General features: G+C 69.7%; 54 protein-coding genes and 2 pseudogenes (1 of these 56 running past the window's edge). 33 read left to right on the top strand and 23 right to left on the bottom strand.

Annotated features, from left to right (window positions below):
• Window positions 1-536 carry the 3' portion of an MBL fold metallo-hydrolase gene (locus G369_RS0127895; RefSeq protein ID WP_019657360.1) on the top strand. The gene continues 358 nt to the left of window position 1, outside the view, so only the last 536 of its 894 coding nucleotides appear in the window; its start codon lies off the left edge, out of view; its stop codon occupies window positions 534-536.
• Between the two features lie 22 nt (window positions 537-558).
• On the opposite strand, the gene acs is transcribed toward G369_RS0127895, so the two are convergent.
• Entirely contained in the window at window positions 559-2,535 is a 1,977-nt protein-coding gene (gene acs, locus G369_RS0127890; RefSeq protein ID WP_019657359.1) for an acetate--CoA ligase, read from the bottom strand.
• A gap of 122 nt (window positions 2,536-2,657) precedes the next feature.
• On the opposite strand from acs, the gene G369_RS0127885 reads away from it, so the two are divergent.
• Complete coding sequence (locus G369_RS0127885) at window positions 2,658-2,975, top strand: DUF485 domain-containing protein (protein WP_019657358.1); 318 nt, start codon at window positions 2,658-2,660, stop codon at window positions 2,973-2,975.
• Complete coding sequence (locus G369_RS0127880) at window positions 2,972-4,708, top strand: cation acetate symporter (protein WP_019657357.1); 1,737 nt, start codon at window positions 2,972-2,974, stop codon at window positions 4,706-4,708. Before G369_RS0127885 ends, G369_RS0127880 begins: the two co-directional genes overlap by 4 nt.
• 75 nt (window positions 4,709-4,783) lie before the next feature.
• Here G369_RS0127880 and G369_RS0127875 read toward each other — a convergent pair whose 3' ends face one another.
• Both G369_RS0127875 and G369_RS0127870 read right to left on the bottom strand, forming a co-directional pair.
• Window positions 4,784-5,710 carry a histone deacetylase family protein gene (locus G369_RS0127875; RefSeq protein ID WP_019657356.1) on the bottom strand — a complete coding sequence of 309 codons (927 nt, stop codon included), beginning with the start codon at window positions 5,708-5,710 and terminating at the stop codon, window positions 4,784-4,786.
• An 84-nt stretch (window positions 5,711-5,794) separates the two neighbouring features.
• On the bottom strand, window positions 5,795-6,220 hold the full coding sequence (locus tag G369_RS0127870) for an Hsp20/alpha crystallin family protein (protein ID WP_019657355.1): 426 nt from the start codon (window positions 6,218-6,220) through the stop codon (window positions 5,795-5,797).
• A 140-nt stretch (window positions 6,221-6,360) separates the two neighbouring features.
• Here G369_RS0127870 and G369_RS37250 point away from each other — a divergent pair, with 140 nt between their 5' ends.
• Window positions 6,361-6,768 carry a c-type cytochrome gene (locus G369_RS37250; protein ID WP_020723314.1) on the top strand — a complete coding sequence of 136 codons (408 nt, stop codon included), beginning with the start codon at window positions 6,361-6,363 and terminating at the stop codon, window positions 6,766-6,768.
• Here the strand turns inward: G369_RS37250 and G369_RS0127860 are convergent.
• Entirely contained in the window at window positions 6,701-9,364 is a 2,664-nt protein-coding gene (locus G369_RS0127860) for a bifunctional acetate--CoA ligase family protein/GNAT family N-acetyltransferase (protein WP_019657353.1), read from the bottom strand. The genes G369_RS37250 and G369_RS0127860 overlap by 68 nt on opposite strands.
• 210 nt (window positions 9,365-9,574) lie before the next feature.
• Here G369_RS0127860 and G369_RS38320 point away from each other — a divergent pair, with 210 nt between their 5' ends.
• The 6 genes from G369_RS38320 to G369_RS0127835 all read left to right on the top strand — a co-directional run bounded on the left by G369_RS38320 (window position 9,575) and on the right by G369_RS0127835 (window position 13,983).
• Window positions 9,575-10,294 carry a phenylacetate--CoA ligase family protein gene (locus tag G369_RS38320; protein WP_099047496.1) on the top strand — a complete coding sequence of 240 codons (720 nt, stop codon included), beginning with the start codon at window positions 9,575-9,577 and terminating at the stop codon, window positions 10,292-10,294.
• Entirely contained in the window at window positions 10,249-10,929 is a 681-nt protein-coding gene (locus G369_RS38315) for a phenylacetate--CoA ligase family protein (RefSeq protein WP_099047495.1), read from the top strand. Before G369_RS38320 ends, G369_RS38315 begins: the two co-directional genes overlap by 46 nt.
• Window positions 10,930-10,991: 62 nt before the next feature.
• Window positions 10,992-12,176: a DesA family fatty acid desaturase gene (locus G369_RS0127850; protein ID WP_019657352.1), complete on the top strand. Its 1,185-nt coding sequence runs from the start codon at window positions 10,992-10,994 to the stop codon at window positions 12,174-12,176.
• 59 nt (window positions 12,177-12,235) lie between these two features.
• The gene (locus tag G369_RS0127845) at window positions 12,236-12,619 is read left to right on the top strand and encodes an RT0821/Lpp0805 family surface protein (RefSeq protein WP_020723313.1); all 384 of its coding nucleotides are present in this window, start codon (window positions 12,236-12,238) and stop codon (window positions 12,617-12,619) included.
• Between the two features lie 24 nt (window positions 12,620-12,643).
• Entirely contained in the window at window positions 12,644-13,618 is a 975-nt protein-coding gene (locus G369_RS0127840; RefSeq protein ID WP_019657350.1) for a hypothetical protein, read from the top strand.
• Complete coding sequence (locus G369_RS0127835; RefSeq protein ID WP_020723312.1) at window positions 13,615-13,983, top strand: protealysin inhibitor emfourin; 369 nt, start codon at window positions 13,615-13,617, stop codon at window positions 13,981-13,983. Before G369_RS0127840 ends, G369_RS0127835 begins: the two co-directional genes overlap by 4 nt.
• Before the next feature lie 30 nt (window positions 13,984-14,013).
• On the opposite strand, the gene G369_RS0127830 is transcribed toward G369_RS0127835, so the two are convergent.
• Together G369_RS0127830 and G369_RS36440 are read right to left on the bottom strand one after the other, a co-directional pair.
• Window positions 14,014-14,853: a universal stress protein gene (locus tag G369_RS0127830; protein WP_019657348.1), complete on the bottom strand. Its 840-nt coding sequence runs from the start codon at window positions 14,851-14,853 to the stop codon at window positions 14,014-14,016.
• 9 nt (window positions 14,854-14,862) lie between these two features.
• Entirely contained in the window at window positions 14,863-15,162 is a 300-nt protein-coding gene (locus tag G369_RS36440) for a hypothetical protein (protein WP_019657347.1), read from the bottom strand.
• 124 nt (window positions 15,163-15,286) lie between these two features.
• On the opposite strand from G369_RS36440, the gene G369_RS0127820 reads away from it, so the two are divergent.
• The gene (locus tag G369_RS0127820; protein WP_019657346.1) at window positions 15,287-17,131 is read left to right on the top strand and encodes an adenosylcobalamin-dependent ribonucleoside-diphosphate reductase; all 1,845 of its coding nucleotides are present in this window, start codon (window positions 15,287-15,289) and stop codon (window positions 17,129-17,131) included.
• A gap of 36 nt (window positions 17,132-17,167) precedes the next feature.
• Here G369_RS0127820 and G369_RS0127815 read toward each other — a convergent pair whose 3' ends face one another.
• Window positions 17,168-18,415, bottom strand: a complete 1,248-nt coding sequence (locus G369_RS0127815) for an MgtC/SapB family protein (protein ID WP_019657345.1) — start codon at window positions 18,413-18,415, stop codon at window positions 17,168-17,170.
• A gap of 103 nt (window positions 18,416-18,518) precedes the next feature.
• Between G369_RS0127815 and G369_RS0127810 the strand changes: the two genes are divergently transcribed.
• From G369_RS0127810 to G369_RS0127775, 8 genes are all read left to right on the top strand, one after another.
• Entirely contained in the window at window positions 18,519-19,556 is a 1,038-nt protein-coding gene (locus tag G369_RS0127810; RefSeq protein WP_019657344.1) for a zinc-dependent alcohol dehydrogenase family protein, read from the top strand.
• A 58-nt stretch (window positions 19,557-19,614) separates the two neighbouring features.
• On the top strand, window positions 19,615-19,995 hold the full coding sequence (locus G369_RS0127805) for a hypothetical protein (RefSeq protein WP_019657343.1): 381 nt from the start codon (window positions 19,615-19,617) through the stop codon (window positions 19,993-19,995).
• 14 nt (window positions 19,996-20,009) lie between these two features.
• Complete coding sequence (locus G369_RS37245; RefSeq protein WP_019657342.1) at window positions 20,010-20,690, top strand: PRC-barrel domain-containing protein; 681 nt, start codon at window positions 20,010-20,012, stop codon at window positions 20,688-20,690.
• Window positions 20,691-20,794: 104 nt separating this feature from the next.
• Window positions 20,795-21,025, top strand: a complete 231-nt coding sequence (locus tag G369_RS0127795; RefSeq protein WP_020723310.1) for a hypothetical protein — start codon at window positions 20,795-20,797, stop codon at window positions 21,023-21,025.
• A gap of 25 nt (window positions 21,026-21,050) precedes the next feature.
• The gene (locus tag G369_RS0127790) at window positions 21,051-22,223 is read left to right on the top strand and encodes an SAM-dependent methyltransferase (protein WP_026346695.1); all 1,173 of its coding nucleotides are present in this window, start codon (window positions 21,051-21,053) and stop codon (window positions 22,221-22,223) included.
• A 49-nt stretch (window positions 22,224-22,272) separates the two neighbouring features.
• Entirely contained in the window at window positions 22,273-23,634 is a 1,362-nt protein-coding gene (locus G369_RS0127785; protein WP_019657340.1) for an FAD-binding oxidoreductase, read from the top strand.
• Between the two features lie 148 nt (window positions 23,635-23,782).
• Window positions 23,783-24,622, top strand: a complete 840-nt coding sequence (locus tag G369_RS0127780; protein WP_019657339.1) for a universal stress protein — start codon at window positions 23,783-23,785, stop codon at window positions 24,620-24,622.
• An 80-nt stretch (window positions 24,623-24,702) separates the two neighbouring features.
• Complete coding sequence (locus G369_RS0127775; RefSeq protein WP_019657338.1) at window positions 24,703-26,286, top strand: bifunctional aminoglycoside phosphotransferase/ATP-binding protein; 1,584 nt, start codon at window positions 24,703-24,705, stop codon at window positions 26,284-26,286.
• A gap of 4 nt (window positions 26,287-26,290) precedes the next feature.
• On the opposite strand, the gene G369_RS0127770 is transcribed toward G369_RS0127775, so the two are convergent.
• Window positions 26,291-26,797 carry a universal stress protein gene (locus tag G369_RS0127770; RefSeq protein WP_019657337.1) on the bottom strand — a complete coding sequence of 169 codons (507 nt, stop codon included), beginning with the start codon at window positions 26,795-26,797 and terminating at the stop codon, window positions 26,291-26,293.
• Window positions 26,798-26,962: 165 nt separating this feature from the next.
• Here G369_RS0127770 and G369_RS0127765 point away from each other — a divergent pair, with 165 nt between their 5' ends.
• Window positions 26,963-27,547 (top strand): hemerythrin domain-containing protein, encoded by a 585-nt coding sequence (locus G369_RS0127765; RefSeq protein ID WP_019657336.1) that lies wholly within the window; start codon window positions 26,963-26,965, stop codon window positions 27,545-27,547.
• A 48-nt stretch (window positions 27,548-27,595) separates the two neighbouring features.
• On the opposite strand, the gene G369_RS0127760 is transcribed toward G369_RS0127765, so the two are convergent.
• A complete protein-coding gene (locus tag G369_RS0127760; RefSeq protein ID WP_020723309.1) occupies window positions 27,596-29,260 on the bottom strand; it encodes a PHA/PHB synthase family protein in 1,665 nt (554 codons plus the stop codon).
• Between the two features lie 166 nt (window positions 29,261-29,426).
• On the opposite strand from G369_RS0127760, the gene G369_RS0127755 reads away from it, so the two are divergent.
• Complete coding sequence (locus tag G369_RS0127755) at window positions 29,427-29,885, top strand: hypothetical protein (RefSeq protein WP_019657334.1); 459 nt, start codon at window positions 29,427-29,429, stop codon at window positions 29,883-29,885.
• 22 nt (window positions 29,886-29,907) lie between these two features.
• Here G369_RS0127755 and G369_RS0127750 read toward each other — a convergent pair whose 3' ends face one another.
• The 3 genes from G369_RS0127750 to G369_RS0127740 all read right to left on the bottom strand — a co-directional run bounded on the left by G369_RS0127750 (window position 29,908) and on the right by G369_RS0127740 (window position 32,379).
• Window positions 29,908-30,282 (bottom strand): TraR/DksA family transcriptional regulator, encoded by a 375-nt coding sequence (locus G369_RS0127750; protein ID WP_019657333.1) that lies wholly within the window; start codon window positions 30,280-30,282, stop codon window positions 29,908-29,910.
• Between the two features lie 69 nt (window positions 30,283-30,351).
• On the bottom strand, window positions 30,352-31,827 hold the full coding sequence (locus G369_RS0127745) for a trypsin-like peptidase domain-containing protein (RefSeq protein WP_019657332.1): 1,476 nt from the start codon (window positions 31,825-31,827) through the stop codon (window positions 30,352-30,354).
• A gap of 24 nt (window positions 31,828-31,851) precedes the next feature.
• Window positions 31,852-32,379, bottom strand: coding sequence for a flavodoxin family protein (locus G369_RS0127740; protein WP_026346694.1), 528 nt, complete (start codon window positions 32,377-32,379; stop codon window positions 31,852-31,854).
• A gap of 136 nt (window positions 32,380-32,515) precedes the next feature.
• Between G369_RS0127740 and G369_RS0127735 the strand changes: the two genes are divergently transcribed.
• The 5 genes from G369_RS0127735 to G369_RS0127715 are packed head-to-tail and all read left to right on the top strand — an operon-like array spanning window position 32,516 to window position 35,435.
• A complete protein-coding gene (locus G369_RS0127735; RefSeq protein ID WP_019657330.1) occupies window positions 32,516-32,938 on the top strand; it encodes a universal stress protein in 423 nt (140 codons plus the stop codon).
• Complete coding sequence (locus G369_RS0127730) at window positions 32,938-34,383, top strand: trypsin-like peptidase domain-containing protein (RefSeq protein WP_019657329.1); 1,446 nt, start codon at window positions 32,938-32,940, stop codon at window positions 34,381-34,383. The genes G369_RS0127735 and G369_RS0127730 overlap by 1 nt, the downstream gene beginning before the upstream one ends.
• Window positions 34,384-34,393: 10 nt before the next feature.
• Window positions 34,394-34,936 (top strand): NUDIX domain-containing protein, encoded by a 543-nt coding sequence (locus G369_RS36430; RefSeq protein WP_019657328.1) that lies wholly within the window; start codon window positions 34,394-34,396, stop codon window positions 34,934-34,936.
• A 38-nt stretch (window positions 34,937-34,974) separates the two neighbouring features.
• Window positions 34,975-35,133, top strand: coding sequence for a hypothetical protein (locus tag G369_RS38770; RefSeq protein ID WP_019657327.1), 159 nt, complete (start codon window positions 34,975-34,977; stop codon window positions 35,131-35,133).
• Window positions 35,130-35,435: a high-potential iron-sulfur protein gene (locus G369_RS0127715; RefSeq protein ID WP_019657326.1), complete on the top strand. Its 306-nt coding sequence runs from the start codon at window positions 35,130-35,132 to the stop codon at window positions 35,433-35,435. Before G369_RS38770 ends, G369_RS0127715 begins: the two co-directional genes overlap by 4 nt.
• Before the next feature lie 26 nt (window positions 35,436-35,461).
• On the opposite strand, the gene G369_RS0127710 is transcribed toward G369_RS0127715, so the two are convergent.
• The 4 genes from G369_RS0127710 to G369_RS0127695 are packed head-to-tail and all read right to left on the bottom strand — an operon-like array spanning window position 35,462 to window position 39,746.
• Window positions 35,462-37,057, bottom strand: coding sequence for a gamma-glutamyltransferase family protein (locus G369_RS0127710; RefSeq protein WP_026346693.1), 1,596 nt, complete (start codon window positions 37,055-37,057; stop codon window positions 35,462-35,464).
• A gap of 24 nt (window positions 37,058-37,081) precedes the next feature.
• A complete protein-coding gene (locus G369_RS0127705) occupies window positions 37,082-37,747 on the bottom strand; it encodes a TetR/AcrR family transcriptional regulator (protein WP_019657324.1) in 666 nt (221 codons plus the stop codon).
• On the bottom strand, window positions 37,744-38,949 hold the full coding sequence (locus G369_RS0127700) for an amidase (RefSeq protein ID WP_019657323.1): 1,206 nt from the start codon (window positions 38,947-38,949) through the stop codon (window positions 37,744-37,746). Before G369_RS0127700 ends, G369_RS0127705 begins: the two co-directional genes overlap by 4 nt.
• Window positions 38,949-39,746 (bottom strand): cysteine hydrolase family protein, encoded by a 798-nt coding sequence (locus G369_RS0127695; protein WP_019657322.1) that lies wholly within the window; start codon window positions 39,744-39,746, stop codon window positions 38,949-38,951. The genes G369_RS0127700 and G369_RS0127695 overlap by 1 nt, the downstream gene beginning before the upstream one ends.
• A gap of 177 nt (window positions 39,747-39,923) precedes the next feature.
• Here G369_RS0127695 and G369_RS0127690 point away from each other — a divergent pair, with 177 nt between their 5' ends.
• From G369_RS0127690 to G369_RS0127675, 4 genes are read left to right on the top strand one after another with little or no spacing between them, the layout of a single operon-like run.
• Complete coding sequence (locus G369_RS0127690; protein ID WP_019657321.1) at window positions 39,924-40,907, top strand: BMP family protein; 984 nt, start codon at window positions 39,924-39,926, stop codon at window positions 40,905-40,907.
• Complete coding sequence (locus G369_RS0127685; protein WP_019657320.1) at window positions 40,907-42,556, top strand: ABC transporter ATP-binding protein; 1,650 nt, start codon at window positions 40,907-40,909, stop codon at window positions 42,554-42,556. Before G369_RS0127690 ends, G369_RS0127685 begins: the two co-directional genes overlap by 1 nt.
• Entirely contained in the window at window positions 42,553-43,635 is a 1,083-nt protein-coding gene (locus tag G369_RS0127680) for an ABC transporter permease (RefSeq protein WP_020723307.1), read from the top strand. The genes G369_RS0127685 and G369_RS0127680 overlap by 4 nt, the downstream gene beginning before the upstream one ends.
• The gene (locus G369_RS0127675) at window positions 43,632-44,558 is read left to right on the top strand and encodes an ABC transporter permease (protein WP_019657318.1); all 927 of its coding nucleotides are present in this window, start codon (window positions 43,632-43,634) and stop codon (window positions 44,556-44,558) included. The genes G369_RS0127680 and G369_RS0127675 overlap by 4 nt, the downstream gene beginning before the upstream one ends.
• Before the next feature lie 45 nt (window positions 44,559-44,603).
• Here G369_RS0127675 and G369_RS0127670 read toward each other — a convergent pair whose 3' ends face one another.
• A complete protein-coding gene (locus G369_RS0127670) occupies window positions 44,604-44,975 on the bottom strand; it encodes a hypothetical protein (RefSeq protein ID WP_019657317.1) in 372 nt (123 codons plus the stop codon).
• Window positions 44,976-45,183: 208 nt separating this feature from the next.
• Here G369_RS0127670 and G369_RS0127665 point away from each other — a divergent pair, with 208 nt between their 5' ends.
• Both G369_RS0127665 and G369_RS0127660 read left to right on the top strand, forming a co-directional pair.
• The gene (locus G369_RS0127665) at window positions 45,184-46,695 is read left to right on the top strand and encodes an FAD-dependent monooxygenase (RefSeq protein WP_019657316.1); all 1,512 of its coding nucleotides are present in this window, start codon (window positions 45,184-45,186) and stop codon (window positions 46,693-46,695) included.
• A gap of 111 nt (window positions 46,696-46,806) precedes the next feature.
• Window positions 46,807-47,460 carry a dihydrofolate reductase family protein gene (locus tag G369_RS0127660; RefSeq protein ID WP_019657315.1) on the top strand — a complete coding sequence of 218 codons (654 nt, stop codon included), beginning with the start codon at window positions 46,807-46,809 and terminating at the stop codon, window positions 47,458-47,460.
• Between the two features lie 144 nt (window positions 47,461-47,604).
• Here the strand turns inward: G369_RS0127660 and G369_RS0127655 are convergent, their stop codons facing one another.
• The 5 genes from G369_RS0127655 to G369_RS0127635 all read right to left on the bottom strand — a co-directional run bounded on the left by G369_RS0127655 (window position 47,605) and on the right by G369_RS0127635 (window position 52,407).
• On the bottom strand, window positions 47,605-48,147 hold the full coding sequence (locus G369_RS0127655; protein WP_019657314.1) for a hypothetical protein: 543 nt from the start codon (window positions 48,145-48,147) through the stop codon (window positions 47,605-47,607).
• 39 nt (window positions 48,148-48,186) lie between these two features.
• Window positions 48,187-49,341, bottom strand: a complete 1,155-nt coding sequence (locus G369_RS0127650; RefSeq protein WP_026346690.1) for an SLC13 family permease — start codon at window positions 49,339-49,341, stop codon at window positions 48,187-48,189.
• Window positions 49,338-50,594, bottom strand: coding sequence for an MFS transporter (locus tag G369_RS36425; RefSeq protein WP_019657312.1), 1,257 nt, complete (start codon window positions 50,592-50,594; stop codon window positions 49,338-49,340). Before G369_RS36425 ends, G369_RS0127650 begins: the two co-directional genes overlap by 4 nt.
• Before the next feature lie 11 nt (window positions 50,595-50,605).
• On the bottom strand, window positions 50,606-51,400 hold the full coding sequence (locus G369_RS0127640) for a hypothetical protein (protein ID WP_019657311.1): 795 nt from the start codon (window positions 51,398-51,400) through the stop codon (window positions 50,606-50,608).
• Window positions 51,401-51,624: 224 nt separating this feature from the next.
• Window positions 51,625-52,407, bottom strand: coding sequence for an aminoglycoside nucleotidyltransferase ANT9 (locus tag G369_RS0127635; protein ID WP_026346689.1), 783 nt, complete (start codon window positions 52,405-52,407; stop codon window positions 51,625-51,627).
• A gap of 720 nt (window positions 52,408-53,127) precedes the next feature.
• Here G369_RS0127635 and G369_RS39845 point away from each other — a divergent pair.
• Window positions 53,128-53,464: pseudogene (locus tag G369_RS39845) on the top strand (Arm DNA-binding domain-containing protein).
• Here G369_RS39845 and G369_RS36420 read toward each other — a convergent pair.
• Window positions 53,427-54,573: pseudogene (locus tag G369_RS36420) on the bottom strand (IS3 family transposase). The pseudogenes G369_RS39845 and G369_RS36420 overlap by 38 nt on opposite strands.
• Window positions 54,574-54,635 lie beyond the last annotated feature (62 nt).

The raw sequence follows: 54,635 nt of genomic DNA, 5'->3' as shown, positions 1-54,635 counted from the left end.
GCCAGTTCGACCACCTCTTCAAGGACGGCGAGGTCTTCCGCATCGGCGAGGTCGAGGTCACCGCCTGGCTGGTGCCGGGCCACACGCCCGCGGACATGGCCTATCTGGTCGATGGCGCCGTGTTCGTCGGCGACACGCTCTTCATGCCCGACCTCGGCAGCGCACGCGCCGACTTCCCCGGCGGCGACGCCCGCCAGCTCTACGCGTCGATGCGCAGGCTGCTGGAGCTGCCGCCCGAGACGGTCATGTACGTCTGCCACGACTACCCGCCGGCATCGAGGCAACCCGGCTGGCAGACCACCGTGGCGCAGCAGCGCGCGCACAACATCCACGTGCGCGACGGCATCGGCGCCGACGAGTTCGTGGCGATGCGCACCGCGCGCGACGCGACGCTGGACGTGCCCACGCTGATCCTGCCTTCGATCCAGGTGAACGTGCGCGGCGGTCGCTTGCCGCCTGCCGACGACAACGGCGTTGCGTACCTGCGCATCCCGGTGAACGCGCTTCCCGTGCACCGGCACCCGGCGGGCGGATAGCGGTCCGCCGCTATCCGCCCGGTCAGTGCGTCTCGGTCAGCTGATCGAGAATCGCCGGGTTCTCCAGCGTCGACACGTCCTGTGCGATCGCCTCGCCCCTGGCGACCGAGCGCAGCAGGCGCCGCATGATCTTGCCGCTGCGCGTCTTGGGCAGGTTCTCGGCGAATCGGATCTCCCGGGGCTTGGCGATGGGGCCGATCTCCTTGCCGATCCACGCGCGCAGTTCTGCGGCCAGCCGGTCCGCCTCCTTGCCGGCGGGGCGCGGCTGCTTGAGCACCACGAACGCGCAGATCGCCTCGCCCGTGGTCTCGTCGGGCCGGCCGACCACCGCGGCATCGGCCACCAGCGCCGTACAGGCCACGAGCGCCGATTCGATCTCCATCGTGCCCATGCGATGGCCGCTGACGTTGAGCACGTCGTCGATGCGCCCACCGATGGTGAAATAGCGCGTGAGCCTGTCGCGCGCGGCGCCGTCGCCAGCCAGGTAGCAGCCGCGCAGCTCCGGCGGAAAGTAGCTCGACCGGTAGCGCGCGTCGTCGCCCCACACCGCGCGGATCATGCTCGGCCAGGGCTTCTTGATGACCAGCAGGCCGCTCTCGCCATCGGGCACATCGTTGCCGGTCTCGTCGACGATGGCGGCCTCGATGCCCGGGAAGGGCAGGGTGCACGAGCCCGGCACGAGATCGGTGGCGCCGGGCAACGGCGTGATCATGTGGCCGCCGGTCTCGGTCTGCCACCAGGTGTCGAGCACCGGGCAGCGCCCGCCGCCCACGTGCTGGCGGTACCACTCCCAGGCAGCCGGGTTGATCGGCTCGCCGACCGAGCCCAGCACGCGCAGGCTGCCGAGGTCATGACGATCGGGGTGCACGGCCGGGTCGCCCTCGGCCGCCTTGACGAGCGAGCGGATGGCGGTGGGGGCCGTGTAGAACACCGTGACGCGGTGCCGTTCGATCATCTGCCAGAAGCGCCCCGCGTCGGGATAGGTGGGCACGCCCTCGAACACCACCTGCGTCGCACCGACGGCCAGCGGGCCGTAGGCGATGTAGGTGTGGCCCGTGACCCAGCCGATGTCGGCCGTGCACCAGAACACGTCGTCGTCGTGCATGTCGAAGGTCCACGTCGTGGTGAGCGCCGCATGCAGCAGGTAGCCGCCGCTGCAGTGCTGCACGCCCTTGGGCTTGCCGGTCGAGCCCGAGGTGTAGAGCAGGAAAAGCGGGTGCTCGGCACCGACCCACGCGGGCTCGCAGATGTCGCTGCGGGTCTGGGTGAGTTCGTGCATCCAGACGTCGCGCGGCGTCCAGTCGATGGGTTCGCCGGTGCGCCGATGGACGATGACCGAGCGCACCGCCTCGCAGCCGCCGAGCGCGAGGGCCTCGTCGACCAGCGCCTTCAGCGGCAGCCGCTTGCCCCCGCGGACCTGCTGGTCGGCGGTGACGATCACCGTGGCGCCGGTGTCCGCGACCCGGTCGCGCAGCGCATGCGCGGAGAAGCCGCCGAACACCACCGAATGCACCGCGCCCAGCCGTGCGCAGGCCTGCATCGCCACGACGCCTTCGACCGACATCGGCATGTAGATGACGACTCGGTCGCCCTTGCCCACCCCGAGCGACTTCAGTGCGTTGGCCATGCGGCAGGTCTGCGCCAGCAGCTGAGCGTAGGTCGTGCGCGTGACCTGGCCGTCGTCCGACTCGAAGACGATCGCCACCTTGTCGCCCCGGCCACTGGTGACCTGGCGGTCCAGGCAGTTCCACGAGACGTTGAGCGTGCCGTCCTCGAACCACCGGTAGTGCGGTGCGTCGCTGCTGTCCAGCACCTTGGTGAAAGGCGTCTTCCACGCGACGAATTCGCGTGCCAGGCGGGCCCAGTAGCCCTCGTAATCGGCTTGCGCTTCGGCCACCAGTGCATCGTAGGCGGCGCGGCCCGCGACATGGGCATTGCGCGCAAGGGCCGGCGGCGGCGCATAGGTGGGCAGGCGGGGCTGGAGATCGGGAGCGTTCATGTCTCGTGTCCTTGGATGGGTGCGAGATCTTTGCCGGCACCCAGCGGGAAAAGCTTGCGCCAGCGCAAGCCTCGCGCCGATGCGGACGTTCCTAATGCGCCCATCGCCAACAAGGAGACGCCATGAAAGACGAACTGGCTGCGCGCATCGCGGCCGATCCCAAGTACCAGCAGCTCAAGCGCCGGCGCGACCGCTTCGGCTGGACCCTCGCGGCGCTGATGCTCGTCGCCTACTACGGCTTCGTGCTGCTGGTAGCCTTCGACAAGGACTTCCTGGCGCGGCGCATCGGCGACGGCGTCATGACCCTGGGCATGCCCATCGGGTTCGGCGTGATCGTCTTCACCGTGGCGATCACCGGCTACTACGTCCGCCGCGCCAACGCCGAGTTCGACGCGCTCTCCGATGCCGTCGTCGAGGCCGTGAAGGGGAACAAGCCATGAACGCACGTTCCGCAAGCATCCTGCGCGCGCGCTTTGCCGCGCTCCTGTGCGTGCTGTCGACGGTTGGCGCAGCAGCCCACGCGGCCGGCGCCGACCTCGGCCAGCTGCAGAAGCAGGCCACCAACTGGACCGCCATCGGCATGTTCGGCCTTTTCGTGGTGGCAACCCTCTTCATCACCAAGTGGGCCGCTGCGCGCACCCGTTCCGCGGCCGACTTCTACACGGCCGGCGGCGGCATCACGGGCTTCCAGAACGGCCTTGCCATCGCGGGCGACTACATGTCCGCGGCGTCGTTCCTCGGCATCTCGGCCGCGGTGATGGCCTCCGGCTACGACGGGCTGATCTACTCCATCGGCTTCCTCGTGGGCTGGCCGGTCATCACCTTCCTGATGGCGGAGCGCCTGCGCAATCTCGGCAAGTTCACCTTCGCCGACGTCGCGGCCTTCCGCTTCGAGCAGACGCCGATCCGCATCTTCGCGGCCTCCGGCACGCTGGTGGTGGTCGCGTTCTACCTGATCGCGCAGATGGTGGGCGCCGGGCAGCTGATCAAGCTGCTGTTCGGCCTCGAGTACTGGGTGGCGGTCGTCATCGTGGGCTCGCTCATGATGGTCTACGTGCTCTTCGGGGGCATGACCGCCACGACCTGGGTGCAGATCATCAAGGCCGGCCTGCTGCTGGGCGGCGCGAGCTTCATGGCGATCTCGGTGCTCTGGCACTTCGGCTTCAGCCCCGAGGCGATGTTCGCGGGCGCGGTCAAGGTCAAGACCGACCTGGCGCTGAAGGACGGCAAGGCCGCCGAGGTGGCTGCGAGCATCGGCCAGTCGATCATGGGGCCGGGCAATTTCGTGAAGGACCCGGTCTCGGCCATCTCCTTCGGCATGGCGCTCATGTTCGGCACGGCCGGGCTGCCCCACATCCTGATGCGCTTCTTCACCGTGCCCAGCGCGAAGGAGGCGCGCAAGTCGGTCATGTGGGCGACCGGATGGATCGGCTACTTCTACCTGCTGACCTTCATCATCGGCTTCGGCGCCATCACCTTCGTGCTGACGAACCCCGACTTCCTCGATGCGAAGGGCGCGCTCAAGGGCGGGGGCAACATGGCTGCGATCCACCTGGCGAGCGCAGTGGGCGGCAACGTGTTCCTCGGCTTCATCTCGGCGGTGGCCTTCGCCACGATCCTGGCCGTGGTGGCGGGCCTCACGCTTTCGGGCGCATCGGCCGTCTCCCACGACCTGTACGCCACCGTCATCAGGAAAGGCGACGCGGGCAGCGCGGCGGAGCTGCGAGTCTCCAAGATCACCACGCTGGCGCTGGGCGCGCTGGCGGTGCTGCTGGGGATCGTGTTCGAGAAGCAGAACATCGCCTTCATGGTGTCGCTGGCCTTCGCCATCGCGGCCTCGGCCAATTTCCCCGTCCTCTTCATGTCGGTGCTCTGGAAGGGCTGCACCACGCGCGGGGCGGTGATCGGCGGGTTCCTCGGGCTGGTGTCCTCGGTGGCCCTCACGGTGGTGTCGCCCTCGGTGTGGGAGGCCACGTTCGGTCATCCGGCCGGCTCCTCGCTGTTCCCGTACACCTCGCCGTGCCTGTTCTCGATGAGCATCGCCTTTGCGGGCATCTGGCTTTTCTCGGTGCTCGACCGCAGCGCGCGCGCGCAGGTCGACCGCGGCGGCTTCCTCGCGCAGCAGGTGCGCTCGGAAACCGGCATCGGGGCGCACGGGCCCAGCGGGCATTGAGTCCGGGCCCCGTCGCCGGGCCTCGCGGCCCTCGGTGCCGGTGTCCAGGTCGCCCGCTCCGTCCGCTCCGTCCGATCAGTCGGCGCCGATCAGCACCTTGACGTGCGCGGCCGCGCTGCGCGCCAGGGCGCTCAGCGCGTAGCCGCCCTCCAGGCACGACACGACGCGCCCGCCGCAGTGGTGCCGCGCCGTCTCCATGATCCTGCAGGTGACCCAGGCGTAGTCGTTTTCCACCAGGCCGAGATTGCCCATGTCGTCCTCCCGGTGCCCGTCGAAGCCTGCAGAAACGTAGATGAGCTCGGGGGCGAAGGCGTCGAGGGCGGGCAGCCAGTGCTGCGTGACGGCCGCCCTGAACGCATCGCCGCCCGAGCGCGGAGGCAGGCCGATGTTCACCATCCGCAGGCTGTTGTCGTCCTCGCCCGAGAACGGATAGAGGCCCTGCTCGAAGATGGAGCACATGAGCACGCGCTCGTCGTCGCGGAAGATGTCGGCGCTGCCGTTGCCGTGGTGCACGTCGAAGTCGATCAGGGCCACGCGCTTCAGGCCGTGCGCATCGAGCGCGTGGCGCATGCCCACCGCCACGTTGTTGAAGAAGCAGAAACCCATGGCGGCGTCGCGCGTGGCGTGATGGCCGGGCGGACGCACGTTGCAGAAGGCCGTGGGCGCTTCGCCCGCCAGGACCAGATCGGTGGCGAGCACTGCCGCCCCGGCGGCGCGCAGCGCGGCCTGCAGGGTGTGCGGGCTCATCACGGTGTCGGGGTCGACGAAGCGGTGACCCTCGGTGGGCGCCATCGCCATGAGTTCGCGCACGTACGACATCGTGTGCGCGCGCGCCAGCTGGGCGGCCGTGGCAAGCGGGGCGTCGTGAGGGGCCATGTAGTCCAGCAGCCCCGCGATCAGCAATCGGTCGTGGATCGCGGCAAGCCGCTCGGGGCATTCCGGATGGCCCGCGCCCATGTCGTGGCGCGTGCAGTCCGCGTGGGTGATGTAGGCGCTCAGCATGCGGGCTCCTTCGCTCCCTTTCTCCTTCGAAGGCGGGGCGGCCCGCGCGGGGAGCCCACTGCCGGCGGCACCAGGGCGCGGTCGCTACTGGATCTTCAGCGTGGTGCGGGCCGTTCCTTCGCGCTTGGGCAGCGTCAAGTGCAGCACGCCGTCCTCGAGCTTGGCCACGGCGGTCTTGTCGTCGACTTCGCTGGCCAGCGAGAAGCCGCGCGACATGCTGCCGCGATAGGTCTCCCGGACGATGGAGCGGCCTTGCTTCTTTTCCTCGTCCTTCCTGACCTCGGCCGAGATCGAGACGTAGCTGCCGTCGATGGAGACGCGCACGTCTTCCTTCTTCGCGCCGGGGATCTCGGCGGTGACGAGGTATTCCTTGTCGTTCTCGCTGATGTCGAGCCGGATGTCGGCCGGCAGTTCGGCCTCGTCGATCAGCTGCAGCGGACGCGCCCAGCGGCGCAGCATGTCGGGAAAGAGGTTCTCGATGCGGTCCAGGCGGGACAGTGCGGTGTTCATGCGCTTACTCCATGAATGGGTTGAGGGAACTTCAATCTAGGCGCGCGCGGCGGGATTTCCGTTGCGCTGGATCAAGCGCGCCGGCTGTCGACGCGAGAGGATGCGAGGCCGACGTTCAACACCGCTCGAAGGAGAGTTCCATGCGCCCGATTCCCATCGCCTGCAAGACTGGCCGCATGTCGGGGTGCGGTGCCGCGGCCGCGCTCGCCCTGTCGCTCTGCCTGGGCCTGCATGTCAGCCCCGCCCCAGCCCAATCCCGGGGCGAGCTGCTCTACAACGCCAACTGCGTCGCCTGCCACAACGAGAAGATGCATTGGCGCGGCAGGAAGCTGGTCAACGACTGGGACAGCCTCGAGGAGCAGGTGCGGCGCTGGCAGCAGGCCTCCTCGCTGGGCTGGCGCGACCAGGACATCATGGAAGTGGCCCGCTATCTGAACGATCGCTTCTACGGCTTCGCGCCCCCGAGCGCGACCACCCTGCTCAAGCCCTCAGTTGCAGCACCATCCGACGCAGGCCCGACGAAGGCGGCTCGGCCGGATCGGCCTTGAAGCCCAGCGCGGCCGTGAGCTTCAGCATCCGGGTGTTCTCGCGCAGCACGATGCCCACCAGTCGCAGGGTGCCGCGGCTGCGCGCGTGCTCGATCAGCCGCTCGAACAGCACCTTGCCCAGCCCCTGGCCCTTGAGCTCGGAGCGCACGACGAGCGCGAACTCGGCCTCGACGTTGTCGGGATCGCACACCGTGCGCGCCACGCCGAGCGTGCGGGCATGGCCTTGCGCATCGACGTCCTCGGCGATGAAGGCCATCTCCCGGTCGTAGTCGATCTGCGTCAATCGCGCGAGCTCGCTGCGCGGCATTTCCTTGCGCACCGAGAAGAAGCGCATCCGCATGTCCTCCGCGTCCAGCGACTCCAGGAAGCGCCGATGCTGCGGCTCGTCCTCCGGCCTGATCGGCCGCACCACGATTTCGCGCCCGTTCCAGGTATGCGTCCGCACCCACTGGTCGGGGTAGGGCAGGATCGCGAAGCGCGCGGTGCCGTGCTGCGGCGTACGCGACAGCCGCATGCGCGCGTCGAGCGCCAGCGCACCATGCTCGTCGACCCACAGCGGATTGATGTCCAGCTCCGCCAGCCGCGGCAGATCGGCCAGCATGCGCGAGACGGCGACGAGCACGTCGTGGAGCGCATCGAGGCGAGCCGGCGGATGGTCGCGAAAGCCGGCCAGCAGGCGCGCCACGCGGGTACGCGACACCAGTTCCGCGGCGAGGGCGCGGTTCAGCGGGGGCAGCGCGATGGCCGTGTCGGCGGCGGCCTCCACCGCGGTGCCGCCCTGGCCGAACAGGATCACGGGACCGAAGACAGGGTCGATGCTGGCGCCGACGATGATTTCCTGGGCGTGCGGGCGGTGCAGCGAGTGCTGCACGGTGAAGCCGTCGATCTGCGCCAGCGGCCGGGCGTTCCTCACCGCTTCGAGCATTTCACCGGCCGCGCTGCGCAGCGCGGCTTCGTCGCGCAGGCCCAGCCGCACGCCACCGACGTCCGTCTTGTGCGTGATGTCGCGCGAGAGGATCTTCAACGCCAACGGGTATCCCAGCCCCTTGCCGGCCTCGACCGCCGCCTCGGCCGTCGGCGCAACGGCGACGGTGGGCACCGTCTCGATGCCGTAGGCCTGCAGCAGCGACTTGGCCTCCTGTTCGCCGAGCCATTCGCGCTGCTCGGCCAGCGCCGCGTCCAGCGTGGTGCGCACCGCATCGGCATCGGGCGCGGCGCCATGGGCGGCGCCCGGCGTCTCCATCAGGATCTCCTGGTTGCGCCGATAGGTCTGCAGCATCGCAAAGGCATGCACCGCTTCTTCGGGCGAGGCGTAGTCGGCCACGCCGGCCTCCTCGAAGAGCCTGCGCGCCTGGGTCACCGCAGCGTCGCCGAGCCAGGCGCTCATCACGCGCGAGGCCTGGCCGCGCACCAGCGGCAGGCAGGCGCGCGCGATGTCCTCGCTGCGCACGATGGCCGTGGGTGCATGCATGAACAGCACCGCCCCGGCCGACGTGTCGGCCAGCAGTGCGCCGAGCGTCTCGGCATAGCGCTCGGCGGGTGCGTCGCCGATGATGTCGATGGGGTTGGCGCGGGACCAGTTCGCCGGCAACGCTGCGTCGAGGCGGGCGAGCAGCGCGGAGCCCGGGTCTGCCAGCACCACGCCCTCGCGCGCCGCCGCGTCGGCGGCCATCACGCCGGCGCCCCCGCCGTTGGTCATGACCGTGAGCCTGCCGTGGCCATTGCCCCGGAAGCGCGACAGAGTCTCTGCGGCTAAAAAGAGCTCCTGCAGCGTGTCGACGCGCAGCATTCCGGCGCGCCGCAGCGCGGCGTCGTAGACCGCGTCCGATCCCGCCAGCGCGCCCGTGTGCGAGGTGGCGGCGGCAATGCCGTGGCCGGCGCGCCCGGCCTTGAGCACGATCACCGGCTTGTTGCGCGCGGCCGCGCGCGCGGCGGACATGAACTTGCGCGGCGACTCGATGGATTCCACGTACAGCAGGATCGAGCGGGTGTGCGCATCGCTGGCCAGGTGGTCGAGCAGGTCGCCGAAGTCGACGTCGCAGTGTTCGCCCAGCGAGACCATGTGCGACAGGCCCACGCCGCGGCTGCGGGTCCAGTCGAGCACGGCCGTGACCAGTGCACCCGACTGCGAGACGAAGGCCACGTCGCCCGCCAGCGCGTCGGTGTGCGCGAAGCTGGCGTTCAGGCCGATGTGCGGACTGAGCAGGCCGAGGCAGTTGGGCCCCAGCAGGCGCAGGGTGAAGGGGCGCGCCGCCTCCAGCGCGGCCTGCTTTTGCCGCGGCTCCAGGCCGGCCGTGATGATCACCGCCGCGTGGGTGCCCAGTGCGCCGAGTTCGGCGACCAGCGGCGCGACCGTGGCCGGTGGCGTGCAGATCACCGCCAGGTCGGGCGCGGCAGGCAGGTGCGCCGCGTCGGGGAAGACGGGCACCCCGTCGAGCGAGGCATGTTTCGGATTCACCCCGTGCACCGCGCCCTTGAAGCCGCCGGCGCGCAGGTTGCGCCATACCGTGGCGCCAACGCTGGCGGGCCGGTTCGAGGCACCGAACACGGCGACGGAGGCCGGCGACAGCAGGCGGTCCAGATGACGGATGGTCATGGCATTGAAGACGGCGCGGCAGTGACGGGACATGCCATCGTGCGGGCCGCCGCGACCTGCCGGCTTGATGCACGTCAACCCGTCGCGCCGGCATGGGCGCAAGCTCCATGGCCGAGGAACCCGCCATGGATACCCGTTCGCCCGGAGCCGCGCCCGATGCCGCCGATCTTTGATCCGTGGCGGGCCTGTGTGGTTGCGGCCGAGGTATCGATGGCCACGAATGCGGCTGCGAGCTCGCTCGCCGCGATGCGGTCGCAGCGGCTGGCGGAGCTGCTCGCCGCGGCGGCGGCCCATTCGCCACGCTACCGGCGCCTGCTGGCCGGCTGCGATCCGGCCACTGCGCGGCTGGAGGAGCTGCCGATGGCCCGCAAGGCGGAACTGATGGGCGACTTCGCAGGCTGGGTCTGCGACCCGGCGTTGTCGCTGCCGGCGCTGCGACGCTTCCTCGCCGAACCGGCGAACATCGCGGCCGACTGCCTGGGCCCCTACACGGCATGGGAAAGCTCCGGCAGCACCGGCGAGCCCGCGATCTTCGTGCAGGACGCGCGTGCGATGGCCGTGTACGACGCGCTGGAGGCGTTGCGCAGACCGCTGCTTCGGCCCTTCGAGCGGCTGCTCGATCCGTGGAGCCTGGGGGAGCGCATCGCCTTCGTGGGCGCGACCGGCGGGCATTTCGCGAGCACGGTATCGGTCGAGCGGCTGCGCCGCCTGCAGCCCGGCCTCGCGTCCCGCCTGCGCGGCATTTCATTCCTGCAGCCGCTGGACAGGCTCTGCGACGAGCTCGATGCCTTCGATCCCACGGTGCTGGCCACCTATCCGAGCGCCGCCATCGTGCTCGCGCAAGAGCGGGAGGCTGGCCGGCTCAAGGCAGCGCCGCGCGAGATATGGACCGGCGGGAAACGCTCTCTGCAGCCGGACGCGTCTTCCTGAAGGAGGCGTTCGCCTGCCCGGTCGCCAACAGTTATGGCGCCTCGGAGTTTCTGTCGCTGGCGTTCGAATGTTCGCTGGGCGTGCTGCACCTGAACAGCGACTGGGCGATCCTGGAGCCGGTCGATGCCCAGGGCCGGGCGGTGCCGGCCGGCCATGCCGGAACCACGACCCTGCTGACCAACCTGGCCAACCACCTGCAACCGGTGATCCGCTACGACCTGGGCGACAGGGTCAGGCTGCTCGATGCGCCCTGCGGGTGCGGATCGCATCTTCCGGTCATCGAGGTCCATGGGCGCGACGACGACACCCTGTGCCTCGCGGCCGGTGTCGGCATGCCGGCGGTGAGGGTGGTTCCGCTGGCGGTGAGCACCGTCCTCGAGGAGGAGGCGGGACTTTTCGACTTTCAGCTGGTGCAGCAGGGGCCGCGCGAGCTGCTGCTGAAAACCCGCGGGCAGGGACAGAAGATGCAGCGGACCCTGCGCAAGGCGCGCGCGGCGCTCGCGGCTTTCCTCGAGACGCAGGGCGCGAAGGGCGTGCGCATCGAGTGCCGCGCGGGGGAGAGCACGCAATGCGGCCGCAGCGGCAAGTTCCGGCGGGTGATCTCGCTGAACGCGAAACCGGACGATGCGTGTTGACGTGCATCAAGGTGCGCGCCCCCGCAGTCCGCAGAATCGCCGGCACTGTTCAAGAGGTACGAATGCAATCCCTGCTCTATTCCGGCGTGCTGGATCTTCCGTGGTGGGGCGTGCTGCTGGCCGCGCTCGCGCTCACGCACGTCACCATCGCTTCCGTCACCATATTCCTGCACCGCCACCAGGCCCACCGCGCGCTCGATCTGCATCCCGTGGCGAGCCACTTCTTCCGCTTCTGGCTCTGGCTGACCACCGGCATGGCGACCAAGGAGTGGGCCGCGGTGCACCGCAAGCACCACGCCAAGTGCGAGACCCCGGAGGACCCGCACAGCCCGCAGGTGCACGGGCTCAACCGGGTGCTCTGGGGCGGCGTGTTCTATTACGTGCGCGAAGCCAGGCGCGCCGAGACCCTGGAGCGCTACGGCCACGGCACGCCCGACGACTGGCTGGAGCGGCACGTCTACGCGGAGCACAAGACCCTGGGCATCGTGCTGATGGGCGTGGTCGACATGGCGCTCTTTGGCGTCGTGCCCGGCGCGCTGGTGCTGCTCGTGCAGATCGCGTGGATTCCGTTCTGGGCGGCTGGCGTAGTCAACGGCATCGGCCACTACTGGGGCTACCGCAACTGGCCGGCGCGCGACGCCAGCACGAACATCTTTCCCATCGGCATCTTGATCGGCGGGGAGGAGCTGCACAACAACCACCACGCCTTTCCAGCCTCGGCGAAGCTGTCGAGCAGGTGGTTCGAGTTCGACATCGGCTGGCTCTACATCCGCACGCTGCAGGCGCTGGGCCTGGCCCGCGTGAAGCATGTGGCGCCCACGCCGCGGCTGGTCGCGCCCAAGGCGAACGTCGACCTGGCCACCGTGCAGGCGATCATCCGCTGCCACTACGACGTGCTGTCGAATTACACGCGCTCGCTGAAGAAGGCCTGCGTGGCCGAGCTCGACCGCCTGCGCGGCATCTCGCCAGAAGCTGCGCGCGCCCTGAAGGCCGTCAAGCCCTGGCTGGGCAAGGACCAGGGCCTGCTCGGACCCTCGCGCCACCGGCAGATGCTGCAGGCGTTGAAGGCCTCGCAGGCGCTGGCTACGATGTATTCGATGCGCGACGAGCTGGCTGCACTGTGGAGCCGTTCCACCGCCACCGGCGAGCAGCTGGCCAGGCAGCTCCAGGACTGGTGCCAGCGTGCCGAGGCCAGCGGCATCGCGCCATTGGCGGATTTTTCGCGCCGGCTGCGTTCCTACGCCTGAACGCACTTGAAAGCGCCGGCGCCGAGGAGCTGCGAATGAAGCGTTGCCCGGCGCCTCCGATGTCCCTCGCCGTTGCTGTCGCTATCTCGGCTGCTGCCCTGGTAGCCGCATGCGGCGGCTTTCCGGCCGCAGCGCCGGGCGGCGCCGTGCTCACCGGCTCGATCGCTTCTTTCGTGCCCGGAAGCGTGGTGGCCCGCGCGATGGACGACAGCGACCGCCGCCGCGCGGCGAGCGCGCTGGAGAGCCTGGGCAACGGCGAGTCGTCGGGCTGGCACAACCGCGACACCGGCGACAGCTTCGTGTTCACGCCCACGCGCAGCTTCGAGCGCCGCGGCGCCCGCTGCCGCGAATTCCGCCTCGAAGTCGTGGTCGGCGGCCGTCCCGACGGCATCGCCGGCAGCGCGTGCCGCCAGCCCGACGGCTCCTGGCGCACTGGGGCCTGAGACAGGCAGAGGCAGGGCCGGACGATGGCCACGAGGTTCGATGTCTGCAACGGCGATGCCGACGGCCTCTGCGCGGCCGTGCAATGGCGGCTGCACCGGCCAGGCACCGTCCGGCTGGTGACGGGCCTCAAGCGCGACATTGCACTGCTCGGCGGCGTCTCGGCGGGGCCCGGTGACGAGGTCAACGTGTTCGACCTCTCGATGCTGCGCAACCGCGCAGACCTGCTGCGGCTGCTCGGCGAGGGCGCACGCGTGCGCTACTTCGACCACCACGCCGCGGGCGAGGTGCCGCGGCATCCGCAGCTCGAGGCGCACATCGACGAGGCGAGCGCGGTCTGCACCAGCCTGCTCGTGGATCGGCACCTGGGCGGCGCATGCCGCGCCTGGGCGCTGGTGGGGATCTATGGCGACAACATGGCGGCCGTGGCCGACAGGCTGGCGCTCGACGGCGGCTTCGAGCCCGGCGATGGTGCGGGGCTGCACCGGCTGGGCATGCTGATCAACTACAACGCCTACGGCGAGCATGAGCGCGACGTCCGCATCCCGCCGCGCCTGCTCTACGCGCTGATGATGCGCTACCGCGACCCGCGCGACATGCTGGCGCACGAGAGCATCGTCGACGAGATCGATGCGGTGCGCCAGGCCGACCTGCGCCGGGCCGTGGGCACCGCGCCGATCTGGCAGGGGGACGGGGGCAGCGTTCGCGTGCTGCCCGATGCGCCCTGGAGTCGTCGCGTGCAGGGCTGCCTGGCCAACGAGCTGGCGAGCAGCGAACCCGGGCTCGCGCATGCGGTGCTCGTGGCGCGGGACGAGGGTTACGTCGTCAGCGTCCGCGCGCCGCAGGCGAACCCTGACGGCGCCCACGCGCTGTGCAGCCGGTTCGGTGGCGCGGGCCGTGCGCGCGCAGCCGGCATCGACAGTCTGCCGCTCGGGGAGCTGCCGCGCTTCGTCGCGGCGTTCGCCGCAGCGTCTTGGGGCCGCAGTGCCGCAGCGCCATGATCGATCTGCCGCCAGCGCGCCGCATCCGGGCCGTGTGCATTGCGCGCGAAGGCGGTTTTGCCTGGACGCCAGGTCTCTCGCGGCCGCGCAGCGTGGGGCTCGATGGCGACGGCGGGGCCACCAGGCAGCGCCTGATGCAGATGCTGCGGGAGGCCGCGGAGCGCGGCTGCGAAAGCGGCCCCGGCGTGCAGGGTGCCGACCGGCGCCGCTACCGCGTCGAGATATTCATCGACGAGAGCGACAACGACGGCGACGACGTTGGAGCAGGGGGGCGCGGCGACGGCCCGGTCCCGGCTGTGGTCTTCGAGGTGCCCGAGGAGCAGGCGCCCGAATCGCTGGTCCGGATGTGGAAGGAGGCTGGATGAGTTCCGGCGGAACAGGTCCCAAGGCAGCGCTCAGTGCGCCATCCAGACCGGAACCGAGGCCCGCTCCAGCACCGTGCGCGTGGCGCCGCCCAGCATGAGCTCGCGTGCCGGACTGTGGCCGTAGGCGCCCATGACGATCAGGCCCGCGCCGGTCTCCTGCGCGAGCGAGAGCAGCGCCTCGCCGGCATGCCTGTCCTCCGCCGGCGCCTTGTGTTCCCGCAGCTGCCCGACGCCGTGCAGCCGCAGGTAGTCGCGCAGCCTCGACATCGTCGTGCCGTGTTCGGGATCCGAGGCGCTCACCGGGGCCACCAGGTGGACCTCCTGCGCCGAGCGCAGCAGGGGCAGCGCGGTCTCCAGCGCACGGGCCGCCTCGCGCGCGCAGCGCCATGCGACCAGCACCCTGCCCGGGTTCGGTGACACCCTGCCCGCGAACGGGACGACCAGCGCCGGCTTGCCGCTGGCGAGCACCACCGCCTCGACGAAATCGGCCGGGACGTCGAAGCCGGCCTTGTCGCGCGGATCGCGCTGTCCCAGCACCATGAGATCGCTGGTCAGCGCATGCTGGACGAAGCTCTCGACGACCGGCTCGCCACGCAACTCGTGCCAGTCGCTGCGGCTGGCGTGGTCCTGCAGCAGGCGCTCGAACATCGCGGCCGCATGGGCGCGGTGGTCGGGGTCGATGTCGCCGGCCATCGGCATCGGAGGCAGGCCGCCGATCATCGGCAGCACCGCCAGCACCGAGGGCGACACCGCGAAAAGCGCGGTCAAGGCGGACCCGTGCAGTGCCGCGAGGCGGTGCGCAAGGCGCAGTCGCACCTCGGCACGGTCGGTGCCATCGAGATGGACGAGGATCGAACGCAGCGTGCTCATCTCGGGTGCTCAGGCTGTGCGAGCGGCGGACGTACGGTCGGCGGCCGGTCCCATGGATGAGGACATGGTGGACATGGCTGGCATGCCCGGAATGCCGTGCGCGGGCGCGACTTCGCCGGTGTCGAACCAGCGGCAGATCGAATCGGCACCCAGCCTCCGCGGCTGCCGCTCGTACAGGAAGCCCCGTGCGACCTCGCCGGACAGGTTGACGGGAATGCCCGCTTCCTGGAGCAGGGCGATGCGTCCCGGCTCGGTGGTGCCTGAGGGAATCCGGACCGTGATGTCGGCAAGGCGATAGTGGCTTGGCATGGTGCTTCTTCTCCTGGTTGTGGCTGTCCGGTTGAATCTAGGAGTTCGAGGCGGCCGGGGTCTTGCGATGGATCAAGGCGCTCCCCGGATGCGTGTCCATCATGGGTGCTCCACCCGTGCGTCGATGGCCATGACCAGTTACACCGCCGACAGCCCAAGCCCGCCCGAACTGCCGCTGCAGCCGATCTGCCGCGACGTGCTGATGGAAAAGTACGCGCAGGAGGGCGAAAACGGCATCGACGACATTCATCGCCGGGTGGCGCGGGCGCTGGCCCAGGCCGAGAAGCCCGGTGAGCGGGAGACCTGGGCGGCGCGCTTCCTGCAGGCACTGCGTGACGGCTTCCTGCCCGCGGGGCGCATCCAGGCCGCGGCGGGCACCACGCTGGCTGCCACCCTGATCAATTGCTTCGTGCAGCCCGTGGGCGATTCGATCATCGGCAACGACGAGGGCTATCCGGGCATCTACATCGCGCTGGCGGAAGCCGCAGAGACCATGCGCATGGGTGGCGGCGTGGGCTACGACTTCTCGCGCATCCGCCCGCACGGGGCCTGGGTGGCCGGCACGCGTTCCAGCGCCTCGGGCCCCGTGCCGTTCATGCGCGTCTTCGACTGTTCGTGCCGGACCGTGGAATCGGCCGGGGCGCGACGGGGCGCGCAGATGGCCGTGCTGCGTTGCGACCATCCCGACATCGAGGATTTCATCGGCGCGAAGGACGACGGCGAGCTGAGCAACTTCAACCTGTCGGTGGCGCTGACCGACGCCTTCATGCTGGCCGTGCTGGACGACAGGGAGGTCGAGCTGGTGCACCGGGCCGAGCCCGGTCCGCGCATCCGCAGCCCGCAGCAGCACCGGCGCGAGGACGGGCTGTGGGTGTACGGCCGCCGCCCCGCGAAGGCATTGTGGGACCGCATCATGCGCTCCGCCCATGCACACGGCGAGCCGGGCGTGCTCTTCCTGGATCGCATCAATGCCGACAACAACCTCTACAGCTGCGAGACGCTTGCCGCTGCGAACCCCTGCGGCGAACAGCCCCTGCCGCCTTACGGCAGTTGCTGCCTGGGGTCGATCGACCTGACCCGTTTCGTGAGGGACCCCTTCGAACCGGGGGCGCGCTTCGACGACGACGCCTTCTCCCGGCTCGCCGCGCTGGCCGTGCGCATGCTCGACAACGTGCTGGACATCACCGCCTGGCCGCTGGAGCGCCAGGGTCGCGAGGCGCTGCTGAAGCGGCGCATCGGCCTGGGCTTCACCGGGCTGGGGGATGCGCTGGTCATGCTCAACCTGCGCTACGACGAGCCGCAGGGCCGCGCCACCGCACAGCGCATTGCGCGCACGCTGCGCGATGCGGCCTACGCCGCTTCGTGCGCGCTGGCACGCGAGCGCGGGGCATTCCCGCTCTTCGATGCCGGCACGTACCTCGGGTGGGGCACCTTCGCGTCGCGCCTGTCCGAGCCGATGAAGACGCGCATCCGCGCCTGGGGCATGCGCAATTCGCACCTGCTGTCGATCGCGCCCACGGGCACCATCAGCCTGGCCTTCGCGGACAACGCGAGCAACGGCATCGAACCGGCCTTCGCATGGAGCTGCACGCGGCGCAAGCGCCTGCCCGAAGGCGGGACGCGGGAGTACGAGGTCGAGGATCACGCGCTGAGGCTGTATCGCCAGCGCAGGGGCGAGCGCGCAGCGCTCGGGCCGGCCTTCGTCACCGCACTGCAGATGAGCGCGAAGGCGCATGTGGACATGGTGGCGGCGGTGGCGCCCTACATCGACGCCGCCATCTCGAAGACGGTCAATGTGCCGGTCGACTGCGCCTACGAGGACTTCAAGGAGCTCTACATGCAGGCTTGGCAGCTGGGGCTCAAGGGCCTGGCCGCCTACCGATCGGGCTCGACGGCGCAGGGCTCGGTGCTGGAAGTGCGCACGCGGCCGGCGTGCAGCGGCTGTGCGGCGCCGGTGGCTGCGGCTTGAGACGGCTTGGTGGGGCTCGATGCGGCTCGATGGGGTTCAGGCCCGCAGCCAGGCGGCCGCGATGCATGCGCAGCCCAGGCTGGTCACCAGTGCCGCGCCCACGCGCAGCGCGTAGGCGCGGCCGCCCGCGCCGAGCGCCACCGCGCACCGCGTGAGCGTGTTGGTTCCCACCGCCACCAGCACACCCTGGATGAACAGGTCCGTCGTCAATGTGCCGGCGGCGTGCAGCGATGCGAGCGAAGCCACGGGAGCGTGCGCATCCACCAGGGCCGCGAGCGCAATGCCGGCCTGCAGCCCTGCATCGCCGAAGTGCCGCTGCGCCGAGCCCACCAGCAGCGCGACGAGCGCCAGCGCGAGCGCGACGGCCAGCGCCTCGCGCGGACGCAGCGCGCTGCGCTGCATGGCGGGCGGCTCGACGGCCGCGGCGTCGCGCGACGTCAGCAGCGGCAACAGGCCGGCGGCCACGGCGCCCGCCGCACCGGCCAGCGCCACGGGCACCAGGGCGGCCCCCGCCTGCGGTGACAGAGCGCTCGTCATCGCGATCGCCAGCACCCAGGTCGCCACCGCCGACAGCGCCGCGGCGCCGGCCAGCAGCCCGGTATGCAGCGGCTGCGCCCGCGCGCGGTTGCCGAACGAGGCCACGGTGGCGGTGCTGGAGACGAAGCCCGATGCGAAGCCGGCACCCAGCAGGCCGCCGCGCACGCCGAGCCAACGCACGGCCGCCTGCCCGGCGGCCTGCATCGCCATGATCAGCAGCACCATCGAGGCCAGCGGCCGGGGGTTGATGCCGCCGAGCACCTCGATGGGCCGCGAGGGGATGAGCGGCAGCGCGATCAGGGCGAGCGCCGCCAGCAGCACGCCGTCGTGCAGCTCCTGCTCGCTCAGCAGCTGCGTGGCGAACCGGTGCAACCTCCGGCGCGCCGCCAGCAGCAGCGCCAGGCCCGTTCCGCAGGCGGCACCCAGCGCCGGTTCGAGAACGCTCAGCACGCCGACCAGGTAGGTCGCGAAGAGGGCGATCTCGGTGGTCATGCCCGGATCCAGCGAGCGGCTCTTCCAGTGCGACACCGCCGCCAGCGCGGCGACCAGCACGCCTCCGATGGGCACCAATGACGGGACGGGGAGGATCTGCGCGACGGCGCCGGTCAGCGCCACGATGGCGAAGGTGCGCAGCCCCGCCGCCGCACGGCGGTCGCCGTCGCCCTTGCGGCGCTCGCGCTCGATGCCGATCACGAGGCCGACGCCCAGTGCCACGGCGAGTCCGACGATCGCGGCCGACGAGTTCATGCACGCAGTCTCTCCGGCGGCCTGGCCGCGTCAAGGCGCGCGAGCCGCAGTCCCTTGCGCTGGATCAAGGCAGCTGCCTCTTCGGGGGCCTAACGTGCGGGGCATGAAAGCACTCGTCTACCAGGGCCCCGGCCTGAAGTCGCTCGAAGACCGCCCGAAGCCGGAGATCCAGGCGCCGGGCGACGCCATCGTCCGGATTCTCAAGACCACCATCTGCGGCACTGACCTGCACATCCTCAAGGGCGACGTGCCCAGCTGCACGCCGGGACGCATCCTCGGCCACGAGGGCGTGGGCGTGATCGAGACCGTGGGCGCCGGCGTGACCGCGTTCCACCCCGGCGACCACGTGCTGATCTCGTGCATCTCCTCGTGCGGCAAGTGCGAGAACTGCCGCCGCGGCATGTATTCGCATTGCGCCACCGGCGGCTGGATACTGGGCAACACCATCGACGGCACGCAGGCGGAGTACGTGCGCATACCGCACGCCGACACCAGCCTCTACCCCGTGCCGCCGGGCGTGGACGAGGAAGCGCTGGTGATGCTCAGCGACATCCTGCCCACCGGCTTCGAGTGCGGCGTGCTCAACGGCAAGGTTTCGCCGGGCAGCACGGTGGCCATCGTCGGCGCGGGCCCGATCGGCCTGGCCACGCTGCTCACGGCCCAGTTCTACTCGCCCTCGCAGATCATCCTCGTGGACCTCGACGAGGGAAGGCTGGAGGTTGCACGCCGCTTCGGCGCGACGCACACGGTCAACAGCACCGGCGGCAACGCGGCGGAGTCGGTGCTCGCGCTGACCGGCGGACGCGGAGTCGACGTGTCGATCGAGGCCGTGGGCATCCCGGCCACCTTCGTGCTGTGCCAGGACATCGTGGCGCCCGGCGGGACCATCGCGAACATCGGCGTCCACGGCCATGCGGCCGATCTTCACCTGGAGCGCCTGTGGTCGCAGAACATCGCGATCACCACGCGGCTGGTGGACACCGTCTCGACGCCGATGCTGCTGAAGACGGTGCAGTCGAACAAGGTCGATCCGTCGAGGCTGATCACGCACCGCTTCAGGCTGGACCAGGTCATCGATGCCTACGACACCTTCTCTCGCGCGGCCGAGACGCATGCGCTGAAGGTCCTCATCGAGGCATAGCGCCCGGGGCCTTGCCCTTCCTTTCTCGCCTCTTCACTTCTCTGAACGGATCCGAGCCATGTCCCTTTTCCACGCCGTCGCCTGGGTCGATCACCACGCCGCGCAAGTCTTCCAGTTCGATGCGTCCCAGGTCCTCGCGCAGCAGGTCAGGGAGCACGCCCGCTACACGCGCCAGCACGGCAGCAGCGTGCGCAGCGAACACGAATTCTTCGGCGAAGTCTGCGACGCCATGAAGGGGGTCGCGCAGGTGCTCGTTACCGGTTCCCACACGACGCAGGCCGACTTTCGCCACTATGTCGACAAGCACAGGCCCGAAGTGGCACGGCAGATCGTCGGCTGGGAGACGGTGCAGCGCATGAGCACGAACGAGCTCGTCGCACTGGCGCGCCGGTATTTCGCGGTGCACGAGGGCATGGCCGCGCCCATGAAGGCGGGTTGATCGGGAGGCGCGGCGTGAAGATCCGCCACTTCGCCACGCTGGGACTGGTGCCGGCGCTCGTCGCCGCGGGCACAGGCATCGCGGTCGCGCAGGTGGCCGGCGTCACGCATGCGGGTGCGACCCTGACGGAGACCGGCCAGCTGATCTCGGGATGGAGCGCGAAGCAGAGCATCCTTGGACAGGCCGTGTACGACGCCTCTGGCGAGCGCATCGGCAGGGCGCTCGACCTGATCGTCGCGCCGGACAGGCGCGTGACCTTCCTGATCGTCGAGATCGGGAACTTCCCTTCGGGTTCGCGGCACCTGGTCGCCGTACCGGCCTCGCAGCTGGTGGTGCGCGGCGCCCGCCTGCTGCTGCCCGATGCCGATCGCCAGGCACTGGCTCTGCAACCCGCGTTCGTCCATGCGCCGATCACCCGCACGCAGAGCGCGATCGTCGAGCAGGCGCTGCAGGACGTCGATCGGGCGGGGCGGACCCTCGCGCGGCTGGAGCGCCAGCTTGCGCTCGGCGAGGGCGGCAAGGCCCGCGCGAACCTCGAAAGACAGATCCTCGTGCTGCGGCAGGCCTCGCAGGCGGTGGAGCAGAAGGTGGCCGAGATGGATGCCGCCGATGCTGATCATTGGCAGGCCGTGGAGGCTCAGATCGGCCAGGCGGCGGCGCGGCTGCGCAGTGCGACGCGCGACGCGCCGGCCTGAAATAGGCGCAAGGCATGCTGCGTGGGCTTGATGTGTGTCAAGCCGCAGCCGCGGCATGTGCCTAGGATGGACTCGGCTCTCGAAGACCCAAGGAGAAAACTCTCATGCCCGCGGAACCCTTTCCTTTGATCCAGGCGCAGCCGGTCCCCCTGGACGGCAACTACCTCCAGGCCCTCGTGAACTGGCAGATCGCGGTTGCGGGCAGCGCGTTGCAGGTGCAGTTGCGGCAACTGGAATTGATGACCGACTGGCAGCGCTCCTTCGGCGCCGTGCAGCGCGAGCTCACGGACCAGTGGATCTGCAGGTTCGGCGGCGGCGTGCCGCTGGACGGCTAGGCGAAAGCGGGACCGGACGCGCCCCATGACGCTGTCGCCGCCGCTGCGCCACATGCTCGACGACCTTGGCCGGCGGTCCGCGGCCTGCTTCGCCATCGCGATGCCCGATGGCAGCCGCCACCGTGTGGGCGAGGGCACGCCGGCCTTCACGGTCGTCTTCCACACCGAGGCGGCCCTGTTCGCTACCGCGACGCGCGGCCACATCGGCCTGATGGAAGCCTATTTCGAGCGGGAGGTGGATGTCGAAGGCGATTTCGGCGCCGCCCTGGCCGCGGGCATGGCGGCCGGCTTCGATCATCAGGCGGGCGCCCTCAACGGCATCGAGAACAGCCTGCACGAGCTGAGGCACTCCAACCGGGACCCCGTCCATGCCAAGGCCAATGCCCGGGCGCACTACGGCCTGGGCACCGGCTTCTACCGCCTGTGGCTCGACGATCCTCTGATGATGTACACCTGCGGCTACTGGCCCGAAGGCACGCGCAGCCTCGAGGAGGCGCAGCGCCGCAAGATCGACCACGTCTGCCGCAAGATCCTCCTGCGGCCCGAGGACCGTTTCATCGACATCGGCTGCGGCTTCGGTGGCTTCATGTTCCGCGCCCAGGAGAAGGTCGGCGCCACGGGCGTGGGGCTCAACACAGCCACCGAGCAGGTCGAGTGGCTGCGCGACGAGATCGAGCGGCGTGGCCTCGAAGCCTCGCTGCAGGTGCGCGAAGCCGACTTTCGCGACGTCGACGAGCAGTACGACAAGGTCGTCTCCATCGGCACGCTGGAGCATGCGGGCCGCGACCAGTTGCCCGAGGTGGTCCGGGCCCATGCGCAGTTCCTGAAGCCCGGCGGGCTCGGCATCCTGCACTTCATCGGCCACGTGGGCCGCTTCGAGACGGAGCTCTTCATCCGCAAGCACGTGTTCCCGGGCGGCTGGATACCCAGCCTCGCCGACGTGATCATGGAGATGGAAAGCAACGGCCTGGAGGTGCTGGACATCGAGAACCTGCGCAGGCACTACGCGCCCACCCTCGATGCCTGGGCGAGCGCTTCGAGAAGCATTGGCCCGCGATACAGCGCCTCGACCCGCAACGCTTCGACGAGCGATTCCGGCGAATCTGGCGCACCTACCTTGTCGGCTGCGCCGAGATGTTCCGCTCGCCCGCGGGCTATACGCACCTTTTCCAGATCGTCTTCAGCAAGGGCAACGTGACGCCGCGGAGCTACCCGATGGACCGTGCACACCTGTACGTGCCCGGGCCATGATCCCCGGCAGCGAAGCGCGGGCCCACGAGGCCCGCAGGAGCCGCCTGCTGGATGCGCTGCGCGAGAGCGGCACGGGCCCGGGGCCACCGATCGCATTGGCCAAGCGCACGTCGAACCTGTTTCGCGACCGCGAGGCCGGCGCCCGGCGAAGGATCGACCTCGGCGAGTTCGACCATGTCATCGATGTCGACGCGGCGCGCGGCACCGTCGAGGTCGAAGGCATGGCGACCTACGAGACCCTGGTGGACGCCACGCTGGCGTGCGGCGTGATGCCGGCGGTGGTGCCGCAGCTCAAGACCATCACGGCGGGCGGGGCGGTGGCGGGCGTGGGCATCGAGGCAAGCTCGATGCGTCACGGGCTGGTCCACCACACGATGCTGGAGCTCGACGTGCTGCTGCCGGACGGCCGCATCGTCCGATGCAAGCCCGACAACGAGCATCGCGACCTGTTCTTCGGCTTCCCCAACTCCTATGGCTCGCTGGGTTACGCGCTGCGGCTGGTGTTGCGCACGCAGCCCGTGCTGCCGTTCGTGCGGGTGGAGCACATCGCCTGGGAGCATCCGAGTGAATTCTTCGAGGCCCTGGCGGAGGCGGCGCAAGGCGATGCGGACTTCGTCGATGCCGTGGTGTTCGGCTCCCGTTCGATGGTGCTGAATGTCGCGCGCTTCGAGCAGGCCGCGCCCTGGGCGAGCAACTACGAACTCGAGCGCATCTACTACCGCTCGCTGCTTGAGATGCCCGTCGATCACCTCGCCGTGCGCGACTACCTGTGGCGCTGGGACACCGACTGGTTCTGGTGCTCGCGCAACTTCGCGGCGCAGAACCCGCTGGTACGGCGACTGTTCGGCCGCAGCCATCTCAACTCCCGCACCTACACGCGGCTGATGCGCATGAACGCACGCTGGGGCCTGACCAGGCGCTTGTCCGCGCTGCGGGGGATGCACGCCGAATCGGTGATCCAGGACGTCGACATTCCGATCGGCCGCGCGCGCGACTTCCTGGCGTTCCTGCTGCGCGAGATCGGCATCCTTCCGGTCTGGATCTGTCCGGTGCGGGTGCCCCAGCCGGGCGCAGCCTTCGTGCTGTATCCGCTCGACGCGGGCACGCTGTACGTCAACTTCGGCTTCTGGGACGTGGTCGAGCGCCGGGACGCGTACGAAGAAGGGCATTTCAACCGGCTGGTGGAGCAGGAGGTGCTCCGCCTGGGCGGCATCAAATCGCTCTATTCGGACAGCTTCTTCACGCGCGAGGAGTTCGACCGCGCCTACGGCATGGCTGCCTACGAGGCACTCAAGCAGCGCTACGACCCCGAGGGGAGGGCGCCGCGCCTGTACGAGAAGTGCGTGCTCAAGCGCTGAGCCGACGCGGACTTGATCGTCGTCAACCTCCGTGCCCACACGGGGCGCGAACATGGACGCGGGGCCGGCATCTCCTTTCGCTAGTTGCTTCCGGCATTTCCTTCCGATTTCCGCGTCGCGACCCGGCGCACCACCTTGCGGGGCAGACATGAATTTCAGAACCATCCTCGTCCACCTGGACCGTTCCGATCGCAGCCCGGTGCGCGCGGCACTGGCCGCCCGGTGGGCGCGTTCGCACGAGAGCCACCTGACGGGCCTGATACCCACCGGCCTCTACGACGGCGTTATTCCGGCCGATGCCATCGCCACCGGCATGACCGACTACATCGCCGAATCGGCCGACTACCTGCGCCGCCGCGCCGAGGCCATCGCGCGGGAGTTCAGGCAGGTCATCGCAGCCACGGGGCCGCTGTCGTACGAGGTGCAGCTGGTCGATGGCGTCACGGAGGACGCCGTGGTGCGCTACGGGCATGCCAGCGATCTCGTCGTGGTGGGGCAGGGCGACGATTCGACCCGGCGGGACACCACGGTGCACGACCTCGCCGAGCACGTGCTGATGGAAGTCGGGCGGCCGGTGCTCGTGGTTCCTTCGGCCGGCGAGTTCGACGGGGTGCCGAGGAACATCGTGGTCGCCTGGGACGGTTCGCGCGAGGCGGCCGTGGCCCTGCACGCGGCCTTGCCCGCCCTGCGCAGTGCACGCGTCACGCTGCTGTCCCTGCGCCATCCGCGCGACGAGGACGGCGCGCAGCGCCTGCTGATCCACGACATGATCCAGTTCCTGCAGCGCCACGGCGTACAGGCGCGGGCCGAATCCGAAGTCACGGAGATCGGCATTGCGGACGCCTTGCTTTCTCGGGTGTCCGACTTCGGCGCCGACCTCCTCGTGATGGGCGCCTACAGCCATTCGCGCCTTCGCGAGCGGATACTGGGCGGTGTGACGCGCCAGATACTGTCGCAGATGACCGTGCCCGTGCTGATGACGCACTGAGTCGGGTCCTGCGGGGTCTTCCGGCGCTGCGCCTGCACCCCGTCATCCCCTTTCGGGCTCCACCCGGCTGAAGCCGCCCCATGGACACCACATTGATCGACGCCCTGCGCGCGCAGCTGCAGCGCGAGACCGGACAGCCCGTGGCGCTGGTCGAGACGCACATTTCATGGGTGCTGTTGACGCCCACGCAGGCCTTGAAGCTCAAGAAGCCGGTGCGGCTGCCGTTCCTCGATTTCGGCACGCCGGAGTCGCGCAGGCACTTCTGCGAGGAGGAACTGCGCCTGAACCGGCGCTTCGCGCCGTCGCTCTACATCGACGTGGCGCCCGTTTGCGGCACCCCGGAGTCGCCGCGCATCGGCGGCGGCGGCATGCCGATCGACCATGTGGTGCGCATGCGGCGCTTCGACGAGTCCGCGCTGCTGCGCAACCTGGTGGCGGCGGACGCGCTGGAGCCCCGGTTGCTCGATGGCTTCGCACAGCGGCTGGCCGGCCTGCATGGACAGGCGCCGCGCGCGGCCCCGGTCTCGGGCTTCGGCGCGCCCGATGCGATCGTCCGGGCGGCGGCCGAGGTGCTGGCCTCCCTGCACGCCCAGGTGCACGAAGGCGAAGGCCGCAAGGACGAGGGCGCTCGTGCCGCATCGCTGGCCGAGATCGGCCGCTGGATCGAGGACCAGGGCCGCGCGCTGCGCATGGCCTGGATCGCCCGGCAGCAGGCCGGTGCCGTGCGCGAATGCCATGGCGACCTGCACCTGGCCAACGTGGTGCTGATCGACGGCGCGCTCACGCCCTTCGACTGCATCGAGTTCGACCCGGCCCTGCGGTGGATCGACGTCATGAGCGACGTCGCCTTCCTCGCCATGGACCTGAAGGCCCACGGCCATGGCGAGCTCGCGTTCCGCTTCCTCGATGCATGGCTGCAGCACAGCGGCGACTACGCGGGATTGCAGGTGCTTCGGTTCTACGAGGTCTACAGGGCGCTGGTTCGGGCCATGGCGTCCGGCCTCATGCCAGGCGAACCTGGTGAGCCGGGCGATCCGGACGCAAGGAGGAAGGCGCCCGACTACCTTGCATGCGCGCGGCAGCTGGCCGCGCCTTCGGAAGCGGGCCCGCGGCTGCTGATCACGCACGGCTTCTCGGGTTCAGGAAAGTCCAGCGTGGCTGGGCAGCTCCTGTGCGCCGCCGGCGCCGTGAGGGCGCGCTCCGACGTGGAGCGAAAGCGCCTCTTCGGCCTCGTACCGATGGAGCGCTCCGCCGCCGCAGGGCTGGACATCTATGGCGCGGAGGCGACCCGCCGGACCTTCGAGAGGCTGCGTGCCTGCGCCCGCGATGCCCTGCTCGCGGGCTACCCGGCGATCGTCGACGCGGCGTTCCTGCGCAGCGCGGAGCGGCGCAGCTTCGAGGCCCTGGCCACGGAACTGCGCGTGCCCTTCTCGATCCTGAACTGCAGCGCCACGCCGGCCACGCTGCGCCACCGCGTGACCGAGCGGGAGGCCGCGGGCGCCGACGCATCGGAAGCCGGGCTGGCCGTGCTGGAGCGCCAGCTGGCCACGCACGAGCCGCTGGATGCGGACGAACGCCGGGCCGCGATCGAGGTGTCCACCGAAGAGGCCGTCGACGTCGCGCAGCTGCTGGCGCAATGGCGCTCGGCGGGCTTCGGCTGGTGACCTTTCACTGGCTGGCCAGCTCTCCGCTGGGCAGCTTGAACCGTTCGTGCTCGGCCTTCGCACTCTCGGGCGCGCGCACCAGCAGCACCGGCACGGGCGACAGGCGCAGGATGTGTTCCGCGCTGCTGCCCATGACCCAGCGACCGAGCCCCCGGCGGCCGTGGGTGCCGATCACGATCAGGTCGGCCTTCCAGGATTGCGCCTGCGAGATGACCTGGTCGTGCACGCTGCGCTTGAAGCTGTCGAGCACCATCGCATCGACTTCGACACCTTCCTGGGAAGCCTGGTTCTGGCCCTCCTCGAGCAGCTTCCTTGCGTTGGCATGAAGCTCTTCCGACCAGTTGCCCGCATAGCCTGCATAGGCATCCATGGTCAGCGCGAACGAGAGTTCGTCGATCACATGCACCAGGCGCAGGCGCCCGCCCGTGAGCTTGGCCAGCTGAATGGCTTCCGCGAGCCCGCGGCTGGAGGTGGAACTGCCGTCGATGGGAACAAGAATCCGCTGGTACATGGCACGACTCCGGCTTGTTGGTTGAGGTTGCTCCAGTATCCGGACGTACGTTCGACGCGGCTTGACGTCGATCAAGGGACGGACCCGCGGCAGGCCGGACTTGATATGGAACAAGCCCTTGCGCGGCGAAAGCGCGACCCTCGGAGCATGCACAGGAACACTCTCATGCCCCACGCCACCGTCCGCATCATCCGGCAGGAGCACGCCGCGCTCGCCGCCATGCTCCGATCCATCGTCATGCTGCTCGAGCAGCACCGCAGGAAGGGCACGCTGCCCGATTTCGCGACGCTCAGGGCCATGCTGTTCTACGTGGACGAGTTTCCGGAGAAGCGCCACCACCGCAAGGAGACCGAGCTGCTGTTTCCCAAGCTGCGCGCCAGGACGCCGATCTCGCGGGAACTGCTCGACAGGCTCGACAGCGACCATGCAAGGGGCGAACGCCGGATTCGCAACGTGGAGCACGCGCTGCTCGCCTTCGAGATGCTGGGCGAGCCGCGGCGCGAGGAGTTCGAGAAGACCGTCGGCGAATACGTCGACTTCTACCTCGATCACATGGCGCTGGAGGAGCGCGAGATCCTGCCCTTGGCCGAGCGGGTGCTGACCGAAGACGACTGGCGCGACCTGGACGAGGCTTTCGCGCAGAACCGCGACCCGATGACCGGCCACGTGCCCGACCTGGAATACAACGCGCTGTTCACCCGCATCGTCAACATCGTGCCCGCGCCCATCGGACTGGGCCCGGCGCTGTAGGGCCGGCCGCCTTTTCCATCGATTTCTTCCGGCCCTCTTCTCTCCTGCTCATCGCACCAGCACGTAGGTGCCGGGCGCATCGCACAGCGCAGCGAGCCCGCGGCGCGGCGCGCCCATCGTGGGCGCACGGCGCCTGGGGCCCGAGCGTGCCGCGAGCCATTGCTGGAATGCGGGCCACCACGACCCATCGACTTCGCGCGAGCGGTCGAGGAACTCGTCGGGCGCGACGTACGCGCCATGCCTGGGCCGGTGCAGCATGCGAAAGCTGCGGTGCGCATGCCCGGGTTCGCTCACGATGCCCGCGTTGTGGCCGCCTTCGGTGAGCACGAAGCTCAGCTCGGCGTCGCACAGCAGGCTGAACTTGTAGACGGAGCGCCAGGGCGCGACGTGGTCCGTGCGGGTGCCGAGCAGGAAGACAGGCAGGTCGATGTCGCCAAGCGATACCGGCCGGCCGTCGACGAGGTAGTGGCCCTCGGCCAGCGCGTTGTCGAGGAAGAGGCTGCGCAGGTAGTCGGCGTGCATGCGGTAGGGCATGCGCGTGCCGTCCGCGTTCCATGCCATCAGGTCGTTCAGCGCCGGGCGTTCGCCGAGCAGCCAGGTGCGCACCCATGGCGCCCAGATCAGTTCGCCGGGGCGCAACGACTGGAAGGCCGCTGCCATCTGTGCAGCGCCGAGGAAGCCCTGGTGCGCCATGATGTTCTCCAGGAAGGCGAGCTGGCTCTCGTCGATGAACAGGCCGATCTCCCCGGGCTCGGTGAAGTCGGTCTGCGCGGCCAGCAGCGAGAGCGAGGCGAGGCGGTCGTCCCGGTCGCGCGCCATTGCCGCCGCCGCGATGGCCATCAGCGTGCCGCCGAGGCAGTAGCCGAGCGCATGCACGCGGTGGCCGGGCATCACGGTCTCGATGGCGTCGAGACTGGCGCGGATGCCCAGCCGCAGGTAGTCGTCCATCCCGAAGCCTGCGTCCGAGGCATCGGGGTTCTTCCAGGAGACGGCGAATACCGTGTGGCCCTGCCCGACGAGGTAGCGGATCAGCGAATTGTGCGGCGAGAGATCCAGCACGTAGTACTTCATGATCCAGGCGCTGATGACCAGCACCGGCTCGGCATGCACTGTCGGCGTCGCAGGCGCGTACTGGATGAGTTCGACGAGCTCGTTGCGCATGATGACCTTGCCCGGCGTGAGCGCCACCTCGTGCCCCGGCCTGAACTTTTCCGCACCGTCCGGCGGCATCCCGAGAGCGCCTCGCAACAGGTCCTGCGTGCCTTGCAGTGCGCCGGTGAACAGGTTCATGCTCGCGGTGGCTGCGGTCTTCTTCAGCACCTGCGGATGGGTCGCGGGGAAGTTGGCCGGCGACACCATCTCGAGCCATTGCCGCACGGTGAAGGCCACCAGCTGGCCGTGGTGCCGGTCCACGCCGGGCACATCGCCAACCAATTCGAGCAGCCGCCGTCCGACAGCTTCGAAGGCCTCGCGGTAGGCGCAGAAGGGCCACGGCGCCCAGTCGTCCCCGGTCAGCCTCGGGTCGTGCGCCTGCGCTTGCGCGCAGGGCAGGGCCTGGTGCAGCGCCAGGCTGGCGCCACGCCCGGGCTGGGTCGCGAAATGGATGGCCCAGTCGGACCACGCCAGCATCAGCGCCGCCGGCGACATGCCGCCGCCGAGTCGGCCCCAGGCGGCGTGAAGCAGGCGGTCGAATTCATTGTGTGGGCGGGTCACTCCAGCTCCTTTGGGGAAACGCGCCCCGGGGATTGCGGGCGCCGCGCTGAAGTCTGCTGTGCCGCGCGCGGATCGCCTTGCGCAGCGTCAAGGTCGCGCCGACGGGGTGCTTCTACGCTTCCGACGTCTTGCCGTTTCAAGCCATCCCAACCCATCGGAGCGCAACATGCCGATCAAGATCGTCGATCTCTCCGCCCGGTCCAAGGTGATCCGGGACGAACCCTTCCACATGCACTTCTGGCAATGCTCGCCCGCCGAGTTCCGGACCTACCTCGGCCGGCCACGCGAGTTCCTGCACCGGCTCGGCATCGTGGTGCCCGGCGAGTGCCGGATCGAAACGACCATCGAGAACCACGACTGGCTCGAACACGAGGCGCCAGAGTTCGTGAGCGAGGGCGGCAACGACACGGTGATCTGCAATGTGGGCAGCGGCGCGGCCACGCGCTCGGTGTACCGGGTCGTGAGCTTTGCGCGCGACAAGGCATCGACCGGAAATGTCGAGAAGACCCTGCTGCACCCGACGGATCGCCAGCAGGTCAAGGAGTCGAATGCCTCGTCCGAGCCCAAGGCCAAGGGCAGGAAGGCGAGGAAGGGAAAGGGGAAAAAGGCGGGCGAGGAGCGGTGAGGCAGCCTGCCCGGTCGCCGCTTCAGCGGCGCTGATGCGATTCGATGGCCGCCTGGCAGGCCGCGCAACGGATCGCCGTGGGCTGCGCGAACAGCCGGGCGCGCGGAATCTCGGCGCGGCAGTCCTCGCAGACGCCGTAGCGGCCGTCCGACAGGCGCGAGAGCGCGAGCTCGATCTCTTCCAGCCGGGTGCGGTCGATCTCGATCTCGGCCAGGTGCACGTCGGCCGCGCGCTCCGCTTCGGCGTCGTCGGCATGGGTCGTCACTTCGCGGCCGCCGTCGGCGGACAGCAGTTCGGCCGTGGGGGCCGAGGCGCGGAGTTCATCGAGAACCTGCCGCTTCATCGACTCGAGTTGCCGATGGAGGGTGCGGCGGTCGGTGGCATCGAGGTGTTTCATGGTCGGGGTCCTTGCGGTGAATGAATTGCGGATGGGATGCGCGCGACGTTTCCCGGCTGCGGCATGCGGTCATGAGCGACCCCGGCGCGAAGCGGGGAGGCGCACCGCCACGTAGGCGAGCCGGCGGTCGCGCATGACCAGCAGCGCGACCGTGTTCCCGCCCGGCACGTGGGCGAGCGCCTGCCCGAGGTCCTCGACGCGATAGAGCTTCGTCGTGTTCACGGCCACGACCACGTCGCCCGCCCGGATGCCTTCGCTGCGGGCGAGGCCGCCGGCCTCGCGCACCATCAGGCCGCTGTCGACGTGGAGCTGCAGCCGCTGGGCGGGAGAAAGCTCGCCGAGGCTCAGGCCCAGGCCGTCGTTCCATTCGGAGGGAGCAGCGGTGAAGGAGGTGCCGGCCGTGGCGGGCTGCACCGCCAGCGTCGCGCGAAGCATCCGGGGGGCGCCCTGGCGCCATACCTGCAGCTGCATCCGGCTGCCGGGTGGGCGTTGCGTGATCTGCTGCGGGAGGTCGGCGAACCGTTCGACGGGTCGACCGTCGAGTGCGAGCACGGCGTCTCCCTGCGCGAGGCCGGCGGCCTGCGCCGGGCTGCCGGGTTCGACGCGGACCACCAGGGCGCCGGTCGGGGCCGGCAGGCCGAAGGACTGGGCCAGCGCGGGCGTCATTTCCTGGAACTCGGCACCCAGGTAGGCCCGGCGCACGCTGCCATGCGCCTGCAGCTCGCCGGCGATGCGCATCGACAGGTTGATCGGCACGGCGAAGGACAGCCCCATGTAGCCGCCGCTGCCGCTGTAGATCATCGAGTTGATGCCCACCACCTCCGCACGGCTGTTGAACAGCGGACTGCCCGAGCTGCCCGGATTGATCGCGACATCGGTCTGGATGAACGGGATCTCGCCGGCACCTGCCATGACGCGCCCGACGGCACTCACCACGCCGGCCGTCACGCTGCCGTGGAAGCCGAAGGGCGAACTGACCGCGGCCACCCAGTCGCCGGGCGCAAGCGACGAGGAATCGCCGATCACGGCCACGGGCAGGTCGGTCGCATCGATCTTCACCAGTGCGACGTCGGTGCGCCGGTCCACGCCGGCCACGCTCGCCGTGAAACGGCGGCCATCGTCCAGCTGGACCTGCACTTCGTCGATGTTCGTGACGACGTGCGCGCTGGTGAGGATCAGGCCGTCGCTGCGGATGATCAGGCCCGAAGCGAGGTCACGGACCTGGCTGATGCGTGCGCTCGCGGGCAGGGGCCATGCGAGGCGGTCGGCGAAATCGTGCTCGGGGGCGATCTCGAGCTCGATGTCTTCCGGATTCAGGTCGCGTCCGATGCGCAGGGTGCTGATGTCGACCACCGACCGGCTGCGGCTGGCGAGCAGCGACGAGAAATCGCTCGCGCCAGAGGTGGCCTCCACGCGCGCCTTGGGCGGCGGCATCGACGCGGGCAGGTCCGCGGGTGCAGGGCCGGGCGTCGGGACGGGCGCGGCGCATGCGCACAGCAGGCACGCGCCGGCAGCGAGTGCCCAGGCGAGGCGATTGGCGAACATGGTCAGGTCGATCCGGATCCTGCTTCAGCTCGACTGCGGCGACAGCGTGACGGGACGAACCACATCGTGCGAGGCTTCAGCATCGCGCACGGCAGTGCCGAAGGCCTGCAGCCTGGCGGCGCAGCTGCCGTCGTCCACTTCGCGCATCGTGACCGAGGAACTCAGGATCGGCGCGCGGTCGAGGATCCGGGCGATTTCGGCCGCCGCGTTCGGTGCTCCCTGCCCGCCCATGACCGATAGCACGGCAACGTCCGGAAGCCGGCCGCGCTGGCGCGCGACGAACGCGCGCATCGGGCTGGCGAGCTGCAGCAACCAGATCGGCGACACCAGCACCACGGCATCGAAGTCGGTGGGCGGCGGGCCGTCGTAGCGGATGGCGGGGCGCCGCCGCAGGAGGGAATCGATCACGCAGCGCAGGCTGCCGAGGCCGCCCGCGCGCGGCTGCACCTCGGTGATGCTCGCGAGCGGCCAGTTCTGCTGGCTGCAAAGGAGTTCCGCGACGCGCCGGGAGGTGCCGGTGTAGGAGTAGACGATCACCAGGACGTTGCTCATGTTGGCCTCTGCTGCATGGATGTCGAGCCAATGTAGGCAGTGCAGGCCCGCATCGCCTTGCGCTGCATCAAGGGCAGGCGAAGCCTTCACGGCGAGCATTCGTGCATCGGGGATGCCCCCTGCTGAAGGAACCATCATGAAGATCCTGCTTGCCGTCGATGGCAGCGACTACACCGCCCGCATGCTGAGCTACCTGGCGTCGCACAAGGAGTGGGCGGGCGCTGGCCACGAATTCACCGTCTTCCACGTGGTGCTGCCCGTGCCGCATCGCGCCGCCGCGTTCGCGGGGCCGGAGATCGTGCACGGCTACTACGAGGACGATGCGCGGATGGTGCTCGAACCGGTGCGCGGCATGCTGACCAGGAACGGCATCGAGGCGCGCTTCGAACACCGCATCGGCCATCCCGCCGAGGAGATCGCCGCGTTCGCGCAGAAGGGGCAGTTCGATCTCGTGATGATGGGCTCGCGCGGCCATGGCGCCCTGACGAACCTGGTGCTGGGTTCGGTGGCCACCAAGGTGCTGGCTGCGTGCACGGTGCCGGTGCTGCTGGTGCGTTGATGAAAGCCGTCGCCCTGGCGCGGGGCTCGTTCGCGCTGGCCGTCGGCGCATTCGCATTCACGCTCGCGTTTGCCGTGGAGGCAGGGGCGCAGTCGACTTCCTGCCCGGAACGGGGGCCGTCGGTGTCGCAGGCCGCCGACTTCGCGGCCGCCGCTGCGCGGCAATCGCCCGCGGTGGTGAGCATCCTGGTCACGGAAGCCGGCGGCGAACGGCCGGTCGCCGGCGAAGGCCGCTCGCACATGCCGTGGGACCGGGGCTGGAGCCGCGGCTTCGCCTCTGGCTTCATCATCGGCAGCGACGGATACATCCTGACCAGCGCGCACGCGGTGGCCGGCGCCCGGTCGATTTCCGTCGTCACCGCCGACCAGCGCCGCTTCGATGCCGAGGTGGCCGGAGCCGACCGCCTCAGCGATGTCGCGCTGCTTAAGGTGTCGGCGCGCGGCCTGCCGGTCGTCGCCCTGGGGCGCGGCAGCGTGCTGTGCCCCGGCGAGTGGGTCGCGGCGATGGGAGCGCCCTTCGGGTTCGAGCGCAGCGTGACGGCGGGCGTGGTGAGCGCCAATCCGCGCTACATGCCCGGAGGAAGCGGCGTGCCGCTGATCCAGACCGACGTGGCGCTCAACCCCGGCAACTCGGGCGGGCCGCTGTTCGACGAGCGGGGCGAGGTGGTGGGCATGAACTCGATGATCTACTCGCCCGGCGGCGGATATTTCGGCGTGTCGTTCAGCCTGCCGATCGATACGGCGATGCGCGTCGCCGACGAACTCCGCGCGACGGGGCACGTGAGGCGGGGCCACATCGGCGTGCGCACCCAACCCCTGACGGCCGACCTGGCGCCGGCCTTCGGCCTCGCCGCCGCGCAGGGTGCGCTGGTGGTGCGCGTGGACGCGGACAGCCCGGCCGCGGAGGCAGGGCTGCGCAGCGGCGACGTGGTGCTGGCCGTCGACGCCGATGCCCCGATGGGCTATGCCGACATCCAGAACCGCGTGGCCGCCGCCCGCAAGGGCAGCCGCGTCGCGCTGAAGATCTGGCGCCACAGCGCGCCGTTGACGGTGCAAGTGGGCGTGCTCGAGAACCCGCCCGACGACCCGCCGCGGCCGGCCGGGCGCACCTTCGCGCAGGAAACGCGCTTCGGGCTGGAACTCGCCGAGCGCAAGGGCGTGCTGGGCATCAGCCTGCCATCGCCCGGGCTCTATGTGCAGTCGGTCTCGGGCTCGGCGCAGCTCGCGGGGCTGCGATACGGCGACATGCTGATCGCGGTCAACGACGTGGAAGTGGCCAGCCTCGCGGACTTCGATGCGGCGATCCGCTCCGTCGCCGAGAGCGACACGGTCGCGCTGCTCGTCGTGCGCGGCTCGGCCCGAAGCTATGTGGCGATCCTGCCGCGAAGCGCTGCGCGTGCGCCGGTGGCCAGGCGCGCAGGCGAAGCCGCCGTGCCGACCCCCTGAGGCTCTCGCGATGGAACGATCGATCAGCTGCGGCGTCCTCGTCTTCGATGCGGCGGCCCGGTTGCTGCTCTGCCACGCGAGCGGCAGCCGCTACTGGGACATTCCCAAGGGCATGAGGGAAGGGGAGGAGCCCGGCACGCACGCGGCCGCGCGGGAGGCCGCCGAGGAATGCGGCCTGCGGCTCGCGCCGCGGCAGCTGAGGGAGCTCGGGCGCTTTCGCTACCGCAGCAACAAGGACCTCTGGCTCTTCGCGGTGCTGGTGCATCACTTCGAGGCGAAGACCTGCGTGTGCTCCAGCTTCTACACCGACCGTTCAGGACGGCGGCGCCCCGAGATGGACGCATTCCGCTGGGCCGCCATCGAGCAGCTTCCGCTGCTTTGCGCGCCCAGCCTCGTCGCGGTGCTGACCGGCGCGATCTCGCTGGCCGGCATCCACGGGCAGCTGCTGTACGAGGTGGGGCCGGTCGACGCATCGCCCGCGCCCGTCGACCCGCGCGCGATTCGCGCGGTTGATCCTGCGCAAGGCCGCATGCAGCAGGCCGCTCAAGAATGAGCGCAGGCCAGTCCAGACATCCAACGCGAGGTCGCCCCATGAACAACATCACATCGAACCCAATCCTGCAGGTCGTCGGGTTCTGCATCGCCACGCTGCTGGCCACGGGCGTTCTCGTGCTGGCGGGGCTGAATGAGCGCAGCGCCGCGCCGGACGGCCTTGCACCCGTTCCACACACGACGAAAGTTCCACGATGACATCCAGCCGCCGCATCTTCATCCTGACCCTCGCCGCGACGGGCGCCGCCGCCTGCGCCTCCGGTGCGTTCGCGCAGGCCCAACTCGACGAGAAGGACCCGCAGGCCGTGGCGCTCGGCTATGTCGCGGATTCGGCCAGGGCCGATGCGAAGAAATTCCCGAAGCACGACAACGCCCAGCTGTGCAACGGCTGCGCGCTGTGGCAATCGAAGCCGACCGACCCGCAGGGCAACTGCGCGCTCTTCCCCGGCAAGCAGGTCAACGCCAAGGGGTGGTGCAGCGCCTGGGCGAAGAAGGCCTGAGGGCCGGGCTGCCGGCAGCCCGGCATTCAGAGACCCAGTGCGACCCCATCACCGCGAGGGTCGTGCGCGCCCGCCAGGCTGCCGTCGGCTTCGAAGCGGATCACGCCGGGCAGCCCTGCCAGCGGGCTGTGCGCGGCGATAGGCGCGATCTCGTGGCCGCGCGCGGCCAGCGCTGCCATGACCTGCGCTCCCACGTCCTCCTCCAGCTTCAGGCTGTCGCGGCTGTCGGAGAAGGTCCGCCCGAGCAGGAACCGGGGCCGTGCCAGCGCCTGCGCGGGGTCCAGGCCGAAGTCGATCAGCCGCGTGAGCAGCGCCACCAGCGTCTGCGGCTGTCCGTCCGCCCCCTGCGTGCCCAGCAACAGCTCGGGCCGCCCGTCGCGCATGAAGGCGACGGGGTTCAGCGTGTGGAAGGGCCGCTTGCCGCCGCGCAGCCCGTTGGGATGGCTCGCATCGTGGTGGAAGGCCGCGCCGCGGTTGTGCCACAGCACGCCGGTGTCGCCGGCCACGACGCCGCTGCCCCAGTCGTAGTAGATGCTCTGCAGCACGCCCGCCCCGCGGCCGGACGCATCCGCGGCCGCGAAGAACACGGTGTCGCCCTGGCGGAACCGCTGGGGCCAGGGCATCGCCCGTGCGTCGGCCTGCGCCCGCGCCGCCTGCTGGCGAATGTAGGCGGCGTCGAGCAGCCGCTGCACGGGCACCTCGGCGAAATCGGGGTCGGCGAGGAAGCGGTCGCGGTCGACGAAGGCCAGCTTGATCGCCTCGACCATCCGGTGGAAGTGCTCGGCACTGCCTTCGGCGATGCCGGAGAAATCCTGCTCGCCGAGGATGCCCATGGCTTCCAGCGTGGCGAAGCCCTGCGTCGGCGGCGGCAGGCTCAGCAGCGTACCGCCGCGGTAGGGAACGGCCAGCGGCGTCACTTCCCGGGCGCGGGTGCTTCGCATGTCGTCCAGCGTGAGCGGCGAACCCGCGGCCTGAAGGCCGGCCGCGAGACGGTGCGCGACTTCGCCTTCGTAGAACTCGCGCGGGCCCTGGGACGCGAGCCGCGACAGCGTGCGTGCAAGCCCGGGCTGTTGCTGCTGCGAAAGGCCGGCGGGAAACGCCGCGTCGAAGCCGTGCCAGTGCTGCGCCTCCGCGGCCCGCATCTCGTGCCAGAAGCGCTGCGAGGCCGACACCGCGAAGCCCTCCTGCGCATGCTCGATCGCGCGAGACAGCAGCGAGGCCCAGCGCTGGCGGCCCTGCCAGTCGCGCGCCGAGATGTCGAAGGCCCGGGCCCAGCTGTCCACCGCCGCGGCCGTGGTCAATGCCGACGCGCCGCCGCGCAGCGGGACCGGCCCCGCCAGCGGCGGAAGTGCTGCGGCGGCCTGCCCGATGCCGGAGATGCCGCGCACCGGCGCACCGGGCTGCGCGATGAGCCAGAAGCCGTCGCCTCCGAGCCCGGTGAAGTGCGGGCACACGACGCACAGCACTGCCGCCATGGCGATGGCGGCCTCGATGGCGTTGCCGCCGTCGGCCAGCACCTCCAGGCCCGCCGCACTGGCCAGCGGATGGGGGCTCGTCACCATGCCTCGCCGGGAGGTGGCCGAAGCAGGGGCGGCGGGCTGGTGTGCGGGCTCAGCGGACATGGAAGCAGTCATGCGGAAGTTCGTTCATGGCGCCTGCGTCAGGAAGGCCGCCACCATCTGGCGGGTCATCTTCTGGTGCGCCTTCTGCCAGGCCGCGGCCTGCAGGTCCTTGTTGAAGATGCGCGACAGCGTGAACGCATGGGCGCGGCCGTAGTACGACAGGCTCACCATCGCCACGTACAGGTGCAGCGCATCGATGCCGCTGCGCACGACGCCGGCCGCCACCCCGCGCACGAGCAGGCGGCGGATCAGCGCGATCACCGGCGACGACATCTCCGGGATCCGGTTCGAGCGCGCGAGATGCCGCGCCTCGTTGAGGTTCTCGAAGGCCAGCAGCTTGCGCAGCCGCGGGTGCGTCGCGAAGTGGTGGTCCACGAAATCGGCGATGTGCAGCAGGCCGGTCAGCGGCTCCTCGGCCTCAGGGTCCAGCCGGAGTTCTTCGTGCCGCAGGTCGGCCATCACCGCTTCGAGCACGGCGACGTACAGGTCGTCCTTGCTCCCGAAGTAGTGGTACAGCATGCGGATGTTCGTGCCGGCGAGCCGTGCGATGCGTTCGGTGCGCGCGCCGCTGTAGCCCTCGTTCGAGAACTCGTCGATTGCGGCTTCCAGGAGCTTTGCGCGCGTGAGTGCGGCGTCGCGCCGCGCGATCGTCTCCTGGGCCGGCGCCTGCCGTGGGGAAAGTTTGCTCATGGTGTGGATGGGAATGCAGGCGCTAGTGTCGCGGCAAGTTCGAGCAGCCGGTCGTCATTGCCCCTGGCCGAGATGAAGGATGCGCAAGGCGGCAGGCCCTCGGCAGCCGGCAGCGGAAACACCACCTGCGGCAGGCCCGCATGGCCGGCCACCGCGCCGAGCGCCAGTGCGCGCTCGTAGAAGGCGTCGCGCTGAGCCGCATCGGCCCGGCGCGACAGCGCAAGGCAGGGTGCGGCGGGAATCAGCCATGCCTCGTCGGGGTCCATCCTCTGCGCCAGCCGCGCGGCGGCCTGCGCGCGCCAGTCGCTCCAGCGCGTTCCCTGCGCGGCATCGAGCGCCAGTGCCGCCTCGAAGCGTGGCGCGATGGCGGCGCCGAAACGCGGCCGCCGTCGGTGGATCCACGGGCCGACGTGGGCCTGGATCTCCAGGCCCTGGAGCACGGCATAGGCTTCGAACCAGTCGCGCCAGTCGCCGCCGCCATAGGCGCTGCGCTCGCTGTCGATGCGCATCAGGCGGGCCCACGCGGCCAGCGGCTCGCGCACCGCGGGCTCCGCCAGCGCCAGTGCGTCCGTGGCCACGCACAGGCGCAGGGGCGGCGCGGACCGGTCGCCGCCGATGCGGGCTTCGGTGCCGAGCAGCGCCTGCCCGGCGCGGCGCAGCAGGTCGGCATCGCGCGCGAACCACCCCACCGTGTCGTAGCTCGGTGCGAAGGGCAGGACCCCGTCGAGCGGGATCCGGCCGTGCGTGGGCCGCATCGCGGCGACCCCGCAGAACGCCGCCGGCACGCGCACCGAGCCGCCCGTGTCGGTGCCCAGCGCCAGGTCGACCTCCGCCCATGCGACCGCGGCGGCGCTGCCGCTGGACGACCCACCGGGCAGCCGATCGGGGTCGCGCGGATGGCGCGGCGTGCCGTAGTGGGCGTTCTCGCCCTCCAGGCTGAAGGCGAGTTCGTCGCTGATCGTCTTGCCGACGACCCGCGCGCCTGCGCCACGCAGCGCGGCCACGCAGGGCGCGTCGTGCACGGCCGGCGCGTGGCTGGCGGCCCAGTCCGGGTTACCGCCGCCGGTGACTGCGCCTGCGATGTCGATCAGGTCCTTCACGCCCAGGCGCACCCCATTCAGCGCGCCATTGCCGGTGGCGGGCCGCTCGCAGCGGGGGCCGGGCATCCAGCCGCCCGATCCGTGCGCTGTCGCCGTGTGCATCAGGCGGGCAGCGCCGCGAGCACGGCGGCCGAGTCGGTCACGAAGCCGAAGCACTTCTTGACGTTCCAGATCGTCGCCTCGGTGCAGAAGTCCGGCGAGCTCGTGGCGCAGCAGTCGCTCAGCATCACGCAGCCGTAGCCCAGGAAGTTGGCGTCGGTGAGCGTGTGCAGCACGCACTGGTCGGTGTTGCAGCCCGCGAAGAGGATGCTGCGCACCCCGAGGTTGCGCAGGATGCTGTCCAGCGGCGTGTCCCAGAAGCCGCTGATGCGGTGCTTGTCGACCAGGAAGTCGCCCTCGTGCGGTGCGAGCTCGTCCACGATGGCCGCGGCCCACGAGTCCTTCTGCAGCACGTGGCCCTTGCCGCCGGGCAGCGGGTCGCCCAGGCCGACGCCCGTGCCGCTGTTCTTGTACAGATGGATCTGGTTGGGCGGCATGTTGGCCAGGTCCGGGCGGTTGCCCCAGTTGACCCAGACGACCGGCACGCCGGCACGGCGCAGCCCGGGCAGCAGCTTCTGCAGCGGCGCGATCGGCGTGCGGTCCGCCGCGTAGTTGCCGCCGATGTGGTCGACCCATCCGCCCTCGGTGCAGAAGTCGTTCTGCAGGTCGATGATGACGATGGCCGTGCGGCGCAGGTCGAGCACCACGTTCTGCGGCTGCGCCTGCACCCGGGCGCGCAGCGGCGCGGGCGGCTCCACGGACATGTCGACCTCGCGCTCGCTGGCGACCCAGTAGTACTGCTGGCCCAGGCCCAGGGCGCCGTCGGGCCGGGCATCGGGAAGATAGGGGTGGCGTTTCATCAAAGGCTCCGGTGGTGTGCGGGCGAAGGGCGCATCGCCGCAGGCTGGTGCATTCGTTGCGGTCGCCGCACCGATATGCGGCAAAAAATCGGCGAATTCACTGGCACTGTTATTGCGATGCGTTGTCGGTAAGTAATTGATTAGTTACTTAACCCTCCAACTAGCGAAAGGCATGCCATGCAGATTCCGTCCCTCTCCCGCCGCGCCGCCGTCCTCGCAGGCGTCAGCGCCTTCACCACCCTCGTGCTGAGCCTGCCGGCCTCGGCCGCCGATCCGATCGCGGTCGGCATCCTCATTCCCGGTTCCAAGTCGGACAAGGGATGGATGGAGTCCGGCTACGACGGCCTCGTGGCCGCACAGAAGGAGTACGGTGCCAGGATCAAGGTGCAGATGATCGAGAACATCAACTACGCCGACATGGAGCAGGCGCTGACCAACCTGGCCAGCAAGAACGCGCTCGTGATCGGCGTCGGCGGCCAGACCCAGGCGGCCGTGCTCAAGGTGGCCAAGCGCTTCCCCAAGACGCACTTCTCGATCGTCGGCGGCAACAAGGCCGAGGAGACGGCCAACGTGGCCGGCTACGACGTCAAGCAGGCCGAGATCGCCTTCGTCGCGGGCGCCGCCGCTGCGATGCTCTCGAAGAACGGCGCGGTGAGCTACGTGGGCGGCATGGAGATCCCGTCCATCGTCAACGCCGGCAAGGAGTTCGGCAACGGCGCCAGGTACATCAAGCCCGGCATCAAGTACTTCGAGAACTACACCGGCGACTTCGACAACGTGGCCAAGGCCAAGGAAGCCACGCTGGCGGCCATCGCGCAGGGCGCCGACGTGCACTATCACATCCTGAACCTCGGCCTGCGCGGCATGGAGCAGGCGGCCAAGGAGAAGGGCACGAAGATCATCGGGAGCTACACCAACCGCTGCGGCACCGATCCGCTCTATCCCGCCTACAGCATCACCGGCGTCGGCTACCAGGTGCAGTACGCCATCAAGGAGGCCGTCGGCGGTACCTGGAAGGCCGGCTACAAGCCCTTCGGACTGGCCATGGGACCGAACGCGTCGGACATGGTCATCTGCGGGGCGACCGATGAACAGAAGGCCAAGCTCGAGCAGATCAAGAAGGACATCCTGTCCGGCAAGATCAAGGTGCTGGAGGGCTGATGCGCGAGCGCCACGCCATCGGCCCCGGTGACGGCCTCCATGACGGCATCAGCGACGGCGGCCCGGGGCTTGCCGCAGCCCCGGTCGCCGCGCCGCTGCTGAAGCTGGAGGGGCTGTCCAAGCGCTTCGGTGCGCTGCAGGCGCTGCAGGACGTCTCGCTGGCGCTCCATCCCGGCGAGGTCCACTGCCTGCTGGGCGAGAACGGCGCCGGCAAGTCCACGCTGTGCAATCTCGTCTTCGGCGTGCACGCCGCGGACGCGGGCGAGATGACGCTGGCCGGCGAGGCGTTTCGCCCGCGCTCGCCGGCGGATGCCCTTTCGCACGGGATCGCGATGGTTCACCAGCACTTCAGCCTCGTGCCCGACATGACGGTGCTGGACAACCTGCTGCTCGGCCAGGTGCGCGGCGTGCTTGACCGCAAGGCCGGCGCGGCGCGCATCGCCGCGATGCGGGAGCGCTACGGGCTCGCGCTCGATCCGCATGCGAAGGTGCAGGACCTGTCGGTGGGCGAGCGCCAGCGCGTGGAAATCGTGAAGTGCCTGGTGCGCGAGCCGCGCCTGCTGGTGCTCGACGAACCCACCGCCGTGTTGCTGCCGCAGGAGATCGAGGCATTGCTCTCGGTGTGCACGCGCGTGGCGCAGCAGGGCTGCGGCGTGGTGCTGGTCACCCACAAGCTGGCGGAGATCCAGCGCGTAGCGCGGCGTGCGACCGTGCTGCGCGGCGGCCGCGTGGTGGCGCGCTCGGACGCGCCCGCACAGGACATCGACGCGCTGGTGCGCGCGATGATCCAGCGCGACCTGCAGGCGCCCGCCGCCTCCGTTCAAGCTCCCCGAGCATCCCGGATGGCACCTCCACCGGGCAGCCCGACGCGCGAGGCGGCGCTGCTGGCCGACGGCCTCACCGTGCGCGACGCCGATGGCGTGGTGCGCCTGGACAACTTCACCCTGCTGGTGGAGCCGGGCGAGATCGTGGCCATCGCCGGCGTCGAGGGCAATGGCCAGAGCGAGCTGGGCGCGGTGCTTTCGGGAATGCTGCGTCCCACCGAGGGGCGCTATTTCGTCTGCGGCGAGGAGATGACGCGCGCCACGCCGCGCCAGCTCAGCGCCGCAGGCTGCGGCGTGGTGCCCGAAGACCGGCACGCGCTGGCCTGCGTGACAGGCATGAACGTCGCAGAGAACATCATGCTCGACCGCCTGGACCGGTTCCGGCGCTTCGGCCTCCTCGACCGCGCGGCCATGCGCCGTGAGGCGCTCGACCTCATGCAGCGCTACGACGTGCGCGCCGCCAGCCCCGACGTGCTATTCGGAGGCCTTTCGGGCGGCAACCAGCAGAAGGCGGTGCTCGCGCGCGAGCTCACGCTCGAGGGCCTGCGCTTCCTGCTGGCGGCGCAGCCCACGCGCGGCCTGGATGTCGGCGCGGTCGAGGCCGTCTACGGCCACATCCGGGCCGCCGCGGACCGCGGGGTCGGCGTGCTGCTCATCTCGTCGGAGCTCGACGAACTGCTGAGCGTCGCCGACCGCGTGCTGGTGCTCTACCGGGGCCGGGTGATGGGCGCATGCCCCACGGCGGGCGCGGACCGGGCGCGCATCGGTGCCTGGATGGCCGGGCACCGTGACAAGGAGGATGTTGCAGAGGAGGTCGCCCCATGAGCGGTCCTGTACTTGCCTGGTCGCGGCTCAGGCCGACCCCCGCCCTGCAGGTCTCGGCAGCCGCCGTGCTGCTGGCCTTCGGCGTCGGTGCCTTGCTGATCGCCGCGCTCGGCGTGCCCGTGGGCGATGCCGTTGCCGCGTTCGCGGACGGCGCCTGGGGCTCGTCCTATGCGCTGGCTGCCTCGATCAACCGTGCGCTGGTGCTCATGCTGGTCGGCCTGGGTTTCATCCTGGCCGAGCGCGCGAACCTCACGAACGTGGGCGGAGAAGGGCAGATTGCCGTCGGCGGCATCACGGCCACGGCACTCGCGCTGTGGCCGCCCGTGGCGCAGCTGCCGTGGGGGCTGGCCTTCATCGTTCCGATGCTCGGCGCCTGCGCGGCGGGCGCGCTCTGGGGCGGCATCGCCGGCGTCCTGCGCGTCAAGATGGGCACCAACGAGGTCATCGCGACCTTGCTGCTGTCCTTCATCGCCATCTGGATGGTGTACGGCAGCGTGCAGTCCGAGCACCTGCTGCGCCGGCCGATGACGAGCAGCGCGACGCTGCCCGAGTCGCTGGAGATCCCGGTGGCGACCCAGCTGCCGCTGCTCACCGGCGACGCGGGCACGCCGCTGCACATCGGCCTGCTGATCGGGGTGGTGCTGGCGGTGGCGGTGGCGCTGCTGCTCAACCGCACGGTGACGGGACTGCAGCTGCGCGCGACCGGCCTGAACCCGCGTGCGGCCCGCCGCGCCGGCATGCCCATCGACCGCCTCGCCATCGGCGCGCTCTGCGCAGCCGGCGCCTTCGGCGGACTCGCCGGCGCCTTCATGCTGCAGGGCGAGCAGTACACGCTCAAGGCCGGCTTCTCGTCGGGCTACGGCTTCGACGGCCTGGTGGTGGGCCTGCTCGCACGCGGCAGCGCGACAGGCGTGGTCGCGGGCTCGCTGCTCTTCGGCTTCCTGCGTTCGGGCGGGATCAACATGGAAATGGTGGCGCAGGTGCCCACCGCCCTGGTCGTGGTGATCCAGGGTCTCATCATCGTGACGCTCGCCGGGGCAGCCATCGGCATCCAGCGCATGGAGGCGCGACGCAAATGATCGATCCCGAACTGGCCGCCGTCTTCGTCGGCTCGAGCATCCGGCTCGCCGCGCCGCTGCTGCTCGCCGCCACCGGCGAGCTCGTGAGCGAACGGGCCGGCGTGCTCAACATGAGCGTGGAGGGCCTCATGCTGGCGGGCGCCTTCGCAGGCGCCACGGCCTCGTGGGCCACCGGCTCGCCGTTGCTCGGCCTGCTCTGCGGCGTGCTGTGCGTGCTGCCCATCGCGTGGCTGCAGGCCTTCCTGAGCATCACGCTGCGCGCCAACCAGATCGTCACCGGCATCGGCATCAACATCCTGGTGCTCGGCGCGACAACCCTGGGTTACCGGGCGATCTTCGGCAGCCGCTCGCGCGCCGAGATCCCGGGCCTGGACAAGTGGGCGCCGCCCGGGCTGTCGGAGATCCCGCACCTGGGCGAACAGGTCTTCCGGCAGGCATGGCTGCTCTATGCCGCCATCGTGCTGATCGTGCTCGTGGGCTGGGTGATGCGCGCCACCGCGCTCGGCCTTGCGATCCATGCCGCGGGCACGTCGCCGCAGGCGGCGAGCCATTCGGGGTTGAAGGTGAGCCGCATCCGCTACGGCGCCGTGCTGTTCACCGGCTTCATGTCCGCGCTGGCGGGCTGCTTCCTGTCGATCGGTGACATCCACACCTTCACGGAAGGCATGACCGGCGGCGCCGGCTACTTGGCGATCGCGGCGGTGATCTTCGGCAACTGGCGCCTCGGCCGGACCGTCATGGCCTGCTGCCTCTTCGGAGCCGCCACTGCGCTGCAGTTCCAGCTTCCAGCGATGGGCATCGAGGTGCCCAGCGCCCTGCTGATCGCCTTGCCCTATGTGCTCGCGCTGCTGGCGGTGGGCGGGCTGGTCGGTCGACAGGTCGCGCCCGCGGCGCTCACGAGGCCGTTGCCCGCGCAAAGCTGAAGCGCAGGTACCGACGAGGCGGCCCTGCGCGCGAGGCGGCCGGCCTCAGTCGCGATCCTCGTAGTAGCGGCGGTACTGCTCGCGCTCCCACTGGCGGCGGCGCCATTCGCGACGCTCGGCACGGCGCTCTTCCCAGCGCTCGGCGCGACGTTCCTCCCAGCGCGCGGCCGGGTCGTAGTAGACGGGCGGCGGAACGGAGTAGACCGGACGCGGAGCCTGGTAGTCGGTCGGCGCCGGATGGGTGTAGACGGGCGCCGGCTCGTAGTAGACCGGCGCCGGCTCGCTCACGACCACGCCGGGGACGTTGATGCCGACGGACCAGCTGGTGCCGGCGTTGGCCGATGCGGCGACGGTCAGGGCGCCGGCGGCAACGAGGCCTGCAGCGGCGAGCTTGAAGACGGTTCGCGAGAGAATCATTTTTTCAACTCCAGAGGGCGGGAATCGCCCTGATGCGCTTCCAACGGACGGCGACCCGATACCGCGCACATCGTGACGGTGAAGAACGTTCCCAAATGTCACTGCGCCGCGCGGCCTGCTGCGGCGTTCGCGATCCTTCGCGCATGTCCGGGCAACCATTGCCGTTCACCTCCCATTCACTTGTGAGCAAATGAAAAAGGATTCACGGATGAAAGAACATGCAGTCGTGATCGCCGGCGCGGGGCCGACGGGCCTGATGCTCGCTGGCGAACTGGCCCTGGCAGGCGTCGACGTCGCCATCGTCGAGCGCCGCCCGGACCAGGCGCTTGCAGGCTCGCGCGCCGGCGGCCTGAGTTCGCGCTCGCTCGAGGTCCTGGACCAGCGCGGCATCGTCGAGCGGTTCCTCGCGCAGGGGCAGAAGGCCCAGGTCACGGGGTTCGCCGTCACCCGACTGGACATCAGCGACTTCCCGACCCGGCACAACTACGGGCTGGCACTCAGGCAGAAGCACATCGAGCGCATCCTCGCCGCGTGGATCGACGAGCTCGCGGTGCCGATCTACCGAGGGCGCGACCTGGCGGGCTTCGTGCAGGACGACGCGGGCGTCACCATCGAGCTTTCCGGGGGCGAAGCGTTGCGCGCCGCGTATCTCGTCGGCTGCGACGGCGGCCGCAGCCTCGTGCGCAAGACGGCCGGCATCGCGTTTCCGGGATGGGAGGCTACGACCAGCAGCATCCTCGCCGAGGCGGAGATGACCGAGGAGCCGCCGCTGGGCGTGCATCGCACGGCCCGCGGCATCCATGCCTTCAGCAGGGAGCAGTACGAGATCCGCGACGGCAAGATCGTCTATGCCCAGGAGGGGCCGATCGGCGTGATGGTGACTGAAGAAACCGCCAATGCCACGGCCGAGCCCACGCTCGACGACCTCCGCTCGGCGCTCGTCGAGCTGTGCGGTACCGACTACGGGATCCACGGCCTGAAATGGATCTCCCGGTTCACCGACATGTCGCGCCAGGCCGAGAGCTACCGCAAGGGCCGCGTCCTGCTGGCCGGCGATGCCGCGCACGTGCACTCGCCGGTGGGCGGTCAGGGCCTCAACACGAGCGTGCAGGACGCGGTGAACCTCGGGTGGAAGCTCGCCCAGGTGGTCAAGGGCGTTTCGCCCGACAGCCTGCTCGACACCTATCACCGCGAGCGGCACCCGGTCGCGGCGCGCGTGCTGCGCACGACGATGGCTCAGGTCGCCCTTCAGCGCACCGACGATCGCACCGAGGCGCTGCGCGAAGTCGTGCTGGAGCTGCTCGGCATGGAGGAGCCGCGCAAGCGCGTCGCCGCCGAGATGTCCGGACTGGGCATCCGCTACGACCTGCCAGGGACGCACCCCCTGGTCGGCCGCCGCATGCCCGACCTCGACCTGGTCACCCCCGAAGGCCCCGTGCGCGTGTTCGCGCTGCTGCACGACGCGCGGCCCGTGCTGCTGGACCTGGCGACGCCGGGGCGTCTCGATGTCGCGCCGTGGTCGGGCCGCGTCAGGCTGGTTCACGGCAGGTACGACGGCCCCTGGGAGTTGCCCGCGATCGGCACTGTCGGCGCGCCCGCGGCGGTGCTGATCAGGCCCGACGGGCACGTGGCATGGGTGGGCGAGGGAACATCGGATGGCCTCCACGAGGCGATGTCGACCTGGTTCGGCCCTCCCGGCCCGCAGGCCGGGCGCGCGTGATGCGCTGCGGCGCAGCCCGCAGGTGCAGCCCGCAAGTGCAGCCCGCAAGTGCAGCCCGGTCGCCCCAGCGTCGGCGTAGACTGCCGCTTTCCTTCCACAGGAGACGCATGCATGACCCGATTGCTCGTACGCAGTTTCGGCGTTTCGCTCGACGGCTATGCCGCCGGTCCGCAGCAGAGCCTGGAGAACCCGCTGGGCATCCGCGGGCCGGAGCTCATGGACTGGTTCTTTCCCACGCGCGTCTGGCAGCAGATGCAGAAGACGGGCGAGGCCGGCGAGACCGGCATCGACAACCAGATCGCCGAACAGGGCTTCGCCGAGATGGGCGCCTGGATTCTCGGGCGCAACATGTTCGGGCCGGTGCGCGGCCCCTGGCCCGACGAGAGTTGGAAAGGCTGGTGGGGCGACGAGCCGCCCTACCACGTGCCGGTCTTCGTGCTCACGCACCATGCCCGCGCGCCGCTGACCATGAAGGGCGGCACCACCTTCCACTTCGTCACCGGCGGCATCCACGAGGCGCTGGCGCAGGCGCGCGCCGCCGCGGGCGAGCGCGACGTGCGCGTGGGCGGCGGCGTGGCGACCGTGCGCGAGTACCTCAAGGCCGGCCTGATCGACGAGCTGCACCTTGCCGTGCGGCCGGTGCTGCTGGGCAAGGGCGAGGCGCTGTTCGAGGGGCTCGATCTGCCGGCGCTGGACTACCGCTGCGACAGGCAGGTCGCAGGCGAGCGCGCCACGCATGTGTTCCTGCGCCGGGACACTCGCTGAGCGGTCGCGTCTGCCTGAGCGATATCGCGCCGCCTTGCGGTAGCGGACCCGGTTCGATTCTTCTCCTTCACGCATCCCCCGCCGAAGGTCCGGCATTCAGCTGGCGCAGCCGAATGCCGGACTGCCCGGCAGCGGAGAGCATGCTCATTCCAGGTCGATGTCGTTGACCCGCGCCGCCTCCACCACGCGCCCTTCGCCTGTGGCGAGCGGCCGGACCCGGCCCTCGGCCTGCACCCTGTCGCCGACTTTCAGGTTCAGCTGCGCGAAGCCCTGGGGCCGCGTGTGGACGAAGTCTCCGTTGTCGAGCACGACGCCGTTCGCTTCGCCGTGGCGCGCATAGTGGATGCGCGCCACGCGCCCGTCGACGCTGTCGTCGGGCTGTGCTTCGGGCAGCGGCTTGCCGTCGATCGCGGCGAGCCGCTCGAACCGGTACACCGTGTGCGCGGCCTCGCCCTTGGGAGACGGCGGCGATTCGGTGCCTTCGACGACCAGTGCCTGGCCGGCGCGGATGTCCGCGAGCTGCGAAGGCAGGCCTTCGCCGTGGCGCTCGAAGACGAACTGCGTGGGGATGCCGTCGGTCTCGATGAGCATTCCCTCGATGCCGCCCTTGGGGCTGTAGAGGTAGTGCGCGAAGCGGCCTTCGACAGACCAGACGTCGACGGTTTCGTGGGAGTTGTGATGAGGCATGGTTTCTTCCTTTGTTGATGTGAGAGTCAGGACGAAAGATCACCCCAGCCGCAGCAGCAGCGCCGATGCTGCGCAGACGACCAGGAACGGAATGCTGATGCGATGAAACTCGCTCAGCCCACGGGGCAGCTTGGCCAGCCGCAGCGCGATCAGGTTGGCCAGCGAGCCCAGCACACAGCCGAAGCCGCCCACGCTCACCCCGGCCGCCAGCGCGGGCAGGTCGCGCACGTGGCCGTCCAGCAGGATCGCGGCCGGCACGTTGCTGATGAACTGCGAAGTGACGATGGCAGCGAGGTACGCGCGCCAGCCCTCGGTGATCGGCCAGTGGCCCAGCAGCGACACCACCGCGGGCAGCTGCGCGAGCTGGCGCAGGTCCACGAACATCAGCGCGATGATCGCCAGCAGCGCCCAGTCGATGCCGCGCAGAACGCGCGGATAGCTCACCAGGAACACGCCGAACACCACGCCCAGGCCCGCGAGAAGCCAGTGCCGGTCGAGTGCGATCACGAAACCGATGAACAGCAGCCCCGACAGCGCCAGCATGCGCGGCTGCACCGGCGCGGCCTCGGCCTGCGGCTTGAGCTCGATCGGCGTGCGCGGCACCAGCAGCCACACCGCCACGAAGACCCAGAACAGCATCACCGCGACCGTCGGACCCATCATCCCCATGAAGGCGACGAAGCCCTCGCCGGAGCGGTGCCAGAGGTACAGGTTCTGCGGATTGCCGATGGGCGTGAGGGCCGAGCCCGCGTTCACCGCGAGCGCCTGCAGCACCACCAGCCGCGCCAGCGGCAGGTGCGCCTGGGTGGCGAGCACGCGTGTGAGCGGCACCAGCAGGAACAGGCTCACGTCGTTGGTGACCAGCGCGGATAGAAAGGCCGCACTGGCCGTCAGCAGCATCGCGAGGCTGCGCTGGTTGTGGGTGCGGGCGAGCAGGCGCTGGGCGGTGGCCTGCAGCATGCCGCTTTTCTCGACGCCCTGGGTGATGGCGAGCAGGCCGGCGAGCGCGCCGACGGTCTGCCAGTCAACCAGGCGCAGCCAGTCCATGGGCGCGCGAGGGCGCAGGAACGCGAACAGCACCGCCACGGCGACCAGCACCCACAGCAGGCCGTTGCCGCCGCCGTTCTCCTCGGTGGCGCGCGCATCGCCGGGCAGCGGCGCGTGGAGCGTGGCGGACACGGAATCCCTGTTCATGCGGTGGCTCCCTCGAGTGCGGCGGCACCGGCTGCGGTGGCCTGGCCGGGACGACGCGTCTCCGGCATCGCGATCGCGAACAGTGCGAGCGCGGCCGCCGCGATGCCCGCGAGCAGGACGAAGGCCGTGCCATAACCTGCAGCATTGGCGACCGTGCCCGCCACGAGGTTGCTGAGCGCGGCGCCCAGACCCACGCAGGCCGCGCCGATACCCAGCGCGAAGTTGAAGTGCCCGCTGCCGCGCGTCAGGTCGCTGATCATGAGTGTGAGCATCACGCCGAAGATGCCCGCGCCGACGCCGTCGAGCACCTGCAGCGTCAACAGTGCCGCAGGGCTGTCGGCCAGCAGGTAGAGCAGGCCGCGCAGCGGCAGCACCGCGAAGCCCACGAGGAAGATAGGCTTGCGTGCGAGCCGCGGCGCCCAGCGGCCCACGGTCAGCCCGATCGGGATGGTGACCAGTTGCGTGACGATCACGCCCGCGGACATCCACAGCGCTGCCGATGCGCCGGCCCGTGCGCTGACCTTCTGCGCCACCAGCGTGAGCATCGCGGCGTTGGCCAGGTGGAACAGGAAGGCACAGGCCAGCAGCACGACGAGGCGCCTGTCATACCAGCGCGCGGTGCGCACGCCCGCAGCGGCGGGCGTCGCGTCCTGCGCGTCGGCGCCGCGCGCGAGCTGCGGATCGATATCGCGGTCGCGGATGAGCAGGGCCGCCAGGATGGTCGGCACGGCCATCGCCGTCGCATAGAAGAACATCGCGTGCGCGCCGTACAGGTGGCTAACTGCCCCCGTCCCGAGCGCCCACAGCACCGTGCCCGCGGCCGTGATGGCGGCGTTGCGGCCGATGCGGCTGTCCAGCCCCGCGCGGCCCACCATGCCCAGGCTCGTGGCCGCGAGCGCGGGCGCGACCAGCGTGCCTGCCGCGCCGATCAGCGACTGGCCCGCGAGGATCACCCCATAGCCCGGCCAGTTCGCCATCGCCACCAGCGTCAGCGCGATGAGTGCCACCGCCCCCGCGATCCAGCGCGGCTTGTGGCGCACGCTGTCGATCAGCGCGCCGGCGGGCGCCTGTGCCGCCAGGCCCACCAGGGCCGACACGAACATCACGCTGCCGATGCGCTGGGGATCCCAGGCCAGCGTGCCGGCCATGAAGATCACCAGGAACGGCCCCACGCCGCCCTGGATGTCGGGCGCGAAGAAGGCGAGGGCGTCGAGCGCGCGCACGCTGCGCGAGGAGGGAGCGGGGGAGGTCATCGCGCAGGGCCTCAGGAGTTGGCGGGAGGCTGCGGTGCGAACTGCGGTGCAGGCGGCACCGGCGGAACGGGAGCCATCGGGCGCTGGTGGCGCGGGCCGCGCGGACCCACCTGACCGGCGGGTCCCATGGGGCCGACAGGGCCGCTCACGAGTTCGCGCACGCTGTCGGCGCTCTGGCCGAGGCTGGTCGCCTCGATCGCGCTGCCGTTGGCGCCGCGCGTTCCCCAGCCGCGTGCGAAGAGCTGCGCGCCGGGCTGGAGGATCGCGCCATAGGCCGCGCCGATGTGCGGCGGGAAGCGCACGATGGACTTGTCTGCCAGGATCACGCCGTGCACGTCGCCGCGGTCGGTGTAGAGCAGCCGCTCGATACGCCCGCTGGTCGACATGGCCGACAGCGCGGCCAGATCGCGCGGGCCGGGCGGGAACATGCCCGGGGCGGGCGGCTGGTCGATCACGCTGCGGCCGTTGGCTTCGAGCGTCTGTGCGCGCACCACCGGCACGTTGGGCGCGCGCCAGCCGGCGACGCGCACCGTGTCGCCGGGCCGCAGCATCTGCATCACCGAGGCCGACAGGTGCGGCGGGAAGGCGACCTGCGTGCCGTCGGCCAGCAGCAGGCCGTCGGCCTCGCCGTTGGGGTTGACCAGCCATTGCGAGACACGGCCTTGCGTCGTCATGCCCGACTCGGGCGCGGCGGCCAGGGGCGGCGGTGGCACGACACCCGCGGGCGGCGGGGGCGGCATCTGCGCGAAGGCGGCGCCGCCGGACAGCAGGCCGGCGATGGCAATCAGGGTGAAGCGGGGTGTCATGAAAGGCTCCTTTGAAGTGTCAGGTGCCTGAGATGAACCACACATCGTGCCAGTGTGTATTTCCTTTTAAATCAACGACTTGCGTGATCCGGTCTGCGGCCGGACGTACGGTCTGGGGACAGCAGCTGTCCGGTTTGCGGACACGTCGGCGGCTGCAGGTGTCCGGATCGGAGGTGCGGCAGCCGCCCCTCAGCAGCTTTCGCGACGGCGTGTCACTGCGCCCGCTACAGCACTCGCTTGATCTCGCCTTTGCAGAAATGAATGGTCTCGGCGACGGGCATCCGGGCCCAGGCCGGCTCGTCCTCACCGCCCCCGAGATAGGCCGCTGCCGCACGTTCCATCAGCGAGCGATAGCTCGGTGGCAGGCGTTGCGCTGCCCACGCCGCAGCGACGTCCTTGGACACGATGTCGCCGGTACAGGCGCTGAACCAGATGCGCGCGAGCGCCAGGAGGATGTTTCTTTCCTCACCCAGCCAATCAGGCTCCTCGTTCCACTGCGCAATGGTGTCGAGCAGCGATCTCCTGAAGTCGGAACGCGGCACCTCCTCGAACAGTTCAGCGGCCGACGGTCCGAGCAGGGCCGAGCTGTGACGGCGCAGTTTGGTGATCAGGATGGCAAGGTCGTGATCGACCAAGGCGGGCTCGAAGCGCCCGGCCTCGATGTCCTCACGCAGCCACTCGCCGAACTGCATCTCGCGCCGCGGCGGATACCGCCAGGGGACGATTTCGCCCAGCGCGACGACCGTCACTTCGAGCGCCCTGAGCGTGTCGGAGCTGCCCGGCCACGCCGAATGCGCCAGCAGATCGGTCATCAAAGCGCGCCGGACCGGTTCCGGCAGCGGATCATTGATCGACACCATCAGGTCGATGTCGCTGCCGTGCTTCAGGCCGCCGTCCACAGCCGAGCCGAAGAGATGGATCGCCCGAAGGTTGCGGCCCAGGTGCGACTTCAGGACGGCCTGGACGGAGGAGACTTGAGGGATGATTTCTTGAGGTAACGCGGTCATGAGGGGGGACCAACTACAAGGCCGGGCACTTCCAAAGGTGTCCGGCTTTCTTGCTTTCGCCTCTGAATAGGCCCTTCTTCAGTCCGATAGGTCCGAAAAAGTTTGCCCTAACCCTACGCACCTGAGGGTATCTGGAGGAGGGTACGTGAAATCCGGTTGCCCTCTCTCGATGAGGTGGGGTGGGCTCTGGTGGGCTCTGTTTTACGTTCTGGGACGTAAGCCCTAGCTCGATTGAGGCCCCCTGCGATTTGTATGGGCTGCGCGAATGGGAGTTGATTCGTTGTCGGACTCATAATCCGTTGGTCGCTGGTTCAAGCCTAGCACGGCCTACCACCAGAATAAATTCCTAGATATTGAAGAGAATGCTATCTAATTGATAGCATTTCCATTTTCTTTCTTCATCTCCTTCTCGCGATGTAAGGGTGGGTGTAAGAGAATTTCGGGGCTGAGCAGCGTCTTGGCGTATGACTTCGGCAGAGCTAGCAGACATCGCTGAAACGCCGATTGAAAATCCGCGTGTCGGTGGTTCGATTCCGCCCCAGCCACCATCTTTCTTTCTCAGACGATCCCAAGTCAGCTCAAGAGTCCTTGTAAATCAAGGACTTAGCCTGAAAAGGCGGCTCAAGCGGTATCGCTGAATCCCAGAACGTCCCATTCTTGCGTGTACCCATCGGTGTACCCCAGACTGCTTTTCAATCGCAGTCATGTCTTGGGTACACCATGGGGCAACTCAACGAACTTCAGATCAAAGCGGCAGAGCCGCGCGACAAGGAATACCTGCTGGCAGATGGGGAAGGTTTGTACCTTCGCATCAGACCGGCGGGGAAAGTCTGGGTCTATCGCTACAAGCAGGGCGGTAAGGAGGCCAAGCTAAGCCTCGGGGCACTATCCAGTCGTGTCACTTGCTACCGCGCGCAAGAAGGCGCGAGAGGAGGCGGCAAGGCGCGCCGACGGCATCGATCCCAGAGAGGCACGCCGCATCGAGGAGGTGGGCTGCTGCCGGTCTCATAGACACCGACCTAAGCTTTTTGAGCTTTCTCGAACTCTACCGGACTGACGTAGCCGAGCGTCGAATGACGGCGCGTCGGGTTGTAGAACCGCTCGATGTAGTCGAACACGTCGGCGCGGGCCTGTTCTCTGCACCGGTAAACCTTTCTGGCTGTGCGCTCAGTCTTCAGTGAACTGAAGAAGCTCTCCAGGGCCGAGTTGTCCCAGACCTCGCCCGCGCGGCTCATGCTGCAGGTGATGCCTTGCTCCTTGAGCAGCTCCTGGAAGCGCTCGCTGGTGTATTGGCTTCCTTGGTCGGAGTGATGCAGCAACGCGACCGGCTTGCCCCGGCGCCACACTGCCATCATCAGCGCATCGGCCACGAGCTGCGAGGTCATGCTGTCCTGCATCGACCAGCCGACGATGCGACGTGAGTACAGGTCGAGCACCGCAGCGGCATACAGCCAGCCCTCGGCCGTCCAGATGTACGTGAAGTCGGCCACCCACTTCTGGTTGGGCGCATCAGCCTGGAACTGACGGTCCAACACGTTGTCGGCGATAGCGCCGCGCTGACCTCGGTCTTGCGGAAAGCCTCGGCGTCGTGGCCTCGCACGCAGGGCTTGTTCACGCATGAGCCGTTCAACGCGATGCAGTCCGCATCTTTGACCCAGTGCCAGCACGTCATGCCACACGCGCCGGGCGCCATAGGTGCGGTCGCTGCCCAGGAAGCTCTGACGCACCTGGCTGCCGAGCACCTCGTCTTCCAGACTGCGTTGGCTTCGGGGCCTGCTGAGCCACGCATGAAAGCCGCTTCGCGAGACACCGAGCGCCTCACACATCATTGCCAACGGCCACGCCCTCGGTGTTTCGCAACGAAGCCGAACTTCACATCGACTCCTTGGCGAAGTGGGCCGCCGCTTTTTTCAACAGGTCACGCTCCATGCGCAGCTTGGCGTTCTCCTTCCTCAAACGCTCCAGCTCAGCCTGTTCGGGCTTCATCACGCCCTGACCAGGGAACGCTTGCTGCGGGTCCGCCGTCGCCTCACGTACCCATTTGCGCAGCACGTTCTCGTGCACATCGAGGTCGCGCGCAGCCTGCGCCACCGACACGCCTCGTTCCTTCACCAGCTTGACTGCCTCAAGCTTGAACTCTCGGCTGAATTGCCTTCTCGTTCCCATGACCCACCTCCAGTTTCATTTCACACCTTAACAAGGTGTCTTTGAAACCGGCAGCAGCCCAC

Source organism: Variovorax atrisoli 110B (assembly GCF_000382045.1).
In the GTDB taxonomy this organism is placed as follows: Bacteria; Pseudomonadota; Gammaproteobacteria; order Burkholderiales; family Burkholderiaceae_C; genus Variovorax; species Variovorax atrisoli.
The sequence above is the reverse complement of the archived record's forward strand: the minus strand, read 5'-3'. Positions and strand labels throughout refer to the sequence as shown.

Coding starts and splice junctions, on each gene's coding strand:
- G369_RS0127685 (WP_019657320.1), top strand. CDS start 40,907: ATGCGCGAGCGCCACGCCATCGGCCCCGGTGACGGCCTCCATGACGGC.
- G369_RS0127635 (WP_026346689.1), bottom strand. CDS start 52,407: ATGACCGCGTTACCTCAAGAAATCATCCCTCAAGTCTCCTCCGTCCAG.
- G369_RS0127655 (WP_019657314.1), bottom strand. CDS start 48,147: ATGCCTCATCACAACTCCCACGAAACCGTCGACGTCTGGTCTGTCGAA.
- G369_RS36440 (WP_019657347.1), bottom strand. CDS start 15,162: ATGCCAAGCCACTATCGCCTTGCCGACATCACGGTCCGGATTCCCTCA.
- G369_RS0127835 (WP_020723312.1), top strand. CDS start 13,615: ATGATCGATCTGCCGCCAGCGCGCCGCATCCGGGCCGTGTGCATTGCG.
- G369_RS0127810 (WP_019657344.1), top strand. CDS start 18,519: ATGAAAGCACTCGTCTACCAGGGCCCCGGCCTGAAGTCGCTCGAAGAC.
- G369_RS0127795 (WP_020723310.1), top strand. CDS start 20,795: ATGCCCGCGGAACCCTTTCCTTTGATCCAGGCGCAGCCGGTCCCCCTG.
- G369_RS0127880 (WP_019657357.1), top strand. CDS start 2,972: ATGAACGCACGTTCCGCAAGCATCCTGCGCGCGCGCTTTGCCGCGCTC.
- G369_RS0127745 (WP_019657332.1), bottom strand. CDS start 31,827: ATGTTCGCCAATCGCCTCGCCTGGGCACTCGCTGCCGGCGCGTGCCTG.
- G369_RS0127705 (WP_019657324.1), bottom strand. CDS start 37,747: ATGAGCAAACTTTCCCCACGGCAGGCGCCGGCCCAGGAGACGATCGCG.
- G369_RS0127680 (WP_020723307.1), top strand. CDS start 42,553: ATGAGCGGTCCTGTACTTGCCTGGTCGCGGCTCAGGCCGACCCCCGCC.
- G369_RS0127875 (WP_019657356.1), bottom strand. CDS start 5,710: ATGCTGAGCGCCTACATCACCCACGCGGACTGCACGCGCCACGACATG.
- G369_RS38320 (WP_099047496.1), top strand. CDS start 9,575: ATGGCCACGAATGCGGCTGCGAGCTCGCTCGCCGCGATGCGGTCGCAG.
- G369_RS0127735 (WP_019657330.1), top strand. CDS start 32,516: ATGAAGATCCTGCTTGCCGTCGATGGCAGCGACTACACCGCCCGCATG.
- G369_RS0127850 (WP_019657352.1), top strand. CDS start 10,992: ATGCAATCCCTGCTCTATTCCGGCGTGCTGGATCTTCCGTGGTGGGGC.
- G369_RS0127710 (WP_026346693.1), bottom strand. CDS start 37,057: ATGTCCGCTGAGCCCGCACACCAGCCCGCCGCCCCTGCTTCGGCCACC.
- G369_RS0127790 (WP_026346695.1), top strand. CDS start 21,051: ATGACGCTGTCGCCGCCGCTGCGCCACATGCTCGACGACCTTGGCCGG.
- G369_RS38315 (WP_099047495.1), top strand. CDS start 10,249: ATGGACCGGCGGGAAACGCTCTCTGCAGCCGGACGCGTCTTCCTGAAG.
- G369_RS0127675 (WP_019657318.1), top strand. CDS start 43,632: ATGATCGATCCCGAACTGGCCGCCGTCTTCGTCGGCTCGAGCATCCGG.
- G369_RS0127650 (WP_026346690.1), bottom strand. CDS start 49,341: ATGAACAGGGATTCCGTGTCCGCCACGCTCCACGCGCCGCTGCCCGGC.
- G369_RS0127740 (WP_026346694.1), bottom strand. CDS start 32,379: ATGAGCAACGTCCTGGTGATCGTCTACTCCTACACCGGCACCTCCCGG.
- acs (WP_019657359.1), bottom strand. CDS start 2,535: ATGAACGCTCCCGATCTCCAGCCCCGCCTGCCCACCTATGCGCCGCCG.
- G369_RS0127755 (WP_019657334.1), top strand. CDS start 29,427: ATGCCGATCAAGATCGTCGATCTCTCCGCCCGGTCCAAGGTGATCCGG.
- G369_RS37250 (WP_020723314.1), top strand. CDS start 6,361: ATGCGCCCGATTCCCATCGCCTGCAAGACTGGCCGCATGTCGGGGTGC.
- G369_RS36430 (WP_019657328.1), top strand. CDS start 34,394: ATGGAACGATCGATCAGCTGCGGCGTCCTCGTCTTCGATGCGGCGGCC.
- G369_RS0127730 (WP_019657329.1), top strand. CDS start 32,938: ATGAAAGCCGTCGCCCTGGCGCGGGGCTCGTTCGCGCTGGCCGTCGGC.
- G369_RS0127665 (WP_019657316.1), top strand. CDS start 45,184: ATGAAAGAACATGCAGTCGTGATCGCCGGCGCGGGGCCGACGGGCCTG.
- G369_RS0127830 (WP_019657348.1), bottom strand. CDS start 14,853: ATGAGCACGCTGCGTTCGATCCTCGTCCATCTCGATGGCACCGACCGT.
- G369_RS0127845 (WP_020723313.1), top strand. CDS start 12,236: ATGTCCCTCGCCGTTGCTGTCGCTATCTCGGCTGCTGCCCTGGTAGCC.
- G369_RS0127775 (WP_019657338.1), top strand. CDS start 24,703: ATGGACACCACATTGATCGACGCCCTGCGCGCGCAGCTGCAGCGCGAG.
- G369_RS0127715 (WP_019657326.1), top strand. CDS start 35,130: ATGACATCCAGCCGCCGCATCTTCATCCTGACCCTCGCCGCGACGGGC.
- G369_RS0127785 (WP_019657340.1), top strand. CDS start 22,273: ATGATCCCCGGCAGCGAAGCGCGGGCCCACGAGGCCCGCAGGAGCCGC.
- G369_RS0127765 (WP_019657336.1), top strand. CDS start 26,963: ATGCCCCACGCCACCGTCCGCATCATCCGGCAGGAGCACGCCGCGCTC.
- G369_RS0127870 (WP_019657355.1), bottom strand. CDS start 6,220: ATGAACACCGCACTGTCCCGCCTGGACCGCATCGAGAACCTCTTTCCC.
- G369_RS0127780 (WP_019657339.1), top strand. CDS start 23,783: ATGAATTTCAGAACCATCCTCGTCCACCTGGACCGTTCCGATCGCAGC.
- G369_RS0127770 (WP_019657337.1), bottom strand. CDS start 26,797: ATGTACCAGCGGATTCTTGTTCCCATCGACGGCAGTTCCACCTCCAGC.
- G369_RS0127700 (WP_019657323.1), bottom strand. CDS start 38,949: ATGCACACGGCGACAGCGCACGGATCGGGCGGCTGGATGCCCGGCCCC.
- G369_RS0127690 (WP_019657321.1), top strand. CDS start 39,924: ATGCAGATTCCGTCCCTCTCCCGCCGCGCCGCCGTCCTCGCAGGCGTC.
- G369_RS0127885 (WP_019657358.1), top strand. CDS start 2,658: ATGAAAGACGAACTGGCTGCGCGCATCGCGGCCGATCCCAAGTACCAG.
- G369_RS0127820 (WP_019657346.1), top strand. CDS start 15,287: ATGGCCATGACCAGTTACACCGCCGACAGCCCAAGCCCGCCCGAACTG.
- G369_RS0127840 (WP_019657350.1), top strand. CDS start 12,644: ATGGCCACGAGGTTCGATGTCTGCAACGGCGATGCCGACGGCCTCTGC.
- G369_RS0127860 (WP_019657353.1), bottom strand. CDS start 9,364: ATGACCATCCGTCATCTGGACCGCCTGCTGTCGCCGGCCTCCGTCGCC.
- G369_RS0127815 (WP_019657345.1), bottom strand. CDS start 18,415: ATGAACTCGTCGGCCGCGATCGTCGGACTCGCCGTGGCACTGGGCGTC.
- G369_RS0127670 (WP_019657317.1), bottom strand. CDS start 44,975: ATGATTCTCTCGCGAACCGTCTTCAAGCTCGCCGCTGCAGGCCTCGTT.
- G369_RS0127805 (WP_019657343.1), top strand. CDS start 19,615: ATGTCCCTTTTCCACGCCGTCGCCTGGGTCGATCACCACGCCGCGCAA.
- G369_RS36425 (WP_019657312.1), bottom strand. CDS start 50,594: ATGACCTCCCCCGCTCCCTCCTCGCGCAGCGTGCGCGCGCTCGACGCC.
- G369_RS0127695 (WP_019657322.1), bottom strand. CDS start 39,746: ATGAAACGCCACCCCTATCTTCCCGATGCCCGGCCCGACGGCGCCCTG.
- G369_RS38770 (WP_019657327.1), top strand. CDS start 34,975: ATGAACAACATCACATCGAACCCAATCCTGCAGGTCGTCGGGTTCTGC.
- G369_RS0127660 (WP_019657315.1), top strand. CDS start 46,807: ATGACCCGATTGCTCGTACGCAGTTTCGGCGTTTCGCTCGACGGCTAT.
- G369_RS0127640 (WP_019657311.1), bottom strand. CDS start 51,400: ATGACACCCCGCTTCACCCTGATTGCCATCGCCGGCCTGCTGTCCGGC.
- G369_RS0127750 (WP_019657333.1), bottom strand. CDS start 30,282: ATGAAACACCTCGATGCCACCGACCGCCGCACCCTCCATCGGCAACTC.